At 48.3% G+C, this 57,158-nt stretch carries 54 protein-coding genes and 1 tRNA gene (1 of these 55 only partly in view); 22 read left to right on the top strand and 33 right to left on the bottom strand.

The window, feature by feature from the left end; translation table 11 throughout:
• Positions 1-128 precede the first annotated feature (128 nt).
• Together QZT80_RS26505 and QZT80_RS26500 are read left to right on the top strand one after the other, a co-directional pair.
• Positions 129-2,417, top strand: a complete 2,289-nt coding sequence (locus tag QZT80_RS26505) for a glycosyltransferase (protein WP_295129387.1) — start codon at positions 129-131, stop codon at positions 2,415-2,417.
• A gap of 12 nt (positions 2,418-2,429) precedes the next feature.
• Entirely contained in the window at positions 2,430-3,443 is a 1,014-nt protein-coding gene (locus tag QZT80_RS26500; RefSeq protein ID WP_295129385.1) for a glycosyltransferase family 4 protein, read from the top strand.
• Positions 3,444-3,543: 100 nt separating this feature from the next.
• Here QZT80_RS26500 and QZT80_RS26495 read toward each other — a convergent pair whose 3' ends face one another.
• The 4 genes from QZT80_RS26495 to QZT80_RS26480 all read right to left on the bottom strand — a co-directional run bounded on the left by QZT80_RS26495 (position 3,544) and on the right by QZT80_RS26480 (position 8,531).
• Positions 3,544-5,016 (bottom strand): glycoside hydrolase family 130 protein, encoded by a 1,473-nt coding sequence (locus QZT80_RS26495; protein ID WP_295129383.1) that lies wholly within the window; start codon positions 5,014-5,016, stop codon positions 3,544-3,546.
• 106 nt (positions 5,017-5,122) lie between these two features.
• On the bottom strand, positions 5,123-6,394 hold the full coding sequence (locus QZT80_RS26490; RefSeq protein WP_295129381.1) for a glucose-1-phosphate adenylyltransferase: 1,272 nt from the start codon (positions 6,392-6,394) through the stop codon (positions 5,123-5,125).
• 3 nt (positions 6,395-6,397) lie between these two features.
• Complete coding sequence (locus QZT80_RS26485; RefSeq protein ID WP_295129379.1) at positions 6,398-7,816, bottom strand: glycogen synthase; 1,419 nt, start codon at positions 7,814-7,816, stop codon at positions 6,398-6,400.
• 214 nt (positions 7,817-8,030) lie between these two features.
• Positions 8,031-8,531: a hypothetical protein gene (locus QZT80_RS26480; protein WP_295129377.1), complete on the bottom strand. Its 501-nt coding sequence runs from the start codon at positions 8,529-8,531 to the stop codon at positions 8,031-8,033.
• Positions 8,532-8,968: 437 nt separating this feature from the next.
• Here QZT80_RS26480 and QZT80_RS26475 point away from each other — a divergent pair, with 437 nt between their 5' ends.
• The 3 genes from QZT80_RS26475 to QZT80_RS26465 all read left to right on the top strand — a co-directional run bounded on the left by QZT80_RS26475 (position 8,969) and on the right by QZT80_RS26465 (position 13,876).
• Entirely contained in the window at positions 8,969-9,793 is an 825-nt protein-coding gene (locus QZT80_RS26475; protein WP_295129375.1) for a hypothetical protein, read from the top strand.
• 181 nt (positions 9,794-9,974) lie between these two features.
• Positions 9,975-10,880, top strand: coding sequence for a DUF72 domain-containing protein (locus QZT80_RS26470; RefSeq protein WP_295129373.1), 906 nt, complete (start codon positions 9,975-9,977; stop codon positions 10,878-10,880).
• 62 nt (positions 10,881-10,942) lie between these two features.
• The gene (locus tag QZT80_RS26465) at positions 10,943-13,876 is read left to right on the top strand and encodes an FAD-binding and (Fe-S)-binding domain-containing protein (protein WP_295129371.1); all 2,934 of its coding nucleotides are present in this window, start codon (positions 10,943-10,945) and stop codon (positions 13,874-13,876) included.
• Between the two features lie 107 nt (positions 13,877-13,983).
• Here the strand turns inward: QZT80_RS26465 and QZT80_RS26460 are convergent, their stop codons facing one another.
• Positions 13,984-15,192: a DUF763 domain-containing protein gene (locus QZT80_RS26460; RefSeq protein WP_295129369.1), complete on the bottom strand. Its 1,209-nt coding sequence runs from the start codon at positions 15,190-15,192 to the stop codon at positions 13,984-13,986.
• A gap of 111 nt (positions 15,193-15,303) precedes the next feature.
• On the opposite strand from QZT80_RS26460, the gene QZT80_RS26455 reads away from it, so the two are divergent.
• The 6 genes from QZT80_RS26455 to QZT80_RS26430 are packed head-to-tail and all read left to right on the top strand — an operon-like array spanning position 15,304 to position 21,476.
• Entirely contained in the window at positions 15,304-16,755 is a 1,452-nt protein-coding gene (locus QZT80_RS26455; protein WP_295129367.1) for a TolC family protein, read from the top strand.
• Complete coding sequence (locus QZT80_RS26450) at positions 16,752-17,738, top strand: efflux RND transporter periplasmic adaptor subunit (RefSeq protein WP_295129365.1); 987 nt, start codon at positions 16,752-16,754, stop codon at positions 17,736-17,738. The genes QZT80_RS26455 and QZT80_RS26450 overlap by 4 nt, the downstream gene beginning before the upstream one ends.
• A complete protein-coding gene (locus tag QZT80_RS26445) occupies positions 17,735-18,907 on the top strand; it encodes an ABC transporter permease (protein ID WP_295129363.1) in 1,173 nt (390 codons plus the stop codon). The genes QZT80_RS26450 and QZT80_RS26445 overlap by 4 nt, the downstream gene beginning before the upstream one ends.
• Complete coding sequence (locus QZT80_RS26440; RefSeq protein ID WP_295129361.1) at positions 18,894-20,075, top strand: ABC transporter permease; 1,182 nt, start codon at positions 18,894-18,896, stop codon at positions 20,073-20,075. Before QZT80_RS26445 ends, QZT80_RS26440 begins: the two co-directional genes overlap by 14 nt.
• A gap of 11 nt (positions 20,076-20,086) precedes the next feature.
• Entirely contained in the window at positions 20,087-20,911 is an 825-nt protein-coding gene (gene murI, locus QZT80_RS26435) for a glutamate racemase (RefSeq protein WP_295129360.1), read from the top strand.
• A gap of 40 nt (positions 20,912-20,951) precedes the next feature.
• Positions 20,952-21,476, top strand: coding sequence for a ferritin (locus QZT80_RS26430; protein WP_295129358.1), 525 nt, complete (start codon positions 20,952-20,954; stop codon positions 21,474-21,476).
• A 1-nt stretch (position 21,477) separates the two neighbouring features.
• Here QZT80_RS26430 and QZT80_RS26425 read toward each other — a convergent pair whose 3' ends face one another.
• Positions 21,478-22,281, bottom strand: a complete 804-nt coding sequence (locus QZT80_RS26425) for a helix-turn-helix domain-containing protein (protein ID WP_295129356.1) — start codon at positions 22,279-22,281, stop codon at positions 21,478-21,480.
• Positions 22,282-22,697: 416 nt separating this feature from the next.
• On the opposite strand from QZT80_RS26425, the gene QZT80_RS26420 reads away from it, so the two are divergent.
• Complete coding sequence (locus tag QZT80_RS26420; RefSeq protein ID WP_295129355.1) at positions 22,698-23,204, top strand: hypothetical protein; 507 nt, start codon at positions 22,698-22,700, stop codon at positions 23,202-23,204.
• A gap of 50 nt (positions 23,205-23,254) precedes the next feature.
• Here QZT80_RS26420 and QZT80_RS26415 read toward each other — a convergent pair whose 3' ends face one another.
• Positions 23,255-24,064 (bottom strand): DUF1080 domain-containing protein, encoded by an 810-nt coding sequence (locus QZT80_RS26415; RefSeq protein ID WP_295129353.1) that lies wholly within the window; start codon positions 24,062-24,064, stop codon positions 23,255-23,257.
• Between the two features lie 57 nt (positions 24,065-24,121).
• On the opposite strand from QZT80_RS26415, the gene QZT80_RS26410 reads away from it, so the two are divergent.
• On the top strand, positions 24,122-24,466 hold the full coding sequence (locus tag QZT80_RS26410; protein ID WP_295129351.1) for a DUF1801 domain-containing protein: 345 nt from the start codon (positions 24,122-24,124) through the stop codon (positions 24,464-24,466).
• Between the two features lie 136 nt (positions 24,467-24,602).
• On the opposite strand, the gene QZT80_RS26405 is transcribed toward QZT80_RS26410, so the two are convergent.
• The 3 genes from QZT80_RS26405 to QZT80_RS26395 are packed head-to-tail and all read right to left on the bottom strand — an operon-like array spanning position 24,603 to position 25,928.
• On the bottom strand, positions 24,603-25,052 hold the full coding sequence (locus QZT80_RS26405) for an SRPBCC domain-containing protein (RefSeq protein ID WP_295129349.1): 450 nt from the start codon (positions 25,050-25,052) through the stop codon (positions 24,603-24,605).
• A 16-nt stretch (positions 25,053-25,068) separates the two neighbouring features.
• Entirely contained in the window at positions 25,069-25,407 is a 339-nt protein-coding gene (locus tag QZT80_RS26400; RefSeq protein ID WP_295129347.1) for a hypothetical protein, read from the bottom strand.
• Complete coding sequence (locus QZT80_RS26395; protein WP_295129346.1) at positions 25,407-25,928, bottom strand: hypothetical protein; 522 nt, start codon at positions 25,926-25,928, stop codon at positions 25,407-25,409. Before QZT80_RS26395 ends, QZT80_RS26400 begins: the two co-directional genes overlap by 1 nt.
• A gap of 216 nt (positions 25,929-26,144) precedes the next feature.
• Between QZT80_RS26395 and QZT80_RS26390 the strand changes: the two genes are divergently transcribed.
• Positions 26,145-27,809: an FAD-dependent oxidoreductase gene (locus tag QZT80_RS26390; RefSeq protein ID WP_295129344.1), complete on the top strand. Its 1,665-nt coding sequence runs from the start codon at positions 26,145-26,147 to the stop codon at positions 27,807-27,809.
• A gap of 25 nt (positions 27,810-27,834) precedes the next feature.
• Here the strand turns inward: QZT80_RS26390 and QZT80_RS26385 are convergent, their stop codons facing one another.
• Both QZT80_RS26385 and QZT80_RS26380 read right to left on the bottom strand, forming a co-directional pair.
• Entirely contained in the window at positions 27,835-28,683 is an 849-nt protein-coding gene (locus QZT80_RS26385) for a glycoside hydrolase (RefSeq protein ID WP_295129342.1), read from the bottom strand.
• Between the two features lie 229 nt (positions 28,684-28,912).
• Positions 28,913-31,273: an alpha-L-rhamnosidase C-terminal domain-containing protein gene (locus QZT80_RS26380; RefSeq protein ID WP_295129340.1), complete on the bottom strand. Its 2,361-nt coding sequence runs from the start codon at positions 31,271-31,273 to the stop codon at positions 28,913-28,915.
• 417 nt (positions 31,274-31,690) lie between these two features.
• On the opposite strand from QZT80_RS26380, the gene QZT80_RS26375 reads away from it, so the two are divergent.
• The gene (locus QZT80_RS26375) at positions 31,691-32,278 is read left to right on the top strand and encodes a Crp/Fnr family transcriptional regulator (protein ID WP_295129338.1); all 588 of its coding nucleotides are present in this window, start codon (positions 31,691-31,693) and stop codon (positions 32,276-32,278) included.
• Between the two features lie 51 nt (positions 32,279-32,329).
• Positions 32,330-32,914, top strand: coding sequence for a TetR/AcrR family transcriptional regulator (locus QZT80_RS26370; RefSeq protein ID WP_295129336.1), 585 nt, complete (start codon positions 32,330-32,332; stop codon positions 32,912-32,914).
• A 24-nt stretch (positions 32,915-32,938) separates the two neighbouring features.
• Here QZT80_RS26370 and QZT80_RS26365 read toward each other — a convergent pair whose 3' ends face one another.
• The 3 genes from QZT80_RS26365 to QZT80_RS26355 all read right to left on the bottom strand — a co-directional run bounded on the left by QZT80_RS26365 (position 32,939) and on the right by QZT80_RS26355 (position 34,793).
• Complete coding sequence (locus QZT80_RS26365; RefSeq protein ID WP_295129334.1) at positions 32,939-33,394, bottom strand: SRPBCC domain-containing protein; 456 nt, start codon at positions 33,392-33,394, stop codon at positions 32,939-32,941.
• Between the two features lie 62 nt (positions 33,395-33,456).
• Positions 33,457-34,362, bottom strand: a complete 906-nt coding sequence (locus tag QZT80_RS26360; protein ID WP_295129332.1) for an AraC family transcriptional regulator — start codon at positions 34,360-34,362, stop codon at positions 33,457-33,459.
• A 17-nt stretch (positions 34,363-34,379) separates the two neighbouring features.
• A complete protein-coding gene (locus tag QZT80_RS26355) occupies positions 34,380-34,793 on the bottom strand; it encodes a hypothetical protein (RefSeq protein ID WP_295129331.1) in 414 nt (137 codons plus the stop codon).
• Positions 34,794-35,396: 603 nt separating this feature from the next.
• On the opposite strand from QZT80_RS26355, the gene QZT80_RS26350 reads away from it, so the two are divergent.
• On the top strand, positions 35,397-35,810 hold the full coding sequence (locus QZT80_RS26350) for a hypothetical protein (RefSeq protein WP_295129329.1): 414 nt from the start codon (positions 35,397-35,399) through the stop codon (positions 35,808-35,810).
• Here the strand turns inward: QZT80_RS26350 and QZT80_RS26345 are convergent, their stop codons facing one another.
• Genes QZT80_RS26345 through QZT80_RS26330 form a run of 4 tightly spaced genes read right to left on the bottom strand, consistent with a single transcriptional unit; the run spans position 35,811 to position 38,707 of the window.
• Positions 35,811-36,755 (bottom strand): cation diffusion facilitator family transporter, encoded by a 945-nt coding sequence (locus QZT80_RS26345; RefSeq protein ID WP_295129327.1) that lies wholly within the window; start codon positions 36,753-36,755, stop codon positions 35,811-35,813. It lies immediately after the preceding gene.
• Between the two features lie 12 nt (positions 36,756-36,767).
• Positions 36,768-37,445 (bottom strand): siderophore-interacting protein, encoded by a 678-nt coding sequence (locus tag QZT80_RS26340; protein WP_295129325.1) that lies wholly within the window; start codon positions 37,443-37,445, stop codon positions 36,768-36,770.
• Between the two features lie 60 nt (positions 37,446-37,505).
• A complete protein-coding gene (locus tag QZT80_RS26335) occupies positions 37,506-38,369 on the bottom strand; it encodes an AraC family transcriptional regulator (protein WP_295129323.1) in 864 nt (287 codons plus the stop codon).
• Positions 38,369-38,707, bottom strand: coding sequence for a DUF2185 domain-containing protein (locus QZT80_RS26330; RefSeq protein WP_295129321.1), 339 nt, complete (start codon positions 38,705-38,707; stop codon positions 38,369-38,371). Before QZT80_RS26330 ends, QZT80_RS26335 begins: the two co-directional genes overlap by 1 nt.
• Positions 38,708-38,854: 147 nt before the next feature.
• Between QZT80_RS26330 and QZT80_RS26325 the strand changes: the two genes are divergently transcribed.
• Positions 38,855-39,622, top strand: a complete 768-nt coding sequence (locus QZT80_RS26325) for a nuclear transport factor 2 family protein (RefSeq protein WP_295129319.1) — start codon at positions 38,855-38,857, stop codon at positions 39,620-39,622.
• Between the two features lie 113 nt (positions 39,623-39,735).
• On the opposite strand, the gene QZT80_RS26320 is transcribed toward QZT80_RS26325, so the two are convergent.
• The 3 genes from QZT80_RS26320 to QZT80_RS26310 all read right to left on the bottom strand — a co-directional run bounded on the left by QZT80_RS26320 (position 39,736) and on the right by QZT80_RS26310 (position 41,019).
• Positions 39,736-39,808: transfer RNA gene (locus QZT80_RS26320), tRNA-Lys, on the bottom strand.
• Positions 39,809-39,857: 49 nt separating this feature from the next.
• Positions 39,858-40,244 carry a DUF3037 domain-containing protein gene (locus QZT80_RS26315; protein ID WP_295129317.1) on the bottom strand — a complete coding sequence of 129 codons (387 nt, stop codon included), beginning with the start codon at positions 40,242-40,244 and terminating at the stop codon, positions 39,858-39,860.
• Entirely contained in the window at positions 40,222-41,019 is a 798-nt protein-coding gene (locus tag QZT80_RS26310) for a HipA family kinase (RefSeq protein ID WP_295129315.1), read from the bottom strand. The genes QZT80_RS26315 and QZT80_RS26310 overlap by 23 nt, the downstream gene beginning before the upstream one ends.
• A gap of 139 nt (positions 41,020-41,158) precedes the next feature.
• Here QZT80_RS26310 and QZT80_RS26305 point away from each other — a divergent pair, with 139 nt between their 5' ends.
• Entirely contained in the window at positions 41,159-41,566 is a 408-nt protein-coding gene (locus QZT80_RS26305) for a hypothetical protein (RefSeq protein ID WP_295129313.1), read from the top strand.
• Positions 41,567-41,624: 58 nt separating this feature from the next.
• Here QZT80_RS26305 and QZT80_RS26300 read toward each other — a convergent pair whose 3' ends face one another.
• Positions 41,625-42,407 (bottom strand): TIGR03915 family putative DNA repair protein, encoded by a 783-nt coding sequence (locus tag QZT80_RS26300; protein WP_295129311.1) that lies wholly within the window; start codon positions 42,405-42,407, stop codon positions 41,625-41,627.
• A gap of 363 nt (positions 42,408-42,770) precedes the next feature.
• A complete protein-coding gene (locus tag QZT80_RS26295; protein WP_295129309.1) occupies positions 42,771-44,030 on the bottom strand; it encodes a putative DNA modification/repair radical SAM protein in 1,260 nt (419 codons plus the stop codon).
• A gap of 117 nt (positions 44,031-44,147) precedes the next feature.
• Here QZT80_RS26295 and QZT80_RS26290 point away from each other — a divergent pair, with 117 nt between their 5' ends.
• Positions 44,148-44,681 carry a DinB family protein gene (locus tag QZT80_RS26290; protein WP_295129307.1) on the top strand — a complete coding sequence of 178 codons (534 nt, stop codon included), beginning with the start codon at positions 44,148-44,150 and terminating at the stop codon, positions 44,679-44,681.
• Here QZT80_RS26290 and eutC read toward each other — a convergent pair.
• From eutC to QZT80_RS26265, 5 genes are all read right to left on the bottom strand, one after another.
• Positions 44,678-45,451 (bottom strand): ethanolamine ammonia-lyase subunit EutC, encoded by a 774-nt coding sequence (gene eutC, locus QZT80_RS26285; protein ID WP_295129305.1) that lies wholly within the window; start codon positions 45,449-45,451, stop codon positions 44,678-44,680. The two genes, QZT80_RS26290 and eutC, sit on opposite strands and share 4 nt — an antisense overlap.
• Positions 45,448-46,821, bottom strand: a complete 1,374-nt coding sequence (locus tag QZT80_RS26280) for an ethanolamine ammonia-lyase subunit EutB (protein WP_295129303.1) — start codon at positions 46,819-46,821, stop codon at positions 45,448-45,450. Before QZT80_RS26280 ends, eutC begins: the two co-directional genes overlap by 4 nt.
• A gap of 2 nt (positions 46,822-46,823) precedes the next feature.
• Positions 46,824-48,158, bottom strand: coding sequence for an ethanolamine permease (gene eat / locus QZT80_RS26275; protein WP_295129301.1), 1,335 nt, complete (start codon positions 48,156-48,158; stop codon positions 46,824-46,826).
• Positions 48,159-48,275: 117 nt separating this feature from the next.
• Positions 48,276-49,310, bottom strand: coding sequence for a phytase (locus QZT80_RS26270; RefSeq protein ID WP_295129298.1), 1,035 nt, complete (start codon positions 49,308-49,310; stop codon positions 48,276-48,278).
• A 10-nt stretch (positions 49,311-49,320) separates the two neighbouring features.
• Positions 49,321-52,128 (bottom strand): TonB-dependent receptor, encoded by a 2,808-nt coding sequence (locus QZT80_RS26265; RefSeq protein WP_295129296.1) that lies wholly within the window; start codon positions 52,126-52,128, stop codon positions 49,321-49,323.
• Between the two features lie 228 nt (positions 52,129-52,356).
• Between QZT80_RS26265 and QZT80_RS26260 the strand changes: the two genes are divergently transcribed.
• Together QZT80_RS26260 and QZT80_RS26255 are read left to right on the top strand one after the other, a co-directional pair.
• Positions 52,357-53,013, top strand: a complete 657-nt coding sequence (locus QZT80_RS26260; protein WP_295129294.1) for a hypothetical protein — start codon at positions 52,357-52,359, stop codon at positions 53,011-53,013.
• 87 nt (positions 53,014-53,100) lie between these two features.
• Positions 53,101-53,526, top strand: coding sequence for a hypothetical protein (locus QZT80_RS26255; RefSeq protein WP_295129292.1), 426 nt, complete (start codon positions 53,101-53,103; stop codon positions 53,524-53,526).
• A 15-nt stretch (positions 53,527-53,541) separates the two neighbouring features.
• Here QZT80_RS26255 and QZT80_RS26250 read toward each other — a convergent pair whose 3' ends face one another.
• The 4 genes from QZT80_RS26250 to QZT80_RS26235 form a co-directional block, all read right to left on the bottom strand.
• A complete protein-coding gene (locus QZT80_RS26250; RefSeq protein WP_295129290.1) occupies positions 53,542-53,865 on the bottom strand; it encodes a hypothetical protein in 324 nt (107 codons plus the stop codon).
• 946 nt (positions 53,866-54,811) lie between these two features.
• On the bottom strand, positions 54,812-56,131 hold the full coding sequence (locus tag QZT80_RS26245; protein ID WP_295129288.1) for a DEAD/DEAH box helicase: 1,320 nt from the start codon (positions 56,129-56,131) through the stop codon (positions 54,812-54,814).
• 57 nt (positions 56,132-56,188) lie between these two features.
• Positions 56,189-57,124, bottom strand: coding sequence for a transglutaminase family protein (locus QZT80_RS26240; protein WP_295129286.1), 936 nt, complete (start codon positions 57,122-57,124; stop codon positions 56,189-56,191).
• A gap of 10 nt (positions 57,125-57,134) precedes the next feature.
• Positions 57,135-57,158, bottom strand: the 3' end of a protein-coding gene (locus QZT80_RS26235; protein ID WP_295129284.1) for an alpha-E domain-containing protein. It continues 921 nt past the right edge of the window; only the last 24 of its 945 coding nucleotides appear in the window; its start codon lies off the right edge, out of view — the gene reads right to left on this strand; its stop codon occupies positions 57,135-57,137.

Genomic DNA, 57,158 nt, shown 5'->3' with positions numbered 1-57,158 from the left:
GCCCCGAACGTATTATAAATAAATAAATGGCTGGCTTTTTGAATAATTCACTTTCATCTGAGAAGCGAGAGCCTGCCCCCTTTTGAAAACTTTTTTCTGGCACAACTAGTAAAAAAAACCTTAATTATATGAAGATAGCGTACATAGCCTCGTATCCGCCAAGAGAATGCGGGATTGCCACATTTACCAGGCACCTGGTGCAGTCCATGACAAACAGTCCTAAAGAGGAAGGTAAGAAACAGGAAGTATCTGTTATTGCGATCAACGACAGCGAACAGGTTTACGATTATCCTAAAGAGGTAGAACATGTAATACGCCAGCATCAGCTGGAAGACTATCATGAAGCGGCCCGTTTCATTAACCAGAGCGGCGCGGATATCTGCATTGTTCAACATGAATTCGGCATTTTTGGCGGCGACAACGGCGTTTACCTGCTGCCGTTGCTGCATGCGCTTGAAATTCCCTTCATCGTTACCTTCCACACTGTTCTGAAAGAACCTTCATTCATACAAAAATCCATTATACGCGAGATCGCACAGCGTGCATCTAAGATAGTGGTGATGAGCCAATTGGCCATCGACTTCCTCAGTAATATCTACGGCGTATCGTCCGACAAAATATCATTGATCGAACATGGGGTACCCGACTTCTCCGAACTGACCAATCCGCAGCAATACCTTGTTTCCAATACGTGGAAGCGCAAACTGGTATTCACCTTTGGGTTATTGAGCCGTAATAAGGGCATAGAAACCGTGATACAGGCCATGCCCAAAGTGATTGCCAAACACCCCGAAGTGTTGTACGTTGTGGCGGGTACTACCCACCCTGCGGTAGTAAGGCATGCGGGTGAGGAATACAGGGAGAGCCTGGAAAAGATGGTAGAAGACCTTCAATTGGAAAATCATGTGATATTTCTAAACCACTTTTTATCAGAGCAGGAATTATTTGCGTACCTCACGCAGTGCGACATCTACGTTACGCCGTACTTAAACGAGGCGCAAATCACCAGTGGCACCCTTACTTATGCGCTGGGCGCAGGTTCTGCTGTACTTTCTACTCCATATTGGTATGCAAAGGAATTACTGGCAGATGGGCGTGGAAAATTATTCGACTTCAAGAACAGTAACGAACTGGCAAATACCATGAACAGTTTGCTGGACAACCCTGCCGAACTGAAACAATTGAAGTTCACAGCGGCCGCTTACGGCAGGCAGCTGCAATGGTCGCAGATGGGCGCCCGTTACCGCCAGATGGCGCGTAAAATATTGGCCACTCCCCGCCCTACCGTTGTAAACACTAAACCTGTACCCGACGTATCGAACTTAACACCATTAAACCTTTCGCATGTACGCCGCCTTACCGATAACACCGGTATTGTACAACACGCGAAATTCGGTATTCCTAATCTGAAAGAGGGCTATTGCCTCGATGATAACTCAAGGGCATTGATGATGATGCTGATGGCGCAACAGTACCGCCGTCCTAAAGAATCAATGGACCTCATCACCACCTACCTGAGCTTCATACAATATATGCAACGGGAGGACGGGAACTTCCGCAACTTCCTGAGCTTTAGCAGGCAATACTTAGACGAAATAGGTTCCGAAGATAGCTTTGGACGTACAGTGTGGGCTCTGGGGTACCTGGTTCGTTACGCGCCTAACAACTCCTACCGCGAATTTGCACAGGAATTGTTCCAGCGCAGCACCCAGCACTTTGCCACACTTGAACATATGCGTGGTCGCGCCAATGCAGCCATCGGCGTTAGCCATTACCTGGCTTACCACCCTACCGACGAAGGCATGTTCAAACTGTTAAACGTACTAATAGAGCCGCTGCTGGCAGGTTTTGAACAGAACAGCACCAAAGACTGGCAGTGGTTCGAATACAATATGAGTTACGATAATGGTATACTTCCGCTGGCATTATTACATGCCTACGAAGTTACCGGTGATGAAAGAACATACGACGTAGCAATGAAAACACTTGCCTTCCTGGAAGAAATTACTATGTGTGACGGGCACCTTACACCAGTTGGAAACGATGGCTGGCACCAGCCTGGCAAATGCAGTCCGAAGTACGACCAGCAGGCGATAGAAACCATGGCAATGGTACTATTGTACCAACAGGCTTACGAGGTAAGCAAAGAGCGTCATCATCTTGAAAAAATGTATACCGCTTACCGCTGGTTCCTAGGCGACAACTCACTGCGTGTGCCCCTGTACGATAGTGAAACGCATGGTTGCTGCGATGGCCTTCAGCAAGGCAGCATAAATCGCAACCAGGGCGCGGAAAGTACGCTGGCATACCTTATCTCCCATCTGGCTGTATTAAAAGAAGCAGATGTAATAAGACAGGAGAAGCCGGTGCAAACCACGCTTATTTCTACCAGCGTGTTAAGCAGTAAAATCAGTTAAGCGAAATAATAGATGAAAATAGCCATACTTGCGCCGGTAGCCTGGCGCACCCCTCCGCAACATTACGGACCCTGGGAACAGGTAGCCTCCAATGTTGCGGAAGGGCTGGTGGCAAGAGGGTTTGAAGTAAGCCTCTTCGCCACCGGTGATTCCCAGACTAACGGAACATTACGTTCCATTTGCCCGAAAGGTTATGAAGAAGATCGAAGCCAGGACGCGAAAGTGCTGGAGTGTATGCATATCAGTTACTTTATGCAGCATGCCCGCGAGTTCGACATTCTTCACAACCATTTCGACTTTCTGCCCCTCACCTATACTCCCTTTATTAAAACACCCATGGTAACCACGATACATGGCTTTTCCTCAGAAAAGATAATCCCTGTTTACCAGCGTTTTAACAACAGCAATCACTACGTATCTATCAGTAATAGTGATCGCCACCCGTCGCTGCATTATGCAGCAACGGTGTATAATGGGCTCGACACCTCCCAGTTCAGTTTTACTTCGCAGCCAGACGGTGATTACCTGCTTTATTTCGGTCGCATCCATCCGCATAAAGGCACAGCCGATGCGATCCGGATAGCGAAAGCAAGCGGGCACCAGATCATAATAGCTGGCATTGTGCAGGATGAGGCTTATTTCCGCGAGCAGGTAGAGCCGTTCATTGATGACGGGCAGGTGCAATACGTTGGTCCTGCAGGACCGGAGGTACGCAATAAACTACTGGGTAATGCGAAAGCCCTACTGCACCCTATCCACTTCGACGAACCATTTGGACTTAGCGTGGCGGAAGCCATGATGTGCGGTACGCCTGTAATTGCTTACAAGCGTGGTTCAATGGAAGAACTAATTATAGATGGCAGCACGGGTTACCTCGTTAACTCCGAACAGGAAGCGGTTGAAAAAGTAGCCATGCTCAGCAACCTACCGCGCAGCAACTGCCGGGAGCATGCCGTGCAGAAGTTTAGTCGCGAGAAAATGGTGGAAGACTATATCACTGTTTATGAGCAGATGTTGAGCCATTAATATACATTGACTGAAAGAAACAATAGCCGGCTGAGTAAGTTCAGCCGGCTATTGTTTTATCATGAAATCGTTTTTAGTCAGACAAAAATGCTATCTATCACTATCCAAGGCCATCCTCTTTAATCTTATTCAGCAATTTACTTAGGGGAACATTAGCAAAACCCGAAGCATAGTCGGACAGGCCGTACGGGATGATAAGCACATCGTTGTTCACCATAGAACCGCATGAATACAGCACATTGGGCACATACCCTTCCCTTTCATCTTTATTAGGTAATATCAGCGGCTGCCGCAGGCGACCAATTTCTTTCTGCGGATTATCGAGGTCGAACAGGCTGGCGCCAATGCAGTATGTGCGCATTGGACCAACACCGTGAGTGATCAGCAACCACCCCTCCTCCGTTTCGATGGGCGAACCGCAGTTGCCTATCTGCACAAATTCCCACGGGTAACGGGGCGTTTGCAATATCTGCGGCTTTTCCCAGATATTGATCTTATCGGAGTACATGATATAGTTGTTAATTCCGTCTATGCGCGACAACATAGCATATTTGCCGTTTATCTTTCTCGGGAACAGCGCCAGGTTCTTATTCGCAGCGCCCTCACCATAAAGGGGCATAATGTTGAAATGATAGAAATCACGTGTTTCCAGCAGTTTTGGCTGAATGGTGATACCATCGAAAGCTGTGTACGTAGCATAAAAGCGTACCTCTCCTTTTTCATTCGTATACCTTACGAAACGTGCGTCTTCAATACCACGGCTTTCAGCGTCTGAATAAGGAAAAATTACACGGTCCGAAATATCTGTATCAAGCGAAAAATTGATCTCATAGTAGGAATCCGCCAGCCACAACAGGCGTTCGAGGCCTTTCTTCAGCAAATGATCAATCTGGTAGCGCTGCTGCATTTCACGGATCACTTGCTTGAGGGCAACGTACTCGAAGTTATCGGGCAATTTGTCCTGCACTTCCTTCATTACTGCATCGGGCAGTTTGATCGAAACAGCGTTCTGGAAAAAAATGCTTTTCTGGTAGATGGAGTTGCGTATAATATCCGGTTCATCCACATAACTACCCGAAGGAACAAAGGAAACAATATTGTTTTTATCGATCAGACCGCGCCGGAATACGATGGACGACACGTGCCCTTCCCCTACGGCACGAAAGCTGATGATCACCCGCTTTTCCCCTTCTTCCAGCCCGCTCTGGTCAACATCTTCCACGATGGAAGGATTGAAAAAAGCGGCAGATTCTATGGAGTATTCATTGGTGAAGTAAGATCCGATGAGCAGCCGGCGTTTGTACGACAGGCTGCTCATATCGATCTTCATTGAAGTAAAGAGGTTCTTAAGTTTATCGCAATGTCGTTCGAAGATGCGTGTAATATTACGGTGCCGTTTCGAGAACTCCCTCAGGATGGGCGTTATGATAATGTCTGCTTCCGCATCTGTCATATCTAACACCTGCTGAATAATTCCTTTAGCCCTTGGTTCGCCGTTATAGAAGAAACGTGCAACTACACGTTTCATGTCAGGGTAAATCTTGGTACTCTGGCGCTCTATGGAGAGTCTCATAAGCTACTGTTTTAAAATCCTTCAACTTTTAAACCAATCTGGTCACCTTATTCCGGTTTGGATTTTATAAACCATTACTATTGGTGATGCATTCGGTTGGGATTGCCTAAATAGTGAACCCATCCGGCAATACCGACCCTTTCTTCACAACTACAATGCCATCTTTCACAGTGTATTTTTCAAACTCCCCGTCTGTCATATGGTCGCCACCATTGATGCGTACGTTGTTGCCGATGCAGGCGTTTTTATCGATAATCGCGTTATTGATCTCACAATTTTCCCCGATACCGATCGGCGGTACGCCCTTCTCCTTAAAGGCCGCAATTTCCTCCAGCGTCTGGAAAAAGTCGTTACCCATAATATACGTATTGGTTACGATAGTCCCTTTACCAATACGAGAGCGGATACCAAGCACACAGCGCTCGAGTTTGGTGGCCTGCACAATGCAACCATCGGAAATGAGCGTACGTTCCATGCTGGCTACCGATACCTTGGCCGGTGGCAGCATACGGGCGCGGGAGAAGATGGTTTGCGTTTCATCAAACAGGTTGAATTGTGGAATTTCGTCCGTAAGGCCCAGGTTAGCTTCGAAGAACGATCCGATGTTACCGATATCAGTCCAGTAGCCGGTGTATTGGAAACTAAGTACTTTATGGTGGTTGATGGAATAAGGAAGTATTTCCTTACCGAAGTCTGCCGCACCGGCCTGGTCCTGCAACAGCAGATCGAACAGCAGTTTACGGTTGAAAATATAAATCCCCATCGAGGCCAGGTATTTGCGACCTAGTGCATCCATTTCGTCGCTTACCGGCGAAGTCCAATCTTCGAGGCCCGTTTTAGGCTTTTCGATGAACGAAGTAATGAATCCCTTGTCGTCTGTTTTAAGAATACCGAAGTCCGTAGCATCTTTGGCATTAACAGGGATGGTAGCGATAGAGATATCAGCCCCCTGTGCAATGTGATGGTCTATCATCTCGCAGAAGTCCATCTGGTAAAGCTGGTCGCCCGAAAGGATGAGTACATACTCAAAATCGAAGTTTTCCAGGTGGTGCAGGCTTTGGCGCACCGCATCAGCCGTTCCCTGATACCAGGTAGGATTATCCGGGGTTTGTTCCGCCGCCAGAATATCTACGAAGGCTTTACTGAAGTTGGAGAAGTAGTAAGTGTTTTTGATGTGTTTGTTCAGTGACGCCGAGTTGAACTGCGTAAGCACAAATATGCGGTGCAGGTCTGCGTTGAGACAGTTGGAAATAGGAATATCCACCAAACGGTATTTGCCTCCAACCGGTACTGCCGGTTTCGAGCGTTTGCGGGTGAGGGGATACAAACGTGTTCCGGCTCCACCGCCGAGAATAACTGAAATAACCTGGTTCGACATACTTTAACTTTTAAGACTGGTGTAGAGATCTATGTATTCCTGCGCGGACTTGTTCCAGGAGTGATCGAGTTTGAGTATCGTTTTTCTGATCCTGTTAAACGTGGTCCTGTTTTCAAATAATTCTAATGCTCTTCTTACCGCATGGCAAGTATCCCATATCGAGGCATGTACAAATCGGATACCGAAACCACCCTTATCACCATAATCGATTACGGTATCTTTGAGCCCACCTGTAACACGCACCATCGGGATGGTGCCGTATCGGAGGGCATACATCTGGTTCAGCCCACAGGGTTCTACCCTCGAAGGCATCAGCAGGAAGTCAGCCCCGGCGTACAACTGGTGCGCCAGCGCTTCATTGTAGCCAATGTAGAGCGCCAGTCCGGAGGGGGCGAAATTCCGCGTCTGTTCCAATCTCCATTCAATATGCTTATCGCCGCTGCCCAGTACCAGGAAACTCACTTTGTTCCCCGTTTCGTGGAGAGAACGGCCGATGATTTCTGGCAGCAGATCGGCGCCTTTATCATCAACAAGCCTGCCAATAAAAATGATTAGCGGCAGTGCGGGGTCCAGGTTAAACTTTTCGCATAAACGCAGTTTCGTTTCCTTTTTGCCTTTTTCAACCGTGGTAGCCGTGTAGTTAACGTCCAGCATCGGGTCTGAGGAAGGGTCCCAAACCTTTGTATCAATTCCGTTTAGTATACCCGAGGTTTTGCCCACCTCATAGTTAAGCAGTGCTTCCAGCCCGTTGGCATTAGACAGCAGTTCCTGCATATAACTGGGCGATACGGTGGTTACTCTCCAGGCGCATTTGATAGCAGCGGCCAATGGATTGATAGCCCCGTTCCAGTCCAGCATACCCACTTTCCACAAGTCGAATGAGGGCAGCAGGTACAATTTATCCCATCCAAACTGCCCCTGGTATTGCGCATTATGAATAGTAAGCACGGTAGGCGTAGTGGCCAGCCGGGAGTATTTGTATCCATATTTCAGCAAAAAGGGGATCATGCCCGTATGATGATCATGGCAATGCATCACGTCGGGCTGGTGTTGCCATTCGTTCACCCAATCGCAAACGGCCACCTGGAAGCCCAGGAAACGTTCTGTATCGTTGTAATGACCGTAAACCCCTTCTTTGTCAAGCAGCCCGGGTATGTCTACCAGGTACAGGTCGAACCCCAGTACATTCTCCGTTTCCTTAAGAACATTGAAGTGGTACCAGTCGTGACCCAGCCACATGCCTGCCTGGTGAACAAGTTCAAAGGAGTTTTCGCTAAGGAATTTGTTCCTGTAAGCCGGCATCACCACCTTGGCCACATGACCTTCATCATGTTGATATTTGGGCAACGCCCCTACGACATCGGCTAGTCCGCCGACTTTTGCTACCGGGTAACATTCCGCGCTAACGTGTAATATTTCCATGCCTATGATTGAGAATGATATAAGTTAAAGAGGAAAATCCATAAAACAAAGGGCTTGCCAAAAAGCCCTTACTTATTTAAGAGCAATTTAAGTCGTTAAAGCCCAGTTACCAAACCAGAATGTGTAATAGACTTACTAAAAGCGAAAGAATACAAACGCACAGGGGCTGCCCCGTTAGCGAAGCAGCCCCTGTTTGATATGATAAATAAAGACGTTAAGGAACGTATGATACCGAATTAATGGTAAATGTGCTGGTGATGTTAGGATTTACAATAACCCCGTTGATGCTTGTCCACAGCGTAAAATTGAACTGGAACAGGTTATTGTTAGCAGAATCTTTCACCCAGCAATCGCCTGTTTCCGTAGCGTAGTATTGGGAAATATAACTGGTGCCGTAAGGGTAAAATGCCGTAGTTGAACCAGTATAATAGAATGTGCGTGGTGATATCGAGATCGTCGATATACCTCCATAAGTTCCATAATTCACCACCGTTACGGCCGCAGTATAGCTACCGGTAATAGTACCGCCAACGATGGGTACTGTGTTGGAAGATGTAAAGCTTTTGTAGTAAGTAGTGTAGGTAGCACCTCCAAATGTGTGCTGTACCTGGTTAAGCTGAGGAATCAATTCGAAAATGGTGCGGTTTCCGGCCTTTGCGGAAACGGACAGGGTAGCGCACAGGAATACGATGAGCAATCTTGATACAATTCTCATGGGTTTGAATTTTTTAAATGTTTAAAATAAGATAGCGGCGCGCCTTTACATGGGGCCGGGCACGGGTTACAACAGCTACAGAAAGAATGAGCTCATTCAATTATCTAAATGTAGTTCAGTAAAGCAACTATATGTTTGCAAGAATTACCAAGGGCTGGACATATTTTACCCGAACACAGGATTACATTTCGCTAACAGGCATGGTTAGGAATGCAGGCAATAGTGATATTATTATCGCCAACCAGATGCGGAATAAAGATATCATTGAGTGCCTGGGTTATGAACGAGCCCTTAAGGCGCAAGTATCAGAATTTAAATTTTTCGTAATGTAACATTCCTTCCTCCCCCTCGTTTCATATATATAAACACCCCAGCCCCGACACTGGTAAACGGCCTTCTTTCGACCATGCAGCGCTAACATTTTAAACCTATTTAACATGAAACATGGTTATTTAAAAGCTGCATGCCTGCTGGTACTAACAATCACATCCTGCAAAAAGGAAGAAGGACAAACACCATCAAAGCCCCATCCCGTACAAACTGCCCCGCAGTTCCTCTTAAAAAAGATCGAATACAAATCTGGCATTAATGGGTGGCTAACCTATAATACAGACAGTTCAATCAAAACAATTATTTACGAGAACGGCAGTGCCGGCCAGGAAACCTTTTTCGATTACCAGGATAAAAAGCTGGTGAAGACGGGTTATGTAGGCTCCCTGCACACCACACTCTACACGTACGACAATAATAACCGGGTAATTAAAATGCACATCAAACAGGTCGAAACCATACCTGGCACTTCGTACTCCCTGGAATATACCTATAACAGCAAGGGCCAGGTAGCGGAACAAAAGTTCTATGTAATTAATGAAGCCGGTACTAAACACAGGGGCACCTCCACGTATCAGTACAATGCCCAGAACCTCATTACCCGTGTCGTAACGCTGGATGGCCAGCATAAATACACCTGGGACATTGAAGCCTACTCCGATGAATATAGCGTTAGCCCATGGGTATTTGTGAATACTTACCTCTCCGAGTTTTACGCTATTTACAACTACCCGGTTATCAGCAGCATGAATAGGTTGCCTGCTAAACTTCGCAGAACAGCGCAGTTAAACGGAGGCACGCCCAAAGTCGACAGGATAGACCAGCAGAAATATGAAATTACAGGAAAGAAGATCAATAAACTGATAGCTATAGTCGATTTCCCCGGACATCCGGAGCTCCACGCTACAGATACTGCCTTCTTTAAATACTAGTATTTTATACCGCACCGCCCCTGTCTGCGCCCTGTTGACAGTAGCGGTGCGGTAGTGTTAGTGCTCATACCCGGATGCCTGCTGTCGATACCCGGCAGCCAACTGGCAGCTGCCGGATGCCTTGCCCCGATGACGTATTATCAACCTCAATCCCTAAATTGCAGTCATAAAACACCGCATTATGGATTTTGGACGCGTAGACGAAACCCTGCTCGATGAAATTGACTTCAAACTGTCTGCAGAACCGCTGTTTAACAAACAGGTACTGAAAGGCAAACCCGTAAAGAAGCCGGAAATCTACCTTGGCTGTGCTAAATGGGGCCGTAAGGAATGGATAGGGAAAATCTATCCCAAAGGCACCAAGGAAAAAGACTTCCTGGAACAGTACGTACACCATTATAATAGTATAGAACTTAACGCCACACATTATAAAATCTACTCCCCCGCCGATATCCGGAAATGGGGAGAAAAGGCAAAGGGTAAGAACTTTAAGTTTTGCCCGAAAGTGCCGCAGTCGATCAGCCACTATAGCACCCTGGTGAACGCCGATGTACAAACCACTGCATTCCTGGAGGGAGTAATGGCACTGGAAGACCAGCTGGGACCGATTTTTCTGCAGGTAAGCGATAAATACAGCCCCAACCGTAAAGACAACCTTTTTAAATACCTCGACTCCCTGCCCAAAGACCTCAGTTTTTACCTGGAAGTAAGGCATCCCGAATGGTTTGCTGATGCTGCGATAAGCAAAGAACTCTTCGGTACGCTGCGCGAACTCAACGTGGGCGCAGTAATTACCGATACGGCCGGCCGCCGCGATGTTTGTCATATGCACCTGCCCACCAGCGGAGCATTTATCCGATACGTAGGTAACAGTTTACACCCGACAGACTATACCCGTATCGACGACTGGATTAACCGCATTAAATTCTGGCTGGACCATGGGCTAAAAGAACTTTATTTCTTTATGCACATGCACGACGAGGCCTTTTCGCCTGAGCTGACCGTTTATATGGTGGACAAACTGAACGCAGCCTGCGGCCTGAAGCTGCAAAAGCCCGCATTTGTGAACGGTAATACCTTATTTTAGTAATCGTTTCACATTTCGGGATTAACATTATAATTTCGCCTTCTCACAATTGTACGGACGACATGATGAAGCGTGAAAAACTGCAGGAACTGGCCAGCCAACTGGACGGGACCTTTTACGATGACCTTACTACAAGGACGCTCTATGCCACGGATGCTTCCGCCTATCGCGAAATGCCCCTGGCCGTGGCCATCCCCGAAAATACTAGCGACATTAAAAAGCTGATCGCCTTTGCGCGCCGCGAAAAGACATCCCTGATTCCCCGTACCGCTGGCACCTCGCTGGCCGGACAGGTAGTGGGTAACGGCATTATCGTGGATGTGTCCAAGAAATTCACTAAAATACTGGAACTCAATAAAGAAGAACATTGGGTACGCGTGCAGCCCGGCGTAATCCGCGATGAGCTGAACATGTTCCTGAAACCTCATGGTCTTTATTTCGGCCCGGAAACTTCCACCGCCAACCGGGCCATGATCGGCGGCATGGTGGGCAATAACTCCTGTGGCTCCAATTCTGTTGTATACGGCAGCACACGCGAACACCTGCTGGAAGTAAAAGCCCTTTTGAGTGATGGCTCTGAAGCGCACTTCAAAAGCATGAACATCGATGAGTTCCACGCGAAGTGTGAAGCGAACGATAACTCCATGGAAACCACGGTGTATAAACAAATCCGCGGATTATTAAGTAATACTTCTAACCAGGACGAGATCCGCCGCGAATTTCCCCGTAAGAGCATCCTTCGCAGAAATACCGGTTATGCGGTAGATATGCTGCTGGAAACAGCTCCGTTTACACTGGGTGCCGAGGACTTCAACTTTTGCAAACTGATTGCCGGCTCCGAAGGTACCCTGGCTTTCCTTACTGAAATAAAACTGAACGTATCGCCCATCCCCCCTAAAGAAGCGGGCCTGATGTGCGTACATTTTAATACGATCGACGAATCGCTGCGGGCAAATATTATCGCGATGCGCTTTAAACCCAGCGCCAGTGAACTGATTGACCACTTCATCCTGGAGTGTACCAAGGATAATATTGAACAACGTAAGAACCGCTTTTTCGTAAAAGGTGACCCAGGCGCCATACTGGTGGTGGAGTTTTGCCGCAATACCCGCGAAGAAATTGAAGCCATTGCCTCGCAAATGCAACAGGCGATGGAAGCGGCAGGACTGGGTTATCACTTCCCCCTCCTGTTCGGCGAGGATACCAAGAAGATATGGACGTTGCGTAAAGCCGGCCTTGGCCTGTTAAGTAACCTGCCCGGCGATGAAAAGGCCGTTCCGGTAATTGAGGATACTGCGGTAGATGTGGAAGACCTGCCAGCGTATATTGCTGAGTTTAATGAGATCCTCAAAAAATATGGCCTTTACTCTGTTCACTATGCCCATGCAGGTAGCGGTGAAATACACCTGAGGCCTATCATCAACCTGAAAACTGCCGAAGGCAATATGTTGTTCAGGAAGATTGCGGAGGAAATTGCCACCCTCGTGAAGAAATTCCAGGGCTCCCTGAGCGGCGAACATGGCGATGGCCGCCTGCGCGGCGAGTTTATCCGCCAGATGGTGGGCGAAAAGAACTACCAGCTGATGCGGACCCTGAAATATACATGGGACCCGGAAAACATCTTTAACCCGCATAAAATCGTGGACACCCCGTCTATGAACAGTATGCTGCGTTACGAGCCCGACAAACCCGCACCAAACCTTAAAACCATCTTTCACTTTCCCGACCAGACGCTTTTACAGCACGCCGAACAATGTAACGGGTCTGGCGACTGCCGTAAAACGCAGCTGAGCGGCGGTACCATGTGCCCCAGCTACATGGCCACACGCGATGAGAAGGATACCACACGCGCCCGGGCGAACATCCTCCGCGAGTTCCTCACGAATTCCACCAAAGAAAACAAGTTTGATCATAAAGAAATTTACGAAGTACTCGACCTCTGCCTTGCCTGCAAAGGCTGTAAATCAGAGTGCCCGTCTAACGTAGATATGGCCAAACTGAAAATGGAGTTCCTCCAGCATTATTATGATGCCAACGGCGTGCCCTTCCGCAACCGCCTGATCGGCAATTACGCGATGATGAACAACCTGGCGGCTATTGCACCAGGCGTGTACAACTGGATGGTGAACACCAAAGTTACCAGCGGCCTTATTAAACGTATTGCCGGCTTTGCGGCCAACCGCTCTATGCCTACGTTACAGGATACAACCTGGAGGAAATGGTTTGATAAAAACAAACCCACACTCGGCCAGCACGGCGGCGGGAAAAAGACGGTTTATATTTTCTGCGACGAGTTCACGAACTTCAACGATACGCACATTGGTATAAAAGCAGTGGAGCTTCTCCGGAAACTTGGGTACACCGTAGTGATGACCGAACACCCCGAAAGCGCCCGCGCTTATATGTCTAAAGGTATGCTGCGCAAAGCCCGCACCATTGCAGAGAAAAATGTGCGGTTGTTTAAAGATATCATCACCAACGATATACCGTTACTAGGTGTAGAACCGTCCGCCATTCTGAGCTTCCGCGACGAATACCCTGACCTGGTAAGCGCAGAATTACGTGAAACGGCGAAACTACTGGCACGTAACGTATACATGGTTGACGAATTCCTTTCTATAGAGGCAGAACAGGGACATATACATAAAGATATGTTCTCCCGCGAGCCACGTAAGGTAAAACTCCACGGCCATTGCCAGCAAAAGTCCCTCTCGTCGGTTTTGCACAGTAAAAAAATACTCTCCCTGCCTGAAAACTACAGCGTAGAGGTCATCCCTTCCGGCTGCTGTGGCATGGCAGGCTCCTTCGGGTACGAGAAAGAACACTATGACCTTTCTATGCAGATAGGTGAAATGGTGTTGTTCCCTGCTGTACGTAATGCCAGTGAAGATACACTGATTGCCGCGCCGGGCACCAGTTGCAGGCACCAGATAAAAGATGGAACGGGCAAACATGCTTTGCACCCGGTAGAGATTTTATTTGATGCATTGGCTTAAGTTTCATAACATCATCATACAAAATCCCTGTTCGTTTTAATGGACAGGGATTTTTTTATCCCGCACAGCAGCAACCACCCGGTAAGATAAGAACACCATCATTCATTCTAAAACAACTTCAACTGCACATCCTCCTTCACCGGAGCCTTCGCTTTTCCCATAACCGTACGCCCGCCGTACAGGTAAGATGTATCACGCTCGTGCTGTACCCATTCATCGAACTGGTTATTAGGTTCGAAATCTTTCTCCAGTGAGGCTGCGAAATCAGATAATTTACGAATAGCATCGTGTTTGTCCTGCTGGCCGATTTTGGCTTTGTAGACAGCGCCTTTAAGGATACCGATAGTTTCGTCGTATACGTTAACAGGTACGGGAAAAGGATGACCGTCTTTACCACCATGCGCAAATGAAAAGCGGGCAGGGTCTGTAAAACGGGATGGGGTACCATGAATTACCTCGCTCACCAGCGTTAAAGATTGCAGGGTGCGCGGTCCTACCCCTTCGAGCAGCAGCAGGCTTTCAAAATCTTCAGGCGGCCGCTCGTAAGCCAACGCTAGTACAGCGCCCAGGCGTTTCAGTTGCACGTCCTTCGCCCTTACTTCGTGGTGATCAGGCATTACCAGCTCCCGGTATACCGGTAATATCTGTGAAGGATCGCGCTGCACCATGTTTACGATACTGTTACGCGTTACATCCGCCTGCTGATGTACCAGGTTCATGATCATCCCCTGGTTCGGGCCGTAGATGCCTGCATGCGGCGCATCTACAAAAGACCTGACCATCGGCGCATGCCAGTGATAACGCCGGGCCATACGGGATTGCTCGTTCATGCCCTGCTGCACCACCGCCCACTCCCCTTCGTCTGTTACAATAAAGTTATGGAGATACAACTGGAAACCATCCTGGATAGCTGTATTATCTACTTTGGCCGCCAACCGGCTATGATGCACCATGGCCTTACCGTCTATGCCATTTCTGTCGCCAAGCCGAAGCAGTTCCTCCGGTGTTTTACGCGAATGCGTTCCGCGGCCGCCACATACATAAATGCCCAGCGCCCCGGACATTGGGTTAATCGCCCTTTTGAGCGCGCCCATTACCGAGGTGGTGATCCCGGAAGAATGCCAATCCATTCCCATTACACAACCTAACGCCTGAAACCAGCAGGGATCACTAAGGCGCTGCAGTACGGCGGACTTTCCGTAATCCATCACGATCGCCTCTACAATAGCCCCGCCCAACGCGGTCATTCGTTCGGCCAGCCATTTTGGGACGTGGCCATAATGTAAAGGAAGGTCTGCATGTCCGGATCTATTCATACTAACAAATTTAGCATTTTTGCTAATTTATTTGTCAACAAATTTTTATCCTTAACAAAAAGCCGCTTCCTGTGTTGTAAGAAATATCCTTTAAAACAACCGGACAAACGAATGAAGTTAAGCTTACTGACCCGCCACCTTTTCTTTTTATCTCTTTGCTCTTCGCAGCTTGTTGCGCAGCCGGGCACCCGGCTGGATGAATGTTTACGGCTAGCGCGCGAGCGTAATATCAGTATAGAACAGGCGCGTCGTTCACTCACTGCCCGGCAATACCAGCTCAGGGCCGAAGAAGTAAGTTATCTTCCTAAACTCGACCTGCTGGCCGGCTATAATTACCTTGGCAAACCGCTGGAAATAAACCTGCAAACAGTACGGAATGGCATCGTTAACGGCTCCTCCGCCCAAAGTACAGCCGCTGCAGGCGAAGTTTTCAAAGAGATCACCGGCAATGATATGCCCCAGAATGTACGGGACCGTATACAGCAAATCTCCAAAGATGCTATTAACGGCATCTACCCAAACTATAACCCTCCCCTTAGCAAACAACAATACTTTACAGCGGCACTGGGCTTACGCCAGCCAATTTACCTTGGCGGCAAACTCAACACGGCACGCGATATTGCGAAGGCCACCTACGAATCGGGCGTGGTGAATGTAGAACTGGTGCAAAAGGAGCTGGACTTCCTGGTGGCGGCCACTTACATCCGCATCCTTTACCTAAATACAATTTTGAGGTCACAGGCTGCTATTGTAGAAGCGATGAGCAAAAACGAACAGTACGCGGCCGCTATGGTGAAGCAGGAGTTAATACCGCCCTACCTCCGGAACTGGGCTACGGTGGCTTTGGCCCAGGCCATTACCCGGCAACACAACCAGGAACTGGAAAAAACAAATGCGCTCATCGAAATGCGGCGACTGTTGCAGTTGCCGCAGGACTCAGCACTTGAAATAAATGACACGCTTCGCTATGCAGTCAAATCGGCTGTAACTGTTACTGACAACTTCTGGTTACAGAACGCTACCTACAAATCGATCAACAGTAAAACGGCACTGGCCGAATCGGCCGTGAAAGCCAGCAAGTCATTATCGATGCCCAACATATTCGGCATTGCCAGCCTTAACCTGTACCAGAACGACTTACCCGTCACCATTCCACCGTGGCTCGTGGGTGTAGAGGCTCAATGGACCATCTTCAGCGGCCTTTCCAACTACCGGAAACGGAAAGCCACCGAGCAATTGGTGGAAGAAGCGCGGCTGGCCGCAGAGAACACCAAATACCTTTTGCAGGCGGGTGCGGCCATGGCTCATAACAAAGTAACTGCCCTTGAAAAAGATATTGAAGTACTTAACATGGCGCGTGTGCAGGCGCAAACATCTACCAGTCTTATACAACAAAGAGTGAAAGAAGAACTCTCGTCCGTAAAAGACGTAAACGAATCATTACTGGTAGAAGAAGAAATAGGAAAAACATATTACACCGCCGTGCTGGGCTACTACCTGGCACTGGCCGAATATTACAACATTATCGGAACGCCTGAAAAAATTGCATCTGTTATACAATGAAAGATTTTCTGAAACAATACTGGGCATTGCTCATCCCCGTCGTAATACTGCTGGCTGCATTGTTATTCCTCATACGCGGCAACCGCCCAAACAACGAGCTGCCACTGGGTATGGTAGATGCTGCTTACATAGATGTAGCCGCTGAATTTCCCGGTCGCCTCGATTCGCTGCTGGTACACCAGGGCGACACGGTGCATAAAGGCCAGCTTTTAGGGGTTTTAAGGACCACCGAGATCAATGCCGTACGCGAACAGGCCCGCGCCGCCATCGACGCCGCACAGGGCCAGTTAAAGCTGTTACAGAAAGGTGCCAGGCCAGAGATGGTACAATCGGCCGGTAACATTTATAAGATCGCGCAGGACCAGTACGACCTCGCCAGGAAAACCTACGAACGGCTGGAAAGCCTTTACCAGGACAGTGTTGTATCCGGCACGGAGCGCGACCTGATTCACTTTAAGTACCAGGCGGCCAGAAAGGAAATGGAAATCGCCCGCCTCAACCAGCAAATGTTGGAGAAAGGAACACAACCCGAACTGCTGCAAACCGCTACTGCTATACTGCGCCAGGCCGAGCAGGGTTACGAACTGACAAAGGCATTAACCGATAATACCCGCATCTACGCTCCTGCCGATGGTATCATTTCTTCTCTCATCATTCATGAAGGTGAAATCGTATCGATCGGTTATCCGATGATGACCCTTCAGAAAAACAATTCGTTTATGGCCAGGTTTAACATACGGCAGGATAAAGCGGCCAAACTGACGCCTGGCACCAAAGTACGACTGCAAATACCAGGCTGCGAACCCGAACAGTTTGATGCGGAAGTAAGTAGCGTAGCACCCGCACTGGAATATGCTAACTGGGTACCTGCGAAAGAAAAAGGCAGCTTCGAACTCAGGACATTCACCATTGAAGTTACCCCACAAAACCTGAACGCTATCAGCGGTTTGCGTGCAGGAATGACAGCCGCCCTGATACCATGATGAAAGCGATTTTCCAGATCACTTGGCGCGAATGGAAACGCATTTTCTCGCGGCCGGAATACTACCTCGTACTGGTAGTGTTGCCCCCGCTGCTTTTTTTCTTTTACGCCAACATTTACCGCGAACAGAAAATCGCCGATCTGCCGGTGGCGATCTGGGATGAAGATCGTGGCCCACTTTCGCGGCAGTTGACGTTTATGCTCGAACAGGCCGAAAGTATTCACATCACCCAACAGGTGCAGAGCATTACGGAGCTCAGGCAACAGGTGCGTGAAGGCCATATTCTTGGCGCCATACACTTCGCCAAGGGTATGGAAAGCGATATCAAAAGCCACCACCCAGTGCGCATTACGCTTTATACCAACACCGCCTCGCTGGTGCCAGGCAAACTGATTTATAAAGATGCCGTCCAGGTGATTATTACTGCCGGCTCGGGTGTGATACTGCAAAAGCTGATCAAAACAGGTATGCCGGCTGCAAAGGCTATGGCACTGGTGATGCCGGTGCAGATGGTAACCTACCCGCTTTACAATCCCGATTATAACTACCAGCAATACCTCGTGCCGGGATTAGTAACGGTGGCCCTGCAAATGATGATCATTATGGTGGCGGTGTTGCTCATCAACATAGAATGGAAGGATGGCACCATGCAAGAATTAAGAAGACTGGCGAACGATAATGCAGGCGCTGTGATTGCCGGTAAAACGCTCGCGCACCTGGGTGTTGCCTGGATCAATTTTGTGCTGGTGGCGGGTATCGTATTCCCGATATTTGGACTTAACCGGACAGGCAGCACTTTCAACCTGTTCATCCTCTTTAATTTCCTTGTCCTGGCATGCATAGGCATCGGGTTAATGATTTCGGTACTGGCAAAAGATGTAATGCTGGCATGTGACGTAGCGCTCTTTTACACCTCGCCCGCTTTCGTATTCAGCGGTTTCACGTTCCCACGCTGGGCAATGCCATGGTACGATCAGTATTATGCGAACCTGATGCCCTACACCTTTTTCCTGGATGCGTTCTTTAAAGTTCATTTTATGCAATTACCACTGCATTACGCATTTCCGGAAATCACTAAACTGATGCTCTTTATCGGCTTCACGTTCTTCGTCGCGGTATTCTTTTTACGCCTTCAATTTAAACGACAGCCTGCCTATGCCGCTAAGTAATATCATACGGGTACTGCTCCGCGAGGTCAAACTAGTAGCTACCGACCATAGCCTGCTGCTTACGCTGCTTATAGCCCCGCTGCTGTACGCCTTTTTCTATGGCAGCATTTATTCTTATAAACTGGAAGAAAAAGTTCCTTTATCGGTGGTAGATGACGACCGTTCGGCACTTTCACGACAACTGGTGGAACAGATCGGACTTACGCAGATGGTACAGATCACTTATGTGCCCGACCTGCAAACGGCACAGGAGAACATTAAAGCGGGCGTAAGCCAGGGACTTCTATACATCGAAAAGGGCATGGAACGAAAGGTGATGTCGATGCAGCAGGCACATATGGTGGTGGCGCTTAACGCCGCCCGTTTCCTGCCCTCCAGCGATTTACTGGCGGCCATTACGCGGGTGGGACTTACTGTGGGTGCAGGCGTAAGATTAAAATATAGCCAGATGGGCGGCCTGAATAATGAAATGGCTATGCAGGAAACACAACCTGTTATTCTCGATTACCGGCCGCTGTTTAATGAGCAGGCAAGCTATGGGGCCTTTCTGCTGCCGGGTTTACTGGCATTAATTCTTCAACAGACTTTATTGATAGGCATTTCAGGAGGAGCGGCTGCCGAAAGGGGGCGCGGTACATTTAACGGGCTGATGCAGTCTGCCGGTTACAACATATCTGCTGCCCTTTGGGGAAAGGGTTTGTTTTACCTGGTACTCTTCTGCTGTTATGCGTTCTTTTTTACGCAGGTGAACTTTAACATCCTGCATATCGATATGCGCGGCAGTGGCTGGCAGCTGGCTGTTGTAATGTTGCTTTTCCTGCTCACCCTAATTCCCATGGGGCTTTTTATAGGGTGGATGTTCCGTTCGCAACTGCTCTGCACACAGATCATGGCATTTTCTACCTATCCTTTTTTCCTGGTAACAGGTTATACCTGGCCGCTGGAGAAGCTGCCGCCTGCTTTAAAAGCCTTTTCCGCCCTGCTGCCCACCACGCCCTTCCTGGAACTTTATCAGGGCATCGTACAGCAGGGCGCGGACATAAGCGACAGGGCGCCGGCGCTGGTTCACCTGGCCATTTTATGGCTGTCTTATACCTTAATTTGTTTATGGAAGATGAAGCGCCTCACCGTAATTTCCGATAAAGCCGTAACTTTCGGACCAGGATAATATTTGAACGAATGTATAAACAAGGACCGATAGGCGTATTTGATTCCGGTTATGGTGGCCTCACCGTTATGAAGGAACTGGTAAAAAAGCTCCCGCAGTACGATTATATTTATCTGGGCGATAACGCCCGCGCCCCTTATGGTACGCGTTCGTTCGATACCGTTTACCACTACACGCTGGAGTGTGTGCAACACCTGTTCGATATGGGCTGCAGACTGGTAGTACTTGCCTGCAATACGGCTTCGGCTAAAGCACTACGCAGCATCCAGCAAAATGACCTGCCGCGCATTGATCCAGACAGAAGGGTACTCGGCGTGATAAGACCTACCGCCGAAATAGTAGGCAACTACAGCAAAAGCCGCAAAGTGGGCGTAATGGGTACTGCCGGCACTATCGCTTCCGAATCGTACCCTATAGAAATTGAAAAGTTCTTTCCTGATATTACCGTTCACCAGCAGGCATGCCCCATGTGGGTACCACTGGTAGAAAATAATGAGTGGAACGATGCCGGTGCTGATTATTTCATCCGCAAGTACATTGGACAACTTCTCTCCCGTTCACCTGACATTGACACGATCGTGCTGGGCTGCACACATTACCCCTTGTTGCTTAACAAGATAAAACGCTTTGTTCCGGAGGGAATGACTATCCTTTCGCAAGGTACAATTGTTGCTGAAAGCCTGGCGGATTATTTACAACGTCACCCGGAAATAGAGGCCGTATGCAGTAAGAATAGTACGCGCACCTTCTACACCACCGATGCTCCGGAGGGTTTCGACAAACAGGCATCTGTATTTTTTGATGCGCCTGTAACGTCAAAACACCTGAGTTTATAATGATACAAAAACGTATATTTAACTAAAACCGCTGATACTTATGCTTAGCAAAACATTACAAGAAGCACTGAACAAACAACTGGCGCTGGAAGCTGCTTCTTCACAAGCTTACCTCGCCATGCACTCCTGGGCAGATATTCAGCCAGGCTTACAGGGTGTGGCCGACTTTTTCGACAAACAGGCCGAAGAAGAGCGTGTGCACATGCTGAAGCTGCTGAAGTACATTAACGAACGTGGCGGTTTTGCTGTGGTACCTGCACTTGAGCAACCTATCATCACTTACCAGTCCCTGAAAAGAGTGTTTGAAGAGTTCCTGCGTCACGAACTGCAGGTTTCTGAAAGCATTAACGACCTGGTAGACCTGGCCCTGAAAGAAAAGGATTATGCCACTTATAACTTCCTGCAATGGTACGTATCTGAGCAGATCGAAGAAGAAAGACTGGCGCGTACGCTGAACGATAAACTGGAACTGATCGGGGAAGACAAAAGTGGTCTGTACCTGTTCGACCGTGATATCATGTTCTACCGCAACCAGCAAGGTGCTGGCGGTGGCAAAAAACACTAAGTCAGGATATTTTTATAAAGCTGTCAGCAATTTCATCAGGGTCTTCCAAAAAGTAATCCTTCGGGCTGAAACCGGAAAACTCCCTGAACTCACGGATAAAATGAGACTGATCAAAGTAGCCACTTTCATAGGCAATATCGGTCAGCCTTTTACCCGGTTCTCTTTCCTGCACATGCAGTGTACTTTGAAACCGGATGATCCGCGAGCACAGTTTGGGCGATAAACCCAGACCCTGTTGAAACCTGCGCTCCAGCTGCCGCCCCGAAACAAACAACATATCTGCCATCGACCCAATATCTGTAGCCCCCTTTGTATGTATTAGCTGCCATATACAAGCCTGCAAACCTTTATCGGGTTCGGCCGCACTCCTGAAAGTACTCAGCAAATAATCACTAAACACTTTTATCCGCGCCTGATCACTCCCCGCTTCCGACATTCGTGCTGCCACATCATTGCTGCCCATGTCCATTACCCGGTTGCTCATTTCCGAAGCAGGCATACCTGTTAACGCTTTTACCGCGTATGGATATAAGTATGCGCCCGCAATGCCATATTCTCCTGCCACCATCGTTTCTCTATACTCCTGGGTTTGCCCGTACAAATGCACCAGCGGCGAAAGAGAACTTTGCCCATGCCGGTCAAAATCGGTGAAACGGTTGCGGTATTGCACCACCAGTTCGGGACAACTCGAAGCGAACAGCCGGTACAAAGACGGATCTCCGTTTCCACCATTGCCTTCCATGATCCAGAAGCAGCGGACAAAGGCGGCTAACGCCGGAGGTGGTGGATATTTGTGGTATCGCATACTACAAGGTAAAGAAAAAAGCCGCGTAAAAATACGCGGCCATAGTCTTTGTTTAACCCCGATATAGATGTTGTCAACGCACTGCGGGGCTAGCCTGGAAAGGCCATCGCTAAACCAAAAACGCAACCCGCCATAGGGCGGACGCATTATCGTGAACACTCCCGCTCCGAATGACGGTAAGCAACAGGAGTGCGTCATGGATGATTCAATCATAATGCCACATAACAACTACATGATTATCAGTACAAAACATTTAGTTTCCATGTTCGGGGCCGTACAATATCGGGCAATGTTGTGCGAATGCGGACATTTCGCGCTGTACGTCACGCGGAGTTTTCATTTCATCAAAGTTGCCGGGAACGGGCCTTTTAAAAGCATTGCTTTGTATCGTAATTCTTAACCAAAAACTGATTTATATGCAACGTTTTATGCTAAAGATGAATGCCATCGCGGTACTGCTCATCTCCCTGTTCTCTCTTTCCGCCAAAGCCGGGGCTGGTGGTGAATACTACCGCATTTTCCTGAACAACAAACTTATCCTCGAACGCAATGTACTGGAACCACTGAGCATGAAGGACCTGCCACTGGACAATGTGACCGCTACCGACCATCTGGTGGTGTATTACAGCCATTGCGGCAGCGTGGGCAAGGGCCGGTCTATTACCATACGCGATGAAAATGGCAAAGTGTTAAAAGAGTGGAATTTCGCGGATACCGATGATAAAAAGGCGGGCATGACCATCCCTGTTAAGGAACTGCTGGCTGTTAAAAAGGCGAATAATGGCGTACTTAACCTCCATTATGCCGCGAAGGAACTGCCTAAGGGCCGTATGCTGGCAGGCATTAGTTCCAAATCCCGGACTACGGGTTTTAACGAGGATACTAAAAAAGAAAGCACAGCCATCACGACTGTGCTTCGATAACTTAGCTCCCAGGACGTGGGAATGCTGAATATTGAAAATCCCCGGTAGTCTTACCTGGGATTTTTGTATTTCGGGCTCAGGTCAAGCAATTCTACGCGACGAAAGTCGATAGGCTGGCCTTCGCTCTGCAGGGCGATGAAACCCTTGTTCAATATCTTTCCATCCTGTTTTTCTTTGGGGTCGTAACGGTTGGCTACATCGCCGCCGATTTGCGGTTTTGAGTACTGCATAACCGTATCACCATTAATAATATGGGTGATCAGCGAATCGCCGAGTACGATCAGTTCTGCCTTTACCCACTGGTCGCCTTCGTACGTTTTAGAGGTAGAATTGATACAGTGCCGTGTGTCCAGTTTACCTTCGTACACAATGTGGGTGCCGGGCGAACACATATTACCTGTGGTACGCTCTTTCCCATCTCCTAAACCACCCAGGAACTGCATTTCGATAGAAATAGGCCAGTCCTGTTCTTTCGGCATGGTACGCGGATCTTGTGAGTGGTACATAACGCCGCTGTTACGTAGGGTGTAACTCGGGGCGCCACGGTGTAATTCGCCAACAAAACGGTATTCAAGCTTCAGGTGATAATAGGAATAAGGTACTTTATAATAAAGATGGCCGAACTGGTCGTTGAACGATCCGTACTGGTCGTACCGCACTTTGATCATACTATCTTCTACCCGGAACGTCTGCCCATAGTTCTCGCCCACTTCATGGTGATGGATCTTTACGAACCAGTCATTGATATCTTTCCCGTTAAATAATTTTATCCATTGCCCGTTTGCGGAGGCAGTCGGTTTTGCGCTTTTGCAGGCGGTGCAGAACAGCACTAACAGAAGGCCATATACTGTATATTTCATAACTTGCGGTGTACGTTTAATGATCGGCGTACAAGATATAATAATCCACGAAACTTTATGCGTGATATCGACCAATATTTCCATTACAAAGAAGAGCCGGTAAAAAGCTGTCTGCTGGCAATGCGCAACTACCTGCTTCATTATAACCCCAATATCACCGAGGCCTGGAAATACAGGATGCCTATGTATTGCTATAACGGCAAAATGTGCTGCTATTTATGGATTCATAAAAAATGGGGGCAACCTTATTTGGGCGTGGTGGAAGGTAAACTTATAGAGCACCCCGATCTGCTGGAAGAAAAGCGGGCACGCATGAAGATCTTTTTACTCGACCCATCAAAAGATCTTCCCATTAAAGAACTGAATAAGATATTAAAACAGATGGTAAAGATTTATCAGTAGCTGCGCCTGCTAAGCCGCATTCATGACTTAATTTTAGAGGAATCCTGAAAACGGACCACCATGGCAACGATAACCACAGACCGTAATGTACATTTCTGAAGAAGGGCAGGAAGAAGTAATGAGGGAGAAAGGGATGTTATAACTGCACGATACTCTGTTCGGCCAAACGTTTAATTTGTGGAAGTGATTTTTCCCAGCTTTCCACTGCTCCGGGGTAGCAGGCCATATGTTCGGGCGTATCGCCAAAATCGCCTACAGATACGTATAAAGTGGTATCACACTCCGTTTCTTCCAGTTTGTACGTAATGTCTTCCTGCTTCTCCATATCCGGCACATTCACTTTAAAACTGAAACTTAGCATCACCGGCGGACTGGATATAAACACTTTACCCTCTGCTCCTGTTTCCCCGTCTTCAGTTATCCAGGTTACGGGCCCGGCGGTTTTCCATTCTGATTTTACTTCCTTAATTTCCGGCCACCATTCCCGGATCCACTGCACGTTCAGCCCGGGGTGTGTAAGTACCTCCCAAACGATGGCCGCCGGGGCATTAATAACGATGGATTGTTCTACGAAAAGTTTTTCCATAAGCTTGTATTTTTAGTTAAACTTCTTCCAACACCGAATGGCCCTCACTGCCATCGCCGCTTGTCCAGCGCCAATGTTCGTACAGCCGTATTTTACCGTCGGGTTGTACTTCGGGCGTTGACCTGCATATGCCCGTCATCAGTTCCCCATGGTCGTTTACCTGGTGGTAGCGCATATCGATGTTGCCCTGTTCATCTACAATTCCTATCAGGTGCCCTGCAATGATCCTGCCACCCGCATAAGAGGAAGTTAAAATGTTATTTTTCTGTTGATACAGGAACAATGTTTCCGCAGAGGTCTCGCCATTTTCCGTATTACTTACCGGGCGAAATGTTTTATTATGATAATTGATCATTACTCGGGAAATTTGATGATGCCGGGCCTTATGATTTTAACCCAGCCTCGTTTGTCCAGTTTACTGATATCGATCCCTTCTACTTTATTAAAAATACCTAAAAACGGTGTAAGTTTTACCTGTCGCGTACTTCCGCCTGCCATTGCCCCTAAATCCGTTACCTGTTCGGCCACCCGCACCTGGCGGTTATCGCGCAATTCCCAGCTACTGCCTGTGTCGGCCCAGTTAGCAAAATCCGGTGATATGGATATAAGCATCGTAAACAGGGCGAACACCGCAGCGGCCATCGTAACAACCAGCATAAAGGTATTTCTGCCAGTACCAAATCTTTCGCGGATAGTCACGGTCATTGTAGCCAGTATGGCCACCGGCAACATCCAGGTCATATTGGAAAAGTAGAGCCTTCGCCACCTGAGGTCCCGGAACTCATAAGGTACATCCTGCCCTATGGTGATGGAGAAAATGGCAGAAACGGTATAAAGTAAGGCGATAGTGAAAATTAACCAACGAAGAAATGTCATGGGTTATTGGTTTAGCGGCACAGGTAATGGCCCATCGTGAGCGGCCACTACTAATATAAGCAACGTTCACAATTTCCCGGATGAGCGTTCCTGTTAATGTTTTTATAAAAAGCCGTATCTATGTGGTATATTTATTGAACAGAGTGGTCCGACATCTGGCGTATAAGCACCCCAAAATATTGTCCAACTAACAACTACGAGTAAAGGTAATTTATTATGAAAAATATACTGCTGGTAGCAGTCCTGGCTGTTTTCCAACTTATTATGCCAGGGCGTACTGCTGCCCATTCAGCACCCCGGTACGAGGCAGACATCATTATTTATGGTGGTACTTCCGCCGCTGTTACAGCCGCAGTGCAGGCCCACAGGATGGGGAAATCCGTCATCATTGTTTCTCCCGACAAACACCTCGGCGGCTTATCGTCTGGCGGACTCGGGTTCACCGACACCGGGAACAAATCGGCCATAGGAGGCCTAGCCAGGGAGTTCTATCACAGGGTGTACATGCACTACCAAAACTCCTCCTCCTGGGTGTGGCAGGAGAAAGATGATTACGGCAACAAAGGACAGGGCACACCTGCTATGGATGGCTCCGAACGTACCATGTGGATATTTGAACCGCATGTTGCTGAAAAGATATTCGAGGACTTTGTGGAGGAAAACAACCTGTACGTGTACCGCAACGAATGGCTCGACAGGAAAAACGGGGTGGAGAAATCCAAAGGCCGTATTGTTTCCATTAAGATGTTAAGCGGCGCTACATTCAAAGGAAAGATGTTTATCGACGCTACTTACGAAGGCGACCTGATGGCCGCAGCGGGCGTAAAGTACCATGTAGGCCGTGAGGCTAACAGCGTGTATGACGAAACATGGAATGGCATACAGGTAGGTGTTTTACATCATGGTCATAATTTCAGTAAAAAGATAAGCCCATATGTGGTGCCCGGCGATCCCAAAAGCGGTTTACTGCCGCGAATATCAGCTGCCAACCCTGGTAAACGTGGTGATGGCGACAAAAGGATACAGGCTTATTGTTTCAGGCTTTGCCTCACAAAAGAGCCCGCCAACAAAATAACTTTCCAGAAACCACCTGGCTACGATCCCCGCCAGTACGAACTGTTACTACGTGTATTCGACTCCGGCTGGCGCGAAACTTTTAACAAGTTCGATCCCATCCCCAATCTTAAAACGGATGTAAACAACCATGGTCCATTTAGTTTCGATAACATCGGCATGAACTACGATTATCCGGAAGCTGATTACCCACGCAGGCGTGAGATCATTAAGGAACATGAGAACTATCAGAAAGGCTGGTTGTACTTCGTAGCCTACGATCCCCGCGTACCCCGCGATGTTAAGTACCAGATGCAGAAATGGGGTTTGGCCAAAGATGAATTTAAGGACAACGGCAACTGGCCTCACCAGCTTTACATCCGCGAAGCCCGCCGAATGATAGGCATGCACGTAATGACCGAACATGAAACCCTCAGCAAACGTGCAGTCAATCAATCCGTCGGGATGGGCTCTTATACCCTCGACTCCCACAATGCGCAGCGTTACGTAAAACCCGACGGATATGTGCAAAACGAGGGTGATATTGGAATAGGTGCGCCTACTCCCTACCGCATTTCCTACGGCTCTATCGTTCCCAAAAAAGCTGAGTGCGAGAACCTGCTGGTACCGGTATGTGTATCCAGTTCACACATCGCTTACGGCTCTATACGCATGGAACCCGTATTTATGATACTGGGGCAAAGCGCCGCCACTGCAGCAGCACAGGCCATCGATACTAAAAAGGCCATACAGGATATTGATTACAATAAACTAAAGGCTAAGTTAATTCAGGATAAACAGCGGTTGGAACTTTCACAGACGTTATAAAGATCACAGGTTTTACCACTAAACATTAATATGCCCTGGTGCGCCCAATATAAATATTACGCGCTTTCAGGTACGTATCGGCAGTTGGGCCAGGGGTTCCGCTGGAACCTTCCATCTGCATATTAATGATCACGTACATCGGTTTGCCAACAAAATTGGCGGTGTGCTGGGCCTTCCATACACCATCAATGTAATAGTGTATAATTACATCCGTGGCGGTGGATTTCGAAATCCATACGCGGTAGGTATGCCAGTTGGCCGGACTGGATACTGCGGTGATCGTGCTGCTTACATCGGAAGAAGTACGGAAAGTATTCTGCCAGTTATTGGCATTTCCTTTAAACTCCATAATGTCGCTTTCCGGCGGCCAGCTGTTTACGCCGGTCAGCCAGAAGGCAGGCCAGGAGCCTTTTACAGAGGGCGCCTGAAATTCGCCCTTCACTTCCCAGTTAGGGAACTGGTCGTTTACCAATACATGTAATTTTGTGTTGACGGCGCCGGAATGGTATTTAATGGCATAGTATGGCGTAGAGGTACTATTACCTTCATTCCAGGTGATCTTTGTGGCTTTGATCGTAAGCACGCTGCCACTCAGGTACACGTGATTATGATCGGTAGTGCTGGCGTACATACGTGCGCTGCCATTGTGGTCAGAACCCCATGGATACAGGTAGTTCCAGGCCGCTTCGAAGGCAGTGTAACTCGCAAAACTCGATGCATCCAGCACCGTTTCCCAGGTAGCTGCCGCCACTGCGGCTTTTTGATCGTCGAGGGTAATTGTTTCCTGTTGCTCAGGCGTGCGTTCCTTTTCTTTGTTACAGGAAAGCATAAAAAGGGCCATGATAGCGGGTAAGACTCTTAGAATCAGTTTCATAATGTGGGTTTGGAATTAGATAATTAACAATGTGGAAAAATGATAAAACCTGTGACCTGTGGAATTGACTAAAATTTGCTGACTAGCTTACAAACGGTTAACGGTTCTTCTGGTAGTATTAAGATAGGAAAAATGAATGTAAAATTGACATTTAATTTTATGCTGCTATTTCACCGCATAAACCAGGTATAAAAAAAGCGGCGATAGCGTTTGCTATCGCCGCTTTACGCTATTGCTTAACTTGTTGTGCGCCTTCTTTTAACTTTACCGTTCTGCCCTTCCAAACAAATGCTCCCGTTACTCCTTTGGGCAATATGATGTCGGCCGTTATGCCGCCTGCCCCATTTCGTTTCAGTGCTACCGACACCTCTCCCGCCGGTATGGGCATTTTGCCTGTGGCGGCAGACAGGCCGCCCAGCGCCGGTTCTATACGCACCGTGGCAAAACCCGGACTCCCAGGCATGATACCGCATATGGTGGCCAGGAAATCATAATTAGGACTGGCGCTCCAGGCATGACAATCAGAGCGTGTAGGCTCATCTTTTTCCGCAAAAGTAGTGAGCCCCAGTTTCAGCATTTCCCGCCACGGTTGCAACTGTTCATAATACATATCGGCCAAACCCGCTTTCTTCAATGCCCGCATCAGGTAAAAGCGATAATAAGCAGTAGCCTGGCTCAGCGAAGCATCGCCCATCACTGTTTTTAATACCTGTTGCTGTTGCGCAGCGGGGATAGCCCCCGACAATACGGCAATGATACCCGCATGCTGACTGTATGTATTCTTCAACGGCGTGTTGGCCATGGCGTTACGGCTGGCATTAAAGCAAAGTGTATATACCGCTTTATTGATAATGGCCGCATTATTACGCGCGGCCAGTGCTGCAGCCGGGTTGCCAAACGCCTGGTACAGATCGGCAGCCTGTTGCAAGGTATAAGCATATTGCAGACTGATAATACTGCTATTCCCATCTTCTGCTCCATCGGGCGTGCCCATAGGAAACGCGTTATTCCAGTCGGTAAAGTTCCACCATTTCATGGGGCCTAACATTTGTTTCGAACTGTCCATCCGCGCGGCGTACCAGTTCAGTATACCAGTCATCGCTGTGAGGTATTGACTGATAAACTGGTCGTCTTTGCGGTGCATGTAGTAATCATGCAGCATAGAAATGAAATAGAGCGAGAAAGGCGGTATTACCTGCAGCCTGTTACTCGGGTAACGGCCCTGTGTAAGTCCTTCCGGTACTCGGGAACAATAGAAGTCGTGAATAGCTTTGCGCATCAGGCGGTCGTCGCCGGTTACGTAGAGGCTGATCAATGATTGTATGCGGGTATCGCCTTCGTACTGCAACTGCTCGTAGTAAGGGCAGTCGTAGTACGTTTCTCCTGCGCACAGCCTCGCCGTGCGCCAACCCACTTCCCATATCCCGGTTAACGAAGGGTCGCTCGAAGTGAACGAGGCCTTTTCTTCGAAAGGATAACCGGTGTACATACCGTAAAGATCGTTGATCACTAACGGCTGAGCCCCCGTGGTAATATCCAGTTGCAGGTACCGGAAAGTACGCAGCCATAAAGGACGGAACATGCGTTGCTCGCCCCCGTCGGGCGCAAAAATATCATAGTTGCCCATGATCTCCATGCCCTCCAGCTTATCGCGATGCGCTTTCTGGTGGTTGTTGTACAGTGCTTCTGCATAAGTGATTTTTATGCTGCTGCCCGCCCCTTTGCTCACCAACAGCTGCGGGTAAGCCACGGTATTAAAACTTTGATCGAGCAGGATGGTGACGGTGGCATTGGCGGGAATGGTGAGCGGGTGTTTACCGTCGAGGAAGGCACTAGCAGCTTCCACTCCTTTTGCCCTTGCAACTTTGGGAATACGTTGCAGCGTTTCTTCCATTAAAGGGATATTACGCGGCACTAATGTCCAGCGGTTATCGGTGCCGTAACCTGCCACAGGCGCGCCACCCATCCCTTTGGCGTTGTGCCATTTGCTATCGTCGTACGCAGGTTTTTCCCAGTTCCAGGGATAGGCACTCCCGTTCACTTTATCGCCGGGGCCTATCACCATATAAGTACGTAAGCGTGTTCCATTGTCTTGCGAACAGGGAGCGTAAGCCGTATCGTGCAGTACTCTCCATGTATTATCGGTGTTCACTATCTTCTCCTGTTCCCCATTGCCCTGTAATACAAAACCAGTTTGATTACTCACCTGGGCCACGGGCGCGTCGGTACCCATATTCCAAACTAAAGCCGCAATTACGTTTTTACCAGGTTGCAGGTAAGGCGCGATGTCCAGCGTTTCGAAGTACCAGTTATATAAATCGCCGCGCGCGGGACCGCTGCAAACAGGTGTACCGTTTACAAACAGGCGATAGCGGTTATCGGCCGATACATTAATGACGAAGGAGGATGGGCGGGCAGGCAGTTCGAATGTTTTACGGAAATGAAAGATGCCATAATCACGCGCAGGCGCTGAAGCATCATAAATCCAGTTAGCAGGCCACTGCCCCGAAAGCAGTTTGGGATTAACCTGTTGAGCCATAACGGTAAAGGCCCAGAGCGCAAAAAAAATGGACGTGAACAGCTTTTTCATAACGTATTTAATCTAATCTGTGTAAACAACATGCTCGTACCCGCGATACCTTAACATACAATCCGCAGGCTATCCGCAACTATATCCCAATCATCAAACGGATATCCACGGCCATATAGAGAAACACATCCACAAAGGAAATGGCAAACAATATGCGCATACACACCTCTAAAGGCGTGGAAGTAATATACAAAACAGAACTAAAAAGTACCAGTTGTGATACAAGAACGGCGTAAGTAAGCAACACACGACTCTCCCCCGGCAACTGGCGGGCGTTGGCCGGCAAAAACAGCAACTAGGCCATCATCTCCCCCCTTTCCCAGCCTGGCACCCATTACCGAAACAATAACGACTTACGTACTTAGCGTGTTATCTTTAATAATTTTCCAGGATATTCGTGCTATTAAAATATGCAACATGCAGGGCTTAGACACGCTTCGCCAGGGTATTAAACAGTTTGCCGGTATGGACGACCAGGCTTTTGACCTTTCGCTGCCCTACTGGCAGGAGAAACATTATAAGAAGGGCGAATTTTATAACGAATACCGCAACGTGTGCAAACACCTCGGTTTTATACTGGACGGCGTGTTCCGTACCTACTACGTGAACACTGAGAACGGGGAAGAAAAGAACCTCTTGTTCTCTACCAGCAACCAGATCATCGTTTCGTACAAGAGTTTTGTAAACCAACAGCCCTGCAATTACCAAACGGAATCGATGACCGAATCATCAATCCTCTACATTCATATTACCGACCTGTACCGGCTCTACCAGCAATCGCACCATTGGGAACATTTTGGCCGGCTGGTGGCCGAAATGGCCTTTAACCTGATCATGAACCGCATGGAGGATTTTCTCTGGCAAACACCAGAGGAGCGGTATCGTTTAATGCTCCAGCAGCACCCCGACATTTTCAATGCCATCCCACTGTATCACATCGCCTCTTACCTGGGCATACAGGGGCCATCGCTCAGCCGCATCAGGAAGCGGATGACCCTTAAGTAGGCTAATTGGAATTACAGTTCCAATATCTTAATTTTAGGTAAATTCCCGTTTATGGTAAGAACGAAAAAGTTTGATGAAGATGCCGTGCTTGACAAAGCCGTAGAGCTTTTCCGGAGGCAGGGTTACCAGGGCACCTCGCCCCGCGAACTTACCGAGCAACTCGGCATCAGCCGTTCCAGCCTCTACGACACTTATGGCGATAAACGCTCGCTGTTCATCAAGGTATTAAAACGGTACAAACGGAACACCGCGGCTAACCTTAAAAACGTACAACAACAATCTGTAAATGCGCTTCAGTCTATCAGAAAGATCTTCAACATGACCGTAGATGAATGTTTTATAGACATTCATCCCAAAGGCTGTTTCATGGTGAATTCCATCATAGAACTGGCTCCGCGTGAAACGGAGTTGATCAACCTGGTGTCGGAGTGTATGAAAGACCATGAAGATGTGTTTTACCAATTGTTGAAACAAGGTGTGGCCGACCGCCAGATCAACAAAATTGTACATCCAAGAGCGGCAGCGCGTTACCTGGTAAATTGCCTGTACGGCATTAGTATTTCTGTAAAAGCAGGTGCCGACAGGAAGTTGTGTAACGAGATCATTAAAAATACGACTGCGGCTATGGAGCCGTAACGCAGCTTGCAGTGCCCGGACCTCCTACTGCTCCTCCGCCAATGCTTTAATAGCTTCCACGATCGGCTGCCATCCACCTTCGGCAGTAGTGTGTTTATACCGCGCTTCCCCGTTCGCTACTTTGTTATAGTCGCCCTGGGTAACCGTAAAAGTGGTGCTTCCGGCCTGCTCTTCCAGGTCGTACGTTACCACCAGGTAGTTTTCCGGCACATCAGGTATTTCCGGGTTATTGGGGTCGATAACAGTATAAGAAAGATGCTGCCCCGGCCTAATACGCACCACATCGCCCTTCACAGCCGTAATTTCCACTCCGTCGAACACGCCCTTCCAAAGCACCTGGTGACCAGGCTGCCAGTCGGTTTCGGGGATGCAGCCAAACATATATTTCTTTGTTTGTTCGGGGTTAACCAGTATATCCCAAACCTTCGCAGCCGGGGCATTAATGTTGACGGTGTTTTTCACTATAAGCGGAGTACTCATATCATTGTGTTTTTAAAGTGATCACACAATATTACCACCTGTTTGGGAGGGACGATTGCGTTTTACGGATTATTTCTCACCGCATTGGGCGTCAGGCCAAAACGTTTGCGGAATGCGTTATTGAAGTGCTGCGGCGTTGCGTAGCCCAGTTCATAGGAGATATCGGCCGCGGTTTTCTGTGTATCGTTCAGGTAACGCCGGGCCAGGTGCAGGCGCTGTTCGGTAAGATAGCCGAATACAGTAGTATTAAATATCTCTTTAAACCCACGTTTCAGTTTGTATTCATTAAGCCCAACACTACGGGCAATTTCAGAAAGATTAGGCGGGCTTGTTACCTTATCATTGATAAGATCACGCACGGCGATGAGCTTTTCCTTATCGGCTTTACTTTTAATAAACAGTTCACCACGCTGTGTGGCAGCATCGTACGCGTCGGCGCACAATACCAGCAGTTCTAAGCTTTTAGACAGCAGGAACATCGTTTTCAGATCGCCTCCGTAACGACAGTGAATAACCTGGTCTATTACCGCCTGAATATTAGCGTCGATACTGCCCCAATGCTCAGACAACATTACATTTTTTCCTTCCATCACCTGCTCCGCAAAACGTTTAAGCGTATCGCTGGCGTTTTGTGTATAAGCAAGGAATTGACCGCGGGGAAACTGCACACCGAAGGTTTCTATTTCCAGGGTTTTATTGTACACAGTAATCTCAAAATCCTTCGTGTACATGATGTTATGATGGCTCCCTACGAGGTCGTAAGAGCGGTCCATTTGTTTGTAGTCGAAGCGGTAATCGCCTTTAAGCCCGAAATGCAGTCGCACTACATCTTTACTGCTGCCTCCGCTGGTAAAGCTGGTCAGTTTATTAAACGTAGAAACAGAATGGCCGATTTCCAAACCATCACAATGCCATGAAAGGCCGTTGAGTTCACCATCGTCGTTTTTACGGTGCAGCTTCGTTTCCATACCTTAAAGTTAAGGGATCATTCAAATATCTCGAGTTCGTCGCGGGTAAGTGCGTGGTAAAGGTTCTGGAGTTGATGAACGTGTACGATGGGCCTGCCGTACGGGTGTTGCAATTGCTCTACCAGCACCAGGGGCTGAAACGTTTCGTTCCTGTAAAGGATGTGGACGCTATCCTTATAACTGTATTTCAACGAATAAACCTCCGGACTTTCCCCATACTCCGGATCGCCCTTTATAAAACCGAACTGGTGCAGCAGGTTGAGGTCGAGGATAAGTGGGTGGACTTTATCAGCGGGCAACTTACTCAGCGGCAGCAGGCTGTTGTAGATATAGCCTTCATAAATGGCCTCCACCTGGAAGGCGGTTTCTTCCATATTCCGGTCGTAATACCAGACGTAATTACCTATTCGAATGTCTGCAAGGTCTATCATTGCCGGCAAATATAATGGAATATGTGAATGTAGGGATGCAATGGCGGGAAACGGGGGGTAGTTCGTACGTGTCCAAAGCGTATGCTAGTCGTTTGCACACCTTGTCCTCGCATTGTCTTATTCTAATGTTATTCTAATGCTATTCTAATGTTTTCCTAGTGTTTTCCTAATGCGATCCTAATCCGACTTTGTGGTAATAGTGTGGTTATAGTATGCTGACAGGCTCCCTATATCATAGAAAGTTACTCTCAGGCTGTATTATTGAAGCCGACCAGGAGTATGGCGAAGCGGAGGGTTCAGGCATGTTTTAGCGTACGCGGGGGGTATTGCGACAGGAGCTTATACTTACTCCCGGGGGCATTATTCAGGTTGATGGGAGCAGCTTTTAATGGGGAAGCAAGCGGGGTATACATAGTTAGGGAAGCAGTGCAACCCCGCCGGGGATGGTTACGGAGGCTGAAGGGAGCGTCGCAACGGCGGCCGGGAGCTATTCCGATGCTGGTGCCACCATTACACCAAACGCCGCAAAAGACCCTTTAATTGACGTAGAAGGCCATGTTTCGACTGGTGAATATTCGGGAGTTTTGGAGAAATGATCAGCTGATGGAAATTAATACTTGCACTATTACGGAGGATATCCTCACTTTTTACGTCGGTACGTTATGTGATCCACAGGAGAAGATTGGCGAGGCGTTCGACCAGCTGGAGCATGCGATTGGCAGTTTCGATGGGCGTAAGATCTATGGCGTGGCGCAGCTGGAAGGTACCGAAATGACCTATAAGGCCTGTGTAAAGGAAAGTCGGCCAGGCGAGGGTGCAGAACTTGGTTTGCCTTATCATACCATTCCGAAAGGAGATTATCTATACACCGTCCTTAACAACTGGCAAAGCAACATGCAACTGTTCCGCCCTTACTTTCAACAACTGATGGAGCATCCGGACGCCAAACCTTATAGTTTCACACTGGAAGATTACTTCAGCAGTGATGACGTGAAACTGCTTTTGCTGCATAAATAACTAACATTCCTGTAGCCTGCACTTCTCACCCGGACGTTCAATTTCCAGGGTGGGATGTTGTATGTTTTTTACCGCCATGAGCTTTTGGGCGTCCTGCTTCAATGTATACACCTCTGTGGCGTTTAATTCGGCGTCTACAACCAGGTGAACGGTGAGTACGTTCTTTTCCCCGTCCATCGTCCATACATGCAGGTCGTGAATACCAACCACGCCAGGCAGCTCAGTAAGGGATTTGCGCAGGTCATCTTCGTTAAAGTCGTTGGGCACTGCCTGCAGGAATATCTTAAGCACTGATATGATGTTTGGGATAGCGTTGTAGAGGATGAATGCGGCGATACCCAACGACAGTAAGGGATCGATCCAGTACCACTTTGTGAAATACATGATAACACCGCCGATCAGTACGGCCACCCATCCCAACACATCTTCCACCAGGTGCAGCATAACGGCCCGCTGGTTCAGCGATTTACTATTGCCGGACTTCAGTCTTAGTACGGCCAGACCATTAAAGACCAGGCCCGCTACGGCCAGCCACAATACGCCCTGTACCTTTACCGGTTCTATATGAAAGAAGCGGGGAATGGCTTCAAAAATGATCACTGTGGCGCCTATCACTAACACCAGCGAGGTAATGAACGCGGCCAGTATGGAGAATCGGCGTTTTCCGTACGTAAATTCAGGCGTACGACCTTTCGCCGCCTGCCGCTCCAGCAACAACGAAGCGCCGATCGCCGCACTATCTCCCAGATCGTGAATAGCATCCGAAAGGATAGCCACCGAGTTGGTGAGGAAGCCGCCCACAAACTCGACAATCGAAAAGCCGAGGTTAAGCGCGAATGCGAAACGCAGGTTTTTCACTACCGGGTGGACGTGCATTATACCGCCATGATCGTGATCATGTTCATCGTGATGATGCGTGCAACCTTTATGTTCGTGATGTTCCATGTGATGTTGTTTTTATTTCCAGAATCCGGCTACTTTAATCCTTCCTTCAAAACCTCCGGCTTTAATAGCTTTTCGTAGCGCGATGCAGGTGTACATATGGCCTGCCACATATATCGTTCCATTTCCGGGCTGATGTTGCTGCCACCATTGCAGCAGCGCTGCTTCGCCTCCTTTATCATGCTGCAACACATGAGTAACGCCGGAGAACTTCTCTAGATATTCGCGGTGCATTGGCTCTTTGGCGGCTATTACAGTAGTTACCGGCGATTGGGCCAGTTGTGCCAGTGCCAGGAAGTGGCCAAGGGCGCTCAGATCGCCCAGCGCATACATAGCACCGGTGGTTTCGGGGCGGTGTAAAGCTGAGCCTACGCCGACGTGCGTTATTACATCTCCTGCTTTCAGGTTACGCGCCCAATTGGCCCCAGGACCATCCTGCACGGCATCTACCAGTAAAGTACACACTTTTGCGGCGGCATCCCAGCAGGCAGGGGTATAATCACGGTAAACACCTTCGGCTACTTTTACTTTCATATGTTGCGCCACCGTCCATTTGTCCATGGACATTTCAGGGAAATGCGCTTCAATTTCGAAGAAGGTGGCTGGTTGCCAGCTGCGGACACTAAGTACCGTCCCGGTTTTGCCCAAGGCATTCTCTAACAGTGATATTGCGGCTCTTTTAACGAGATTCATACTGCAAAGCAACGACAAAGCCAGGTGCCTGGCAATGACCGAAAGGCAGTAAAGCTTGGACTATTTGCGGTAATCTTTCCGAAACTGCTGGGGAGAGCTGCCGGCTGCTTTGGTAAACAAACGGGTAAAATAGGCAGGGTCCTCGTAACCAAGTGCCCAGGCTATTTCCTTTACGTTATTGTCGGTGTAATAGAGCATGCGGCGGGCTTCCATCGTTATTTCGCGGTGAATCCAGTAGCTAACGGGAAAGCCGGTGTTATCCTTTACCGCCTCATTGAGGTAAGAGGGTGAAATATTAAGCGCAGCGGCATAAGCGGCCGGACTTTTCAGGGTTTTATATTCCTTTGCCACCAGTTTCCGGAACTGCCTGGTAATGCTGCGCGGGCGCGATTCGGCATTTTCTGTACTTTGATCTTTTTCGAGGTATGCCGCAGCGAAGAGGCCAATGCACGTATTGGCCAGGTTACGAATGATGTGTGAGGACAGAGGAAACGCACCTGCCCTTTCAGTTACCCGGCTAAATAGCTGCATCGCATCCCGCAACACCGACGCTTCCCCTTCATTCAATGCTAAAGGCCTCAACTGGCTTACCTGCGCCTCCAGCACATCGAGGTATATTTCATTGACCCATGATATCTCGGCCGCTATCATCCAGCCCTCACCATCGGCCGATTGGCCCAGGCGATGCACCTGCCCGGGCAGGATACAGAAAATCGTGCTGCCTTCCAGCACCAGTTCCTCAAAGTCGAGCATCAACCGGGTAGTCCCTTTTTCGTGGAATACAAACAGATAGTGATCATCGCGGTGAGCAGTTTCTGAGGCGCTTTCCTCGTGCATGGTCACCCGGTTCACCTTCCGTACTTCCAACCCCAGTTCACTCCTGTCGCTTATAGAGTGGACAGGTATACTTGTTTTCCTTGCCATCAGCCGCTAACGATGTCAAATTTATCCGTGCCGGGCACCCTTTCCAGTTCGGTACCCACTGGCAAATTCAGGTAAGGAATGATGGCTTTATCGAAGTTAGCAATGGTGTTCACATCATAAATCTCAGAATTCCCCGCATCGTCTAGGTACTCCTGGGTTTCAGTGCCTGAGTAGAACTGCCAGCCACTGTCCATGTCGTTGTAAGGCTCGCCGCGGTACATCACAATTACAGGCAGGCCATCCACCGTAATTTTATCCGTTGCAATGCAGCCTCCCATCGGTGGGATCAGTTCCTCTATATCCTCTTCGTTCAGTTTAAAGTTCTTCTCTCTGCGCATACTCAAGTGTTTTTAAAGGGTGCGTTCACCGAAAATATTAAATAATTAGCGAAAGGGGATTGCTAAGGGGAGAATTTAATATTGCGTATAAATTATCAAGCCATATTTAAGTACGGCGACTGTGGGTTATTCTTTTATTTTTGATTCATGATTAAAAGACTGCTTCCCCTATTGTTTTTAGCGACCAGCCAGCTGCTACATGCGCAGCAGAACGATCAGGAACTGAAGGCGCTTATCCTCGAAAAAGACAGCCTGTTCTGGCAGGCGTATAATCATTGTGATATAGAAAAAATGATGAGTTACTTTGACCCTGGCGTTGAGTTTTATCATGATAAAGGAGGTATTACGCTGGGCACGGCGGATGTGGCGAAGTCGTTCAAAGACGGCGTTTGTAGTCATACCGATAGTTTCAGGCTGCGCAGGGAACCGATGCCCGCTACCTGCAAGGTGTTCCCAATGCGCAAAGCCGGCATTATATATGGGGCTGTACTTTCAGGCGACCACCTGTTTTACGTGCAGGAAAAGGGGAAGAAAGAACGGGCGGAAGGATTGGCCAGGTTCACACACCTGTGGCTGTTAAAAGATGGATTATGGAAGATGACACGGGTAGTGAGTTACGATCATGGTCCTGCGCCTTACATCAATCAAAGAACCGTGACGGTGTTACCTGCTTCGGTGTTAAAAAGTTACGCGGGCAGCTATAAAGGTCCGCAAACAACGGAGATGGTGATAAAGCCGGAGAAAGCGATATTGCTGATGGAGATTGGCGGTAAACGTTTCGAATTGTATCCTGAAAAGGAAGGTTTTTTCTTTTCAAAGGAGCGTGATTTGACGTTTGAGTTTTTGAGGGGTGGTAAGCTTGTTATTCGGGAGAGGGACGAGGTGGCGGAAGAGTTGGAAGTGATTAGAAGATAGCTTAGGCTGTTGTAATCCCTGGTATTTCGAGCCAGGAGCGGGTTACTGCTTCTTATAATTTACATTCAAAGAAAAAGCCCAAATCCTTTATTACAAAGAATCTGGGCTTTTTGTGACCCCGCTCGGGTTCGAACCGAGGGCCCACAGATTAAGAGTCTGTTGCTCTACCAACTGAGCTACGGAGTCGTGGCAGGCAAAGTACGGCAAAAATGATTAATTACAAAATTGTTAAGCCTTATAACACTAGCTGTTCGTGCAATCTGTCGAGTGTATGATCCAGGTCGTCGGTAAGACCCGGATGTACTTTGGACGATTGTACCACGGTGCTTCGTGTAGCGGTGATCCAGCGGAAGCGGGTAGACATGTCCAGCTTTGCGATGGGGCCACCGGTGGTAGCATTACCGAGGCAAATGTTTTCTATTACTGCCAGGTACTCACGCAGTTCTGCACAATCGGTTTGTGAGCAGAACACCTGTAGTTTGGCATCGATGAGTGAGAACCTGGCCTTCAGGTATTTTTGTTTTTTACAGTAAACGATGATGCCGACGTTGATAAATTCTTCACGTTCCACCCTTGGTACAACGCGGATAACGGCGTACTCAAATAAGTGTTTTTCTTGCATTTTGCGCTTCTTTTACAAAGATTTCGGAAGAATTGATTCGTGTGATAAGGAAATTGGCGTACACTTCGCGGCGTTCTTCCGGCGGGGCCTCTATACCGTTGCCGGTAAGCCACTCATCCGGCACCAGTGCGACGATACTGCGTATTAATTCGGGATTGAGTATCGCTTTAAATTCCTTATCGGCTTCTTCGATATGTGCTGCCCAGGGTAGTAATACATGATCTTTCACCTGCACGAACGGGCGGCGCGACTGCTCTTCCCAGTTATCCCAGGAATGATGGAAGTACAGCGATGCCCCATGATCTATCAGCCAGAGTTCGCGGTTCCAGCTGAGCATATTCGTGTTGCGGGCGGTACGGTCAACGTTGGTGAGCAGGCAGTCGAGCCATACTATCCGGGACGATAGTTGCTCGCCCAGCTTAGTTACTGCCGGTTCGAAGGTAATGGCCCCCGAAAGGTAATGCAGCGCGAGATTCAAACCTTCACTGGCCCTTAACAGGTCCTGGATCTCTTCATCCGGCTCGGTACGGCCGAATGAGCTATCGAGGTTAGCAAATACGATTTCGGGCACTTTAAAGCCCAGTACGCGGGCCAGTTCTCCGCCAATAAGGTCGGCAATCAGGGACTTCACACCCTGCCCGGCACCCCTGAACTTTAATACATATAAAAAACCGTCGTCTGCTTCCACGATAGCAGGAAGCGAACCTCCTTCGCGCAAGGGCGTTACATAACGCACTACATTTACGCTCCGGAGCACTGGTATTTGTGTTGTCATATCCTCTCCTAAATTTACATCTCCAATATTCCGCAGGTGACTGCGGGTGCTAATGCTGCGAAATTTAGCCCATTTTTTGAAATAGGTGCGTTATTTTTAATCCGAATATGGAAATCAAATCCCTCAAAATCTACCAGACATGAAATATCTGTTATCCCTGGCGACGCTTTTTCTTTTTATCCATCCTCATGCATTTGCGCAAAAGGACACATTGAAAGAACAAGTATTTTCAGAATACATTCCCCGCTTTCCCGGTGGAGATCCCGGACTAATGAAATATCTGCGCGAACATCTGTACATACCAGACAGCATAAAAGATTTACCTATTAAAAGAATCAATCTATCGTTCGTAATAAACGAGCAGGGCGATGTTTTAATGGCAAGCGCCAAACTTGATAATAAAAAGCTGGACACGACATTGGCATATGATAAAATGAGTTACCGGCTACTACTGAAAATGCCTAAATGGATACCGGCGAGACAAGGAGGGAGGGGTGTAAAGTATCTTTACCACCTACCTGTAAACCTATGCAACAGACAGGAGTAGAAATTACAACGCTCTCATTCGTCTGGTATAATTTACTCACGATATTCTCTAAACGCCCTCACCCCTTCTCCGTCAACCGTCCCCAATAACGCCTCGGCACATGCTGAAGATGTAGCTTCATATTTTTTCGCTCACTAATATTTATATACCGGAAGTAATCCTTCCAAAGATCCTGGTACAGCTGTTCGCTTTCATGGAATACAGCATGTACTGCACTGCCCTTATTAAGACCTTCCGAAAATGCCACCGACACTTCTTCTACGGTGTTTAAATCGTAATAAATCCCGTACTTTCTCTTAAGATCATATATCAGCCAACGCTGATCGGCATACCTATCACGAAAGTGATCGATTATTAGTGGCAATACGTTAAAGTCTGGCTCTACACCGGCGTAGTACACGTCATCGTCCACACGCTGGAAACGTATAAAGGCTTTCATCCTGTGTCGTTCACGATCTACCGATTTCGCCAGCTGCGTAATGCGTAGTACATCGTTATTGGCATAAGCGAGATGCGGATCTTTAACGCCTGAAAAGTAAAATTGTATGCAAGATAAAATCACCCTTTCAACCCCTCCCTGTTCAGAGAGATAACAGCAATAAAGATGTCGGCTGGCAGCAGCAGGCACTTTGCACTGCAGGCCTTTCCATACCCTGGCGGCTTTTACCGGATCGGTAATCACTTCAGTTTCCTGCGTAAACACGTCCTGCTGACCGGGCTTATCATAAGAACGAATTGCTTTTACATCCCAGCGGTGTTCGTAGGTTTCGAAAACGGTGGTCAGCAGGCCGGCCCAGGTCCCGTCATATATCACATTTACATCCATGCACGTCTTTGACATATTAATCAAGCCTTGTCAGGGCTTTGGTCATTTACTAATTTGGAATCAGGACCTTAGTGAACAGCCCCGTACTACCAACTCCCGGCATCCCATAATTAAGGATCTTTAATTCCTTTCTTCATGATAATATATTTCAGGTCGGGGAAAGCCGCAAAACATTCAGGCGACCAACGACTTTCTAACCCATGATTTCGGCTCTTTAATTCTTGTCTTTAAAAGCAACCTTTCAAACCAGAAACATGACAAACAGCCTAAGCCACCTGTTCCTTCTCACCCATAATCATATATTAGTATAGCTGAAATGCACAGACAAAGCCAGGATGTCCCAATCATCCATCCGAAGTACCCAACGGAGCAACGCCATCAAAACAAACTCCCCTGCTGCACTGCACCCCGCTCGTACTTGCTCTTCGACTCGTTCAAAATAAACTGCCTTATCCTCTCCTGCGGATGATCACGATGGTAATTACCGCCATCGCAGCTTATGAAATACCTGGCCCGGTTCACTGCCACCCCGATCCTCTTTAAATGCTCCAGGCTTAACCGGTTGAACCTGCGGGCAGTTACGATCTTGTGTGCAGATTGTACGCCTATTCCCGGTACCCGAAGAATCATATGCAGATCATGGCTATTCACATCTACCGGGAACACGTGCATATTTCTCAATGCCCAGCTGAGTTTGGGATCGATATCCATTTCGAGCTGCGGGTTGGCATCGTTCAGCAGCTCCCTGATATCGAAGCCATAGAAGCGCATCAGCCAGTCGGTCTGGTAAAGGCGATTCTCCCGCATTATGGGCACTTTACTTTGCAGGGCCGGTAAACGAGCATCCTCACTCACAGGTACATAACCTGAGTAATACACGCGTTTCAGTTTATAGCCTTTGTAAAACTGGTGCGCTGTGTACATAATCTCTTTGTCGGATTCGCCTGTAGCGCCGATGATCATTTGCGTACTCTGCCCGGCCGGGGCAAACAGTCGCCCGGGCCTGGCAGTTTTCTCCTTCTGCTCTTCCTCGCGCTGTTCGATGGCCCCTTTCAGGTAATTCATCGGTCTGATCATATCCCGGCGATCCTTATCAGGCGCTAACAGCTTCAGGCCAGTTTCGGTGGGTATCTCAATATTCACACTCAGCCTGTCCGCATACAATCCCGCCTCGTGCATCAGTTCGTCGCTGGCACCAGGGATGGATTTAAGATGGATATAACCGTTAAACTTATGTTCTGTGCGCAGCTTCTTCGCGACCTGCACCAAGCGCTCCATCGTATAGTCAGCGTTCTTAAATATTCCCGAACTGAGGAACAAGCCCTCGATGTAGTTACGGCGGTAAAAATTTATGGTGAGGTCAACTACTTCCTGAACGGTAAAGGCTACCCGTTTGATATCACTACTCTTGCGCGTTACACAATAAGCACAATCGTAAATACAGAAATTGGTTAACAGTATTTTTAACAACGATACGCAACGCCCGTCTTCGGTATAAGTATGGCAAATACCACTTCCCCAGGCATCTCCCAGTCCCTTATTCTCGTTTTTCCGTTTACTGCCGCTCGACGAGCAGGAAACATCGTATTTGGCGGCGTCCGCCAGTATTTGCAGTTTCTCACGTATTCTGTCCGACATATCTACACTAAATTACTAAATATTTTAGCAAAATAACATTTCAACAAAAAACTTTTTTCCTACTGACATACTGCTGTCACAACCCCATATTTTCTTTGTATCATAAATCAGTACGTTATGTTACAGCTCATAAAATCCGACACGACGCTTAATGCAGCAGCACTGCTCCGCGACTATGCAGCCTTTAATCAATGGGCTACCCAGCGCCTCATTAAGTGGCTTAAAAGTAAGCCGGCACACATTATAGAAGCCAAAACGGAGTCCAGCTTTTACAGCCTGCGTAATACACTGCTACACATATGGGCAACGGAAGCACATTGGTTTTCGTGGATGGTGGCCGGCAGAGAATGTGTAAATATCCAGCAGACCTTTGACGGTACGCTCGAAGAGTTGTATGACGGGGTATTGGAGCAGGCGGAGGTATTGAGTGAGTATGTGGAATCGCTGGACGAGGAAACGCTTGCGGAGCCTTGTAACTTCACGGAATCGCATGGTATGACGCCGGCCAGGCCGAGGGCGGAAATGCTGATGCATACCATGCATCATAGCATGTACCACCGCGGACAACTTACTTCCATGGGCCACCAGGTGGGTTTACACGATGCACCTATGACGGATTACATGTTCTATATATTGATGGGAAGGCGTTAGCCGCCGGACAAACCGGACTGGTATTCATCTTTCAGGTTTACACCGGACAATTGCAGCCTGAACGCTTCTTTCAGCAGGTACATAATAGTGCCGGCCGCCATTTGCGGTGTTAATCCCCCGGGCCTGATATTGGAGATGCAATTCCTCGCATCGTCAGTAAGCCCGGGTTGCGGAGAATAGGTAAGATAGGCGCCAAGACTATCGGCAGCACTAAGTCCCGGCCGTTCACCGATTAGTACGATCACCGCCCTGGCACGTTGCAAGGCCCCGACCTCATCTCCCACTGCCACTCTTCCCTGTTGCACAAGGTTAAAATCACCCAAACCAAAGCCTGCGGCTTTTATTAAAGGCAACAATTCACCCAGTAAAGGAAGTACCTGCTCGTTAATGGCTGTAGCTGAAAGTCCATCAGTGATCACAAAACAAATGTCTTTATCCTTATTTGCCTCCTTCAATGTTTCCTCAGCATGTTTATCGAGGCGGCGGCCTTTATCCGGGCGTTGCAGGTATTCGTAACGATCGGCCGCCATGCTGTGCAGCAAATGCACGGTGTGCCCATTGCTCCGCAGTGCATTTGTTAGCATATCTGTTTCCATCGCAGAATACACTGCATCGCGGGCATGAGCGTGTGCGAGCCGGAAATTAAGCACCTCCTTTAACGGCACTGCCTGCCCCGTACGCCCTAAAGCAATCCGCGCACTGGTAAACGCTTTTAACGCCTCCCAGGGATCTTCCTGTACGCCGGGTATATAGTGCTGCAACTCACTCATATCCACGATTTCAATAGTTTATGACTTTGATGAACGGGCAAAAGATCACCTGTTTCGCTGATGATACCCTGCTTTAACAACCAGGCCTCAAACTCGGGCGCAGGCCGCAAATTCAATACTTTGCGAACATACAGCGCGTCGTGAAAGGAGGTAGACTGGTAACTGAGCATGATATCATCGGAACCGGGCACACCCATGATGTAATTACAACCGGCTACACCCAAAAGCGTGAGCAGGTTATCCATATCGTCCTGGTCGGCTTCGGCGTGGTTCGTGTAACATACATCTACGCCCATTGGCAAACCTAACAGCTTGCCGCAGCAGTGATCTTCAAGCGCTGCACGTATGATCTGCTTACCATCAAATAAATATTCGGGGCCAATGAAACCTACCACTGTATTTACCAATAATGGTTTAAACTGTCGGGCTACTGCGTAGGCACGGGTTTCACAGGTTTGCTGGTCTGCGCCGTGATGGGCATTGGCAGACAGCGAGCTACCCTGCCCCGTTTCAAAATACATCACATTATTGCCCTTTGTGCCCCGGCCTAATGCCAGCACGGCTTCGTGTGCTTCTTTTAATATAGATAGATTTACCCCGAAGCTGCTGTTTGTTTTCTCTGTACCGCCTATCGACTGAAATACCAAATCTACCGGGGCTTTATCGATGATCTTTAATGCCGTGGTTACATGACTCAGCACACATGATTGTGTCGGAATATCGAACCGTTCGATCATCTGACTGATCATATTGATAAGCGTGATACTGGCCGCTGGACTATCTGTAGCGGGATTAATCCCTATCACCGCATCGCCGCTGCCATACAATAGACCGTCGATAATACTGGCGGCAATACCTTTAGGATCGTCGGTGGTGTGATTGGGTTGTAAACGCACCGCCATACGGCCTTTCAGCCCAAGGGTGTTTCGGAAACGGGTTACCACCTCGCATTTCTTCGCTACTGCTATCAGGTCCTGGTTGCGCATCAGTTTAGAAACGGCGGCAATCATTTCGGGGGTGAAAGCTGGTGCGAGTTGTTGTAGTGTAAGGGTATCCGCATCATCCCCCAATAACCAGTTACGCAACTCCCCTACCGTGAAATGAGATATGGGCGAAAAGGCTGCAGCATCGTGCGTATCAATTATCAATCTTGTTATTTCATCCTCTTCGTACGGCACCACCGCTTCGCTCAGGAACGTTTTGAGCGGTACATCTGCCAGGGCAATCTGCGCGGCTACGCGTTCTTCATACGAAGCCGCTGTTACGCCCGCCAACACATCACCGGAACGCAAAGGGGAAGCTTTTGCGAGCAACTGTTTCAGATCGTTAAACTGGTAAGTATGGTTCCGTATGGTTGTTTTATAAGCCATATCTATGCTCTTTCTACATGAAGTACTTCATCCGCCGCCTGCTGTTCGCGGTGTTTACCCGATATAATAAATACGGCCAACACCGCCACCAGGCCAGCCAGGAAAATAAGTGCCAGCCAGGGATTGTAATATACAATGGCCACCAGCGCTACCACCGACAACAGCAATGCGATCGCGGGAAACCAGGGATAAAAAGGTACTTTAAAAGGCCTGGGCAACGCAGGTTCCCGTTTTCTTAATATGAATAAACTGATCATACTTAAAATGTACATCACCACCGCGCCCAGTACCGATAAAATGACGAGCTGGTCGGTTTTGCCAAGGAACAGGGCAGCAATGCCTATCACCGCCCCCAGCAACAACGCCGGACCGGGCGTTTGCCGCCTGCGGCCTACTTTGGCCAACACCACCGGCAGGTAACCACTGCGGGCCAGTGCATATAATTGTCTTGAATATCCAAGTATAATTCCATTCAGCGATGCAATAAGTCCGAAAAGCCCTATACCGGCGAAGAATTTAGTGGCGCTGCTATCCTTTCCCAATACAACACCTACCGATTCAGGCAACGGATAATCGATATTCGCAAGCAGCTGCCAGTCTGTTATCCCACCGGTAAGCACCATTACACCAATGGCCAGCAGCATCAAGGTAAGAATGCCGGAGATATAACCTTTGGGGATGTTGCGGGCCGGATCTTTCACTTCTTCCGCCACCATGGCCACACCTTCGATACAAACGTATAACCACATGGCAAAAGGTAATGCAGCAAACACGCCTGTCCAGCCAAAGGGCATGGAATTATGCAGGAAGTTCTCCATTTTAAAGGCGGGCGCCACAATGCCCATGTACACCAGTAATTCGCCCACGGCCAGCAGCGTAATAATAAGGGCAAACACTGCCGACTCCTTAATACCGGCAAAGTTCAATAACGTTAGGGCTATGTAAAAACCAATGCCTGTCCATATAACAGGCAATGAAGGATAAAGAAAGTGCATATAATTGCCCAATGCCAGTGCAATAGCGGGCGTGGCCAGCATAAACTCTACCAGGGTAGCATATCCTGCAATGGCTCCGCCTATCGGCCCCAAGGCTTTATAGGAATAGGCGAAAGGCCCTCCCGCATGCGGAATTGCCGTGGTTAACTCGGTAAAACTGAAAATGAAAGTGATGTACAATACGGTAACTATCAGGGTGGCAATCAGGAAACCTACGGTACCGGCCACTCCCCAGCCATAGTTCCAGCCAAAGTACTCACCGGATATTACAAGGCCTACTGCAATGGCCCACAAATGAATAGGACGAATAGCTTTCTTCAGGCTTACCTGCGCTTCGGGCATACGATTCTGGTTGATTTTAATTAAAACGGACTAACTCCGTTAATTTACTCAAATACGCCGAAGATTTACAGTAGGTGGAAACAAAAAGGCAGAAGCTTTACACTTCTGCCTTCCCGGTTATTTTTGCTGTGCGGTAATTCTCTGTTGAATGTCACGCCAGTCGTAGTAATGAAACACTTTCCCATTGCTCATGGCTACAAAAAGACCATTGGGAAATTTGGGACTAAGCGGTACAGCGGTTACTTCGGAACCATCGCTTTCGTCGGTAGATACGGGCACTTCCGCCACCTGTGCATTATCGCCCTCTCTCTTAAACACTACAAATGTATTGTTCTGCTGATTGGATACCAGTATGTAACCTGTTGTATCGCTGAGCGGATAAATTGATATGCCTTCGTGATCGGACGCAAAACCGGTCTTACCAAAGAAGTTTAACTCCTGGTCGTTACCGGGATTGGCATTGTATTTACGAATACCAACGGTTTCGTCGGAATAATAAACGTATCCCAGTTGCTGGTCTACCGCGATCGCTTCTATTTCCTTTTTACCGCTGTAGGCGCCGAACTTACGCACTACTGTAGCTTTGATGCTGCCATTATTGCCATCTTCCAGCCTGTACTGCCACAGGTAACCCTGTGCAGGGCCGGATTTGCGGCCCACGATAGCAAATACTGCCGAGTCGGACGGACGTTTATAAAGCGCAATACCCATCGGGCCACGTTCTGTTTCGCCATCAAATACGGAGATGCCTCCATTATCAAGCGGTTCCAGGCCGGGCAGGGAAAATATACGAATGGTATTGGTTTCTCTTTCCGTCACCACCGCAATATCTACCGGTTTGCCATTAAACATGAAACCATAAGTGATATCCACGTTGTTCGGCCGTTTTAACGCTACTTTCTTCTGCACTTTACCTGCAAGGTCGAAGGTGTACAAACCGCCGTCGGTATCTTTATCGGTACCCACGATCAGGCTGTGGGCGGTATCGGCGGCATTGATCCAGATAGCCGGATCATCAGTATCAAACCCTGTTTGTTCTGTTACCAGTACTGGCTTTACAGCATCGGCATGAACGGGTAATTTCTTTTCGCCGCAGGCTGCCAAAGCCATAAAAGCCAGGTATGCAGCGTATTTTAATTTTGCTCTAAACATTCAACAGTGATTATAAGTCAAATTTCACCCCGAAGTTGTAACGGGGACGATAGTACTCGTCCTGCATGGTGCGGGACGATACGCCCTGGTAGTAACGTAACGACTGGTTTGTAAGATTGTTCGCCTCGGCGAAAATACGCCAATGGTTAGCAATTTTGTAGGATGCGTTGGCATCCAGGAAGAATTGCTTGTCGTAGTAACGGTCGCTGAAGTCGTCGCCGCCCAGTTCATCGAGGTACGATGCAGTATAGTTTCCTGAAACCCTCGCGGTGAAACGTTTGTTCTCAAAGCTGAGTGACAGGTTAAACATATGCGGAGCGGTACCTGGCAAGGTTACACCGGTACGTTTATCGCCATCGGCATTGTATACACCGCTGGCTTCTGATTTGGTGTAGGTATAGTTGGCATATACACCGAGACCTTTCAATACACCTGGCAGGAAGTCGAGCTGACGTTGCAGGGCTACCTCAAAACCATATACGTTTACGTTATCACCGTTGCGTGACTGTTTATATACCCAGTTGTCGCCTGCCGGAATAGGATTTGCCAGGCCCGGGTAAGCGGCTGCATACTTTTCGGTAGTGTAAGCCTGGTCGCGGTATACGTAGATAAAGTCTTTGATGCTTTTGTAGAAAACACCGCCAGACAGGATACCCACTGATTTAAAGTAGTACTCTCCCATCAGGTCAAAGTTCCAGGCGTAAGCGGCTTTCAGATCGGGGTTACCGGCTGCAGCTTCTTCATCGTCGGCAATGGTGCTAACGTACGGCGCAAGGTCATAGTAGTTCGGACGGGCAATGGAAGTTGTGGCGGCTGCGCGCAGTACGAAGTCGCTATTTACATTGTATTTGAAGCTCAGGTTAGGCAGTATGTTCAGGTAACTGTTGGTGATATTACGTTCGCCGGACAGGTTTTCTTCATCTTCTACCACATTACCGGTGTAATCGATGCTGGTGTTCTCGAAACGTACACCCAGGATCATAGACAGTTTGCTGGTAAGGTCCTGGTCGAAACGCAGGTAACCGGCAACGATCGTTTCTTTCGCTTTGTAGTTGATAGCGAGGTATTCAGACGGCACATCGCTTTGCTCGAACAGGCTGGTGTTAGTCAGCTGCTGGTTGCCAAGGAATTGTTTAGAGATGAAAGAACCACGCTGGTATTGGGTGCCTGGCTCATACTTACCGCTGAAAGCAGTGGTATTCATCGTATTGAGGTTACCAAATTCGGTAACGGGCTCGTACTCGAAGAACTTATTGTCCCTCTTTTTGTCTTTCAGGCGAAGTCTTGCACCAAAGCGCAGGCGGCCTTTCTGAGCAGGAACTACGCTAAGGGGCACACGGAAATTGAGGCGCAGGCCTAATTCATTTTCGCGGGTGTAATCGTGGTTTTCGGAAAGGGAATTGAATTCAAACTGGTCGTTGGTTGCCGAAGGTGCATTCACAACCGGGAACTTAGGATTGCGAAGATCGGCAGTTAACGCTTGGTCTTCCAGTTCATATTCGATATAACGTTCGTTGGGACGGTCTTCGCTGGCGGTAGAGAAAGATGCACCCCAGTCGAGGTTGACTTTGCTACCCAGCAGGTGTTCGCCACGCAGGGAGTAGTTCTGCACACGCTGATCTTCCAGCCTGCGGCCTTTGTTGCGATCGTTATTAATACCACCTTTGGTTTCGCGGGCAATAGTGCCGGTATAACCAGTGATGTTGTCGTTCGCGTCGTATTCCGGTTCAATATCTTTATAACGCAGACGGAAACGGTTTTCGCGATCGTCGCGCCAGTTATACATGGCGTTGGCGAAAATCACGTTACGGTTATTAAACTGGTAATCCAGCGCCAGTGAGCCGCTGCGACGAATACGCTGTACATTATAGGTACGCACTTCTGATTCTTCTACATAAGCATTGCCGAAATCATCTTTCGCCCAGGTAGCTTCCACATCGTCAGAACCGTAGTCGTTGTTATTATAAGAGGCACTTAATACTGCACCCAGTTTGTTTTTCAGGAAACGGTTACCCAGCACCAGCGAACCGGTGTACAGCGCTTTTTCGCGGATCGGGTTAAAACCACCGGAAAGTGTGGCAGATACACGCGGACCGTTTGGAGCGGCACGGGTTACCAGGTTTACAGAACCGCCGATGGCATCGGCATCCATATCTGGTGTAAGTGTTTTATTTACCTCTATGGTTTGCACCATGTCTGATGGAATAAGGTCCATCTGCACACGACGGTTATCGCCTTCAGCAGAAGGAATACGGTCACCGTTAAGGGTAACAGAGTTCAGTTCCGGTGCCAAACCGCGGATGATGATGTTACGCGCCTCGCCCTGGTCGTTCTGCATGGTTACACCTGGTATACGTTTAATCGCATCACCAATATTTGCATCGGGGAAACGGCCAATCTGGTCGGCCGATACGATGTTACTGATGTTCGGTTTGTTTTTCTGCTGGTTCAATGCCTTGGCCTGACCACGAAGGCGGTCGCCCAGTACTACTACTTCTTTACCCGCAACCCCGCCGCTTTCGAGCAGCAGTTTCACATTGGCCGCTTCATTTTCTTTAACGGTAACCGGCTGGCTGGCCGGCTGATAACCAATATAGGTAACAGTAAGTGTGTATTCACCGACAGGAACTTTCAGGAATTCGAATTTGCCAAACTGGTTAGATACAGTGTAATGGTTACCCGGTGTCAGTTTTAATGTAGCTCCGGGAAGAGAGAGGTTCTGCACCTTATCGATAACGATACCGGTTAGCAGGCCATTCTGTGCAAAGGTTTGAAGGCCCGAAAGCACAATCAACACAAGCAGTAAAATTTTGCGCATATAGGTTCACTAATTTGAGTGCAAGATTAGTTGTTGGTGTTGGTAATACCCATCAACTTAGGTTAAGGAACCATTAAGGAATTGTAACTGCATTATTAACACTGCGGTATAAATGCTGCAATAATGCAGCCCCTTGCCCTAATATTGCAAAGTGTACATTCATTTCTGTTACGACCCCTTATGCGCAACTAATCAAACATCCATTCTCACCTTCCATAAAGGTTTCCCATGAATTTCAGGATCCGTCAATGTAATAAACTACAGCACCTTTACCAGCTTAAAGACCCAAAACAAAGGGAGCAATACCAGGAAAAACTTATACCCAATGCGCAGGTTTACGTGCCGCCGGTGCCATTCGGGAAACTACTTATTCAGCGCGTCAGCTTGTTGAATATGATTTTCTGGCACTTCGATCTTACGGTAGAGCAAACGTCACAGTTCGAGTTTTATCCCGATACGCCCGCTACGGCATTCCATTACATGCTTATCAACAGCATGGAGTTCCAGCTCAATGGCGACTCACGCATGTTAAAGGAAGGCGAAACCTCCCTGCTCTACCTTCGGAATATTAATTACGATATCACGCTGGAGCCGGGTAACTATGTGTTCATTCACATCGATCCCTCTTTTGTGGTATGGCAGCAGTTATATGAGTTGTACCCGGGCGTAAGAAAGGATGTAGAGGCGGCCAGCCAGACTATGGGAACCTTTTTAAACAATGGGCCCTGCGAGATAGGAAATGAAGAAAAGCGCCTGATAGAAGATATCAGTACGCAGCCTGCAACAAAGGGAAGGTCGGCACTGCAGCGGACCTCTATCGAACTGATAAAGATGTTCCTGGAGAAGTGTAAGCCCGCCACGGAAGCAACTAAAATAACACAATAACAAGTCGTTAACTAAATGCTGGAGGATTTATTCTAATTTGTTAAAGTATTCTAAAGAGCATCCGAGAGTTAATTCATTCGATTAGTTATGACCACTATTTCCTCAGGTACAGATTCCTTTATCTTTAACAATGATCAGAAGGGCGGGGTTGACTTCAACGCCGTTTGCAAAACAGTGGCGGAGCAATTGAAATTACCCGAAGCGTTTATCTGTTACATGTTATTTGAAAAGCTGTATCACCTCGGTCCCCGCCAGGCGATTAGTTTTTTAATAGATAGCGCGTTGGTGCGTTACCTCTATAACAACAAAGGTAAATTTGAACTGGAGCCAACCGGCAACCACATAACCGTAATGTTTGAAGATGGCAGCACCCTCGGTACTGAGGATGCCGATATCACCTGGCTGGAGTTATTTGAACTTGGCTACATTGATTGCAGCCCACAGCAATTACAGGCGGTGAGCAGAACCTTATCCGAGGAACTCTTTGAAGTTGTCGGAAGGCTCAGTAACTAATCCACTTAATACTTATTATTTCTTAACAGCTGCTTTGGCTTTCTTCTTAGCTACAGCCTGTTTTACTTTAGCCACTTTTGCTTTGGCCGCTTTTGCCTTTGCTTTGGGCGCTTTTACTGCTTTTTCCGACTTTGGTGTAACGTCAGCTTCCGGTTTGGGTGCTTTCTCTTTTTTTGGCTTCTCAGCAGCTTTCTCATCCTCCAAACCTTCAGCTATCAGTTTAGCGGCTTTCTCTATACGTTTGGCAAACTTCTTTTCACCTAATTCGGGTTTCAGTTCTGCTAATGCATTTTCGAGCAGCAGGGCAACCTTTTTACGGGTTTCTTTTCTATCAGACATATCTTCCTTTGTTTACAATTTGATAATATAAAAATAACACTCCTGCCGCTAATACAATGTTAAGTTTTTAGCAGGGTACGGTTTATAACCGGACCAGCATTTAATCCTCACCCAGCCCCCGTTGTGTCACTCCCTTCAGCGGCAACGCTCTCCCCGTCATCGCGAGGAACGAAGCGATCCTCTTGTGTAGTCATTAAAACTATCAGCTTACCTGCATGATAGGCTGTGCCTTGCGAAATCCCGACTCCTTTGCCCGTACTAATATACGCTGCCCCACACTGTTTTACTGATGCGAAGACTGCACACGAGGATCGCTTCGTTCCTCGCGATGACGGTCAGGGTGATGCCCGCTAACGCGGGCACACAATAGAATAATCAGGCATCCTTAGGGGGCTTTCGCTGTAATAACATGTGGTACCAGGTACAAACCTAGAGGTCACTCCCTTCAGCGACCGTAACAATATGGGCAAATGTTCAACGCCTCCATCCCGGCGGTGTATACACCGCACTATAAACCTGGAAACCACACCCGTCAGCAGCCTTTAACCCGACTCTACCTAAGGGTTTACTATTACCCGGATGGTTCAGTGATGGTTGGGTGATGGTTCAGTGATGGTTCAGTAACATTGTTTAAGCGCCGGTCAACCCGACTCAGCTTAAGGGTTTACTATTACCCGGATGGTTCAGTGATGGTCCAGTACCGTCATCAAAATGGCTGAACGCTTAGGGCTGCCTTACTAAATAAGCCTGTCAAACCGGTTGAGTTTCCTGCCAGGACTCTACAAACGCTTCGACATGTCAACCACATGCACCATCCGGGGGCTTATTACCCCAAAACGGCACAACTTTAAAGCCGCACTTTCGCACGGCCTTATCAACAGTAATATCAGGAGAAGGAGTTCAGGCTGCTTACGGGCATGGTGCCACCACAGGTCCTGCTAAAGAATTATTGGGCTTTTTTCTGGCCGCTGTTGCCATTGTTGCGGTTGCCGGAAAACTTGCGGTTACCGCCTCCACCGCTACCTCCACGGTTGCCACCACCACCGCCACGGTTACCACCGCCGCCGCCATTACCGCCACCACCACGATTACCACCGCCACCACCACGGGATGCAGGCTGATAAGCTGGCACAGGACCAAATTGCTCTGGCACCTGGGCTTTTTCCACCTCACGACCAAGCAATTGCTCTATACGGCGGAATTTGCCCTGTTCTTTGGGACTTATAAAAGTGAAGGCAGTACCTTCAGCAGCAGCGCGGGCCGTACGACCAATACGGTGTACGTAATCCTCGCCGTCGTTCGGTACATCATAGTTGATAACCAGGTCAATATCTTCGATATCAATACCGCGGCTCAGGATGTCTGTAGCCACCAGTATCTTCAATTTTTTACTGCGGAAGTCCATCAATACCTGTTCGCGGGTATCCTGCTCCAGGTCGGAGTGGATCTCTTCCACCGAAAAGCGGGCGCGTTTGAGTTCGTTGGTTAACTGTTTTACATTCTGCTTACGGGAGCAAAACACCACCACACTGTTAAAATCGCGCTGGCGTAATACATCCTTTATCAGGGGTATCTTTTGTTCCTCATATACCACAAACGCAAACTGTTTGATCTTTTCCGGCGGTTTGCTAATGGCAATGTTGATCTCAACCGGGTTGCGGAGGATCGACATAGCCAGCTTACGCATCTTGTCGGGCATGGTAGCCGAAAACAGCAGGTTCTGCCGCTCTTTGGGCAGGTAAGAGATAATCTTTACAATATCGTCATGAAAACCCATGTCCAGCATACGGTCGGCCTCGTCCAGCACCAGGTAACGCAGTTCGTCTACCTTCACATATCCCATGTTCAGGTGGGCAATCATACGGCCGGGCGTACAAATCACCATATCTACGCCCGAAGCCAGTGCTTTCTTCTCAATAGCGAAGTTAGCGCCGCCGCTGCCGCCGTAAACGGCAATGGAGCTAATATTGGTAAAATAGCTGATACCTTCCAGCGTCTGGGAAATTTGCACGGCCAGTTCGCGGGTAGGTACTATCACCATGGAGTTGATCTTATGGGGATGATGGTCCTCGCTGAGCAGTTTGTGCATAACTGGAAGCAGGAAAGCTGCAGTTTTACCGGTACCTGTTTGGGCGCAGGCCATGATGTCCCGGCCATCTACTATAGGGGGTATTACTTGTTCCTGTATGGGAGTTGCCTTGTCGTAGCGCATCGCGTCAATGCCATCAAGCAACCTGTCGTCGAAACCAAATTCTGTAAACTTCAAAATAGTCCGTATTAATTAATAACATTCTCGTTATACGGTAAAGATAACAAAAACTAGCTATTGACCGGCAAAAGCTCCTTCAAGTGGATCCTCCACCTTTTCGCGCTCCCCGGCGAGGTGTACATTGTTCAATTCCTCAAAGAACTGCCCATCCTCGTAACCAACAGACACAAAAACGGAAAGCAGCTGCCTGCCAGCGCCTTTAAAGGTGCCTTTAATCGGGCTGCAATCCTGGAAATAGCGGCCTACGGAGAGTTTTACGTGTTTATTAGTTACCCACACATTATTGGTGGGGTCTATACCTGCCCAGCCAAAACCGGGAATATAGGCTTCCACCCAGGCATGCGTGGCCCCTTCGCCCCTCATTCCGCTCTTGTTTGGACAAATATACCCGCTCACATAACGGCATGGCACCCCGATCGTCCGCAGTATATGCAGCATCAGGTGTGCAAAGTCCTGGCAAACACCGGCACGATGCACCAATATCTCATCTACCGTGGTTTCGATATTGGTAATGCCTTTAATGTATTTGAAGTTTTTGAAGATGTATTCACAACATTTCTCCACTAAAGTGGCCACTTCGTTACCGGTCGATTTGATGACCCTGGCAATGTCGTTGATCTCTGATTGCGAGGCGATCCTGTCGGGACTGGCCAGTTCCAGCAGCTGCAGGTTATGGTCCATTTCCGAAGCCAGCTCGTCCAGCCCGCTGTGGAAGTTGATTTTTAGTTGGGAAGATGCGGTGGTGCGCACCAGCAGGCGACTTTCGATGGTAAGCACTTTATGCGGCAGCAGCAGGTTAAAAATGCCTGTTTTGTTACCCCAGTAATCGGTGAACTTCAGCACATCGGGCTGGTCGGTAATTACCAGGTCGTGCTGCAGCACTTCCTGTTCCGCACACTGGAACGGGAATATGCGCACTTCGTTCATGCTTTCTTTTACCGGTTTGTCGTAGCTGTATTTTGTAACGTGATGTATCCTGAATATCGGCATGTGCTGAATTTTAAGAGTAAGAGAAAAAGTGCTG

Origin of the sequence: uncultured Chitinophaga sp. (assembly GCF_902168175.1) — a bacterium.
Classification (GTDB): Bacteria; Bacteroidota; Bacteroidia; order Chitinophagales; family Chitinophagaceae; genus Chitinophaga.
Note: the sequence above shows the minus strand (reverse complement) of the source record. Positions and strands in the feature narration are given on the sequence as shown.

What these genes read in the sequence shown, in the direction of transcription:
- QZT80_RS26350 (WP_295129329.1), top strand. Translation starts at nt 35,397, where the DNA reads ATGGAAATTAATACTTGCACTATTACGGAGGATATCCTCACTTTTTAC.
- QZT80_RS26415 (WP_295129353.1), bottom strand. Translation starts at nt 24,064, where the DNA reads ATGAAATATACAGTATATGGCCTTCTGTTAGTGCTGTTCTGCACCGCC.
- QZT80_RS26480 (WP_295129377.1), bottom strand. Translation starts at nt 8,531, where the DNA reads ATGAGAATTGTATCAAGATTGCTCATCGTATTCCTGTGCGCTACCCTG.
- QZT80_RS26370 (WP_295129336.1), top strand. Translation starts at nt 32,330, where the DNA reads ATGGTAAGAACGAAAAAGTTTGATGAAGATGCCGTGCTTGACAAAGCC.
- murI (WP_295129360.1), top strand. Translation starts at nt 20,087, where the DNA reads ATGTATAAACAAGGACCGATAGGCGTATTTGATTCCGGTTATGGTGGC.
- QZT80_RS26445 (WP_295129363.1), top strand. Translation starts at nt 17,735, where the DNA reads ATGATGAAAGCGATTTTCCAGATCACTTGGCGCGAATGGAAACGCATT.
- QZT80_RS26460 (WP_295129369.1), bottom strand. Translation starts at nt 15,192, where the DNA reads ATGAATAGATCCGGACATGCAGACCTTCCTTTACATTATGGCCACGTC.
- QZT80_RS26295 (WP_295129309.1), bottom strand. Translation starts at nt 44,030, where the DNA reads ATGTCGGACAGAATACGTGAGAAACTGCAAATACTGGCGGACGCCGCC.
- QZT80_RS26265 (WP_295129296.1), bottom strand. Translation starts at nt 52,128, where the DNA reads ATGCGCAAAATTTTACTGCTTGTGTTGATTGTGCTTTCGGGCCTTCAA.
- QZT80_RS26455 (WP_295129367.1), top strand. Translation starts at nt 15,304, where the DNA reads ATGAAGTTAAGCTTACTGACCCGCCACCTTTTCTTTTTATCTCTTTGC.
- QZT80_RS26375 (WP_295129338.1), top strand. Translation starts at nt 31,691, where the DNA reads ATGCAGGGCTTAGACACGCTTCGCCAGGGTATTAAACAGTTTGCCGGT.
- QZT80_RS26280 (WP_295129303.1), bottom strand. Translation starts at nt 46,821, where the DNA reads ATGGCTTATAAAACAACCATACGGAACCATACTTACCAGTTTAACGAT.
- QZT80_RS26470 (WP_295129373.1), top strand. Translation starts at nt 9,975, where the DNA reads ATGGATTTTGGACGCGTAGACGAAACCCTGCTCGATGAAATTGACTTC.
- QZT80_RS26440 (WP_295129361.1), top strand. Translation starts at nt 18,894, where the DNA reads ATGCCGCTAAGTAATATCATACGGGTACTGCTCCGCGAGGTCAAACTA.
- eutC (WP_295129305.1), bottom strand. Translation starts at nt 45,451, where the DNA reads ATGAGTGAGTTGCAGCACTATATACCCGGCGTACAGGAAGATCCCTGG.
- eat (WP_295129301.1), bottom strand. Translation starts at nt 48,158, where the DNA reads ATGCCCGAAGCGCAGGTAAGCCTGAAGAAAGCTATTCGTCCTATTCAT.
- QZT80_RS26360 (WP_295129332.1), bottom strand. Translation starts at nt 34,362, where the DNA reads ATGGAAACGAAGCTGCACCGTAAAAACGACGATGGTGAACTCAACGGC.
- QZT80_RS26425 (WP_295129356.1), bottom strand. Translation starts at nt 22,281, where the DNA reads ATGCGATACCACAAATATCCACCACCTCCGGCGTTAGCCGCCTTTGTC.
- QZT80_RS26385 (WP_295129342.1), bottom strand. Translation starts at nt 28,683, where the DNA reads ATGAAACTGATTCTAAGAGTCTTACCCGCTATCATGGCCCTTTTTATG.
- QZT80_RS26400 (WP_295129347.1), bottom strand. Translation starts at nt 25,407, where the DNA reads ATGATCAATTATCATAATAAAACATTTCGCCCGGTAAGTAATACGGAA.
- QZT80_RS26420 (WP_295129355.1), top strand. Translation starts at nt 22,698, where the DNA reads ATGCAACGTTTTATGCTAAAGATGAATGCCATCGCGGTACTGCTCATC.
- QZT80_RS26505 (WP_295129387.1), top strand. Translation starts at nt 129, where the DNA reads ATGAAGATAGCGTACATAGCCTCGTATCCGCCAAGAGAATGCGGGATT.
- QZT80_RS26250 (WP_295129290.1), bottom strand. Translation starts at nt 53,865, where the DNA reads ATGTCTGATAGAAAAGAAACCCGTAAAAAGGTTGCCCTGCTGCTCGAA.
- QZT80_RS26270 (WP_295129298.1), bottom strand. Translation starts at nt 49,310, where the DNA reads ATGTTTAGAGCAAAATTAAAATACGCTGCATACCTGGCTTTTATGGCT.
- QZT80_RS26330 (WP_295129321.1), bottom strand. Translation starts at nt 38,707, where the DNA reads ATGCGCAGAGAGAAGAACTTTAAACTGAACGAAGAGGATATAGAGGAA.
- QZT80_RS26410 (WP_295129351.1), top strand. Translation starts at nt 24,122, where the DNA reads ATGCGTGATATCGACCAATATTTCCATTACAAAGAAGAGCCGGTAAAA.
- QZT80_RS26300 (WP_295129311.1), bottom strand. Translation starts at nt 42,407, where the DNA reads ATGTCAAAGACGTGCATGGATGTAAATGTGATATATGACGGGACCTGG.
- QZT80_RS26490 (WP_295129381.1), bottom strand. Translation starts at nt 6,394, where the DNA reads ATGTCGAACCAGGTTATTTCAGTTATTCTCGGCGGTGGAGCCGGAACA.
- QZT80_RS26430 (WP_295129358.1), top strand. Translation starts at nt 20,952, where the DNA reads ATGCTTAGCAAAACATTACAAGAAGCACTGAACAAACAACTGGCGCTG.
- QZT80_RS26240 (WP_295129286.1), bottom strand. Translation starts at nt 57,124, where the DNA reads ATGCCGATATTCAGGATACATCACGTTACAAAATACAGCTACGACAAA.
- QZT80_RS26340 (WP_295129325.1), bottom strand. Translation starts at nt 37,445, where the DNA reads ATGAATCTCGTTAAAAGAGCCGCAATATCACTGTTAGAGAATGCCTTG.
- QZT80_RS26390 (WP_295129344.1), top strand. Translation starts at nt 26,145, where the DNA reads ATGAAAAATATACTGCTGGTAGCAGTCCTGGCTGTTTTCCAACTTATT.
- QZT80_RS26500 (WP_295129385.1), top strand. Translation starts at nt 2,430, where the DNA reads ATGAAAATAGCCATACTTGCGCCGGTAGCCTGGCGCACCCCTCCGCAA.
- QZT80_RS26485 (WP_295129379.1), bottom strand. Translation starts at nt 7,816, where the DNA reads ATGGAAATATTACACGTTAGCGCGGAATGTTACCCGGTAGCAAAAGTC.
- QZT80_RS26315 (WP_295129317.1), bottom strand. Translation starts at nt 40,244, where the DNA reads ATGCAAGAAAAACACTTATTTGAGTACGCCGTTATCCGCGTTGTACCA.
- QZT80_RS26255 (WP_295129292.1), top strand. Translation starts at nt 53,101, where the DNA reads ATGACCACTATTTCCTCAGGTACAGATTCCTTTATCTTTAACAATGAT.
- QZT80_RS26335 (WP_295129323.1), bottom strand. Translation starts at nt 38,369, where the DNA reads ATGGCAAGGAAAACAAGTATACCTGTCCACTCTATAAGCGACAGGAGT.
- QZT80_RS26475 (WP_295129375.1), top strand. Translation starts at nt 8,969, where the DNA reads ATGAAACATGGTTATTTAAAAGCTGCATGCCTGCTGGTACTAACAATC.
- QZT80_RS26260 (WP_295129294.1), top strand. Translation starts at nt 52,357, where the DNA reads ATGAATTTCAGGATCCGTCAATGTAATAAACTACAGCACCTTTACCAG.
- QZT80_RS26380 (WP_295129340.1), bottom strand. Translation starts at nt 31,273, where the DNA reads ATGAAAAAGCTGTTCACGTCCATTTTTTTTGCGCTCTGGGCCTTTACC.
- QZT80_RS26290 (WP_295129307.1), top strand. Translation starts at nt 44,148, where the DNA reads ATGTTACAGCTCATAAAATCCGACACGACGCTTAATGCAGCAGCACTG.
- QZT80_RS26465 (WP_295129371.1), top strand. Translation starts at nt 10,943, where the DNA reads ATGATGAAGCGTGAAAAACTGCAGGAACTGGCCAGCCAACTGGACGGG.
- QZT80_RS26345 (WP_295129327.1), bottom strand. Translation starts at nt 36,755, where the DNA reads ATGGAACATCACGAACATAAAGGTTGCACGCATCATCACGATGAACAT.
- QZT80_RS26310 (WP_295129315.1), bottom strand. Translation starts at nt 41,019, where the DNA reads ATGACAACACAAATACCAGTGCTCCGGAGCGTAAATGTAGTGCGTTAT.
- QZT80_RS26305 (WP_295129313.1), top strand. Translation starts at nt 41,159, where the DNA reads ATGAAATATCTGTTATCCCTGGCGACGCTTTTTCTTTTTATCCATCCT.
- QZT80_RS26395 (WP_295129346.1), bottom strand. Translation starts at nt 25,928, where the DNA reads ATGACATTTCTTCGTTGGTTAATTTTCACTATCGCCTTACTTTATACC.
- QZT80_RS26325 (WP_295129319.1), top strand. Translation starts at nt 38,855, where the DNA reads ATGATTAAAAGACTGCTTCCCCTATTGTTTTTAGCGACCAGCCAGCTG.
- QZT80_RS26365 (WP_295129334.1), bottom strand. Translation starts at nt 33,394, where the DNA reads ATGAGTACTCCGCTTATAGTGAAAAACACCGTCAACATTAATGCCCCG.
- QZT80_RS26405 (WP_295129349.1), bottom strand. Translation starts at nt 25,052, where the DNA reads ATGGAAAAACTTTTCGTAGAACAATCCATCGTTATTAATGCCCCGGCG.
- QZT80_RS26450 (WP_295129365.1), top strand. Translation starts at nt 16,752, where the DNA reads ATGAAAGATTTTCTGAAACAATACTGGGCATTGCTCATCCCCGTCGTA.
- QZT80_RS26355 (WP_295129331.1), bottom strand. Translation starts at nt 34,793, where the DNA reads ATGATAGACCTTGCAGACATTCGAATAGGTAATTACGTCTGGTATTAC.
- QZT80_RS26495 (WP_295129383.1), bottom strand. Translation starts at nt 5,016, where the DNA reads ATGAGACTCTCCATAGAGCGCCAGAGTACCAAGATTTACCCTGACATG.